The 57,671-nt window shown below is 65.6% G+C and carries 49 protein-coding genes and 1 riboswitch (2 of these 50 only partly in view); of the genes, 24 read left to right on the forward strand and 25 right to left on the reverse strand.

Annotated features, from left to right (window positions below; all coding sequences use genetic code 11):
- Positions 1-130 carry the final stretch of a hypothetical protein gene (locus C8J25_RS10925; protein WP_107954454.1) on the forward strand. The gene continues 611 nt to the left of window position 1, outside the view, so 130 of the gene's 741 nt are visible here — the last part of the coding sequence; its start codon lies off the left edge, out of view; the stop codon is at positions 128-130.
- A 110-nt stretch (positions 131-240) separates the two neighbouring features.
- On the opposite strand, the gene C8J25_RS10930 is transcribed toward C8J25_RS10925, so the two are convergent.
- The 3 genes from C8J25_RS10930 to C8J25_RS10940 all read right to left on the reverse strand — a co-directional run bounded on the left by C8J25_RS10930 (position 241) and on the right by C8J25_RS10940 (position 2,305).
- Positions 241-834, reverse strand: coding sequence for a GNAT family N-acetyltransferase (locus C8J25_RS10930; protein WP_107954455.1), 594 nt, complete (start codon positions 832-834; stop codon positions 241-243).
- A 4-nt stretch (positions 835-838) separates the two neighbouring features.
- Positions 839-1,681 carry an oxygen-dependent coproporphyrinogen oxidase gene (gene hemF / locus C8J25_RS10935; protein ID WP_107954456.1) on the reverse strand — a complete coding sequence of 281 codons (843 nt, stop codon included), beginning with the start codon at positions 1,679-1,681 and terminating at the stop codon, positions 839-841.
- A gap of 174 nt (positions 1,682-1,855) precedes the next feature.
- Positions 1,856-2,305: a tRNA (cytidine(34)-2'-O)-methyltransferase gene (locus tag C8J25_RS10940; protein WP_107954457.1), complete on the reverse strand. Its 450-nt coding sequence runs from the start codon at positions 2,303-2,305 to the stop codon at positions 1,856-1,858.
- Between the two features lie 192 nt (positions 2,306-2,497).
- On the opposite strand from C8J25_RS10940, the gene petA reads away from it, so the two are divergent.
- The 5 genes from petA (at position 2,498) to C8J25_RS10965 (ending at position 6,919) form a co-directional block, all read left to right on the forward strand.
- Positions 2,498-3,064, forward strand: a complete 567-nt coding sequence (gene petA, locus C8J25_RS10945) for a ubiquinol-cytochrome c reductase iron-sulfur subunit (RefSeq protein ID WP_056489394.1) — start codon at positions 2,498-2,500, stop codon at positions 3,062-3,064.
- A gap of 10 nt (positions 3,065-3,074) precedes the next feature.
- Complete coding sequence (locus C8J25_RS10950; protein WP_107954458.1) at positions 3,075-4,385, forward strand: cytochrome b; 1,311 nt, start codon at positions 3,075-3,077, stop codon at positions 4,383-4,385.
- A 21-nt stretch (positions 4,386-4,406) separates the two neighbouring features.
- Positions 4,407-5,249, forward strand: a complete 843-nt coding sequence (locus C8J25_RS10955) for a cytochrome c1 (protein WP_107954459.1) — start codon at positions 4,407-4,409, stop codon at positions 5,247-5,249.
- 139 nt (positions 5,250-5,388) lie between these two features.
- A complete protein-coding gene (locus C8J25_RS10960; RefSeq protein ID WP_107954460.1) occupies positions 5,389-5,937 on the forward strand; it encodes an adenine phosphoribosyltransferase in 549 nt (182 codons plus the stop codon).
- Between the two features lie 256 nt (positions 5,938-6,193).
- Positions 6,194-6,919, forward strand: a complete 726-nt coding sequence (locus C8J25_RS10965) for a hypothetical protein (RefSeq protein ID WP_107954461.1) — start codon at positions 6,194-6,196, stop codon at positions 6,917-6,919.
- Positions 6,920-7,184: 265 nt separating this feature from the next.
- On the opposite strand, the gene C8J25_RS10970 is transcribed toward C8J25_RS10965, so the two are convergent.
- The 4 genes from C8J25_RS10970 to C8J25_RS10985 form a co-directional block, all read right to left on the reverse strand.
- Complete coding sequence (locus tag C8J25_RS10970) at positions 7,185-7,646, reverse strand: MaoC family dehydratase (RefSeq protein ID WP_107954462.1); 462 nt, start codon at positions 7,644-7,646, stop codon at positions 7,185-7,187.
- 11 nt (positions 7,647-7,657) lie between these two features.
- Entirely contained in the window at positions 7,658-8,968 is a 1,311-nt protein-coding gene (locus C8J25_RS10975) for an alkaline phosphatase family protein (RefSeq protein WP_425275464.1), read from the reverse strand.
- A 285-nt stretch (positions 8,969-9,253) separates the two neighbouring features.
- Positions 9,254-10,876: a hypothetical protein gene (locus C8J25_RS10980; RefSeq protein ID WP_244186992.1), complete on the reverse strand. Its 1,623-nt coding sequence runs from the start codon at positions 10,874-10,876 to the stop codon at positions 9,254-9,256.
- A gap of 51 nt (positions 10,877-10,927) precedes the next feature.
- Positions 10,928-11,281: a hypothetical protein gene (locus C8J25_RS10985; protein ID WP_107954464.1), complete on the reverse strand. Its 354-nt coding sequence runs from the start codon at positions 11,279-11,281 to the stop codon at positions 10,928-10,930.
- A gap of 124 nt (positions 11,282-11,405) precedes the next feature.
- Between C8J25_RS10985 and C8J25_RS10990 the strand changes: the two genes are divergently transcribed.
- The gene (locus C8J25_RS10990; protein WP_107954465.1) at positions 11,406-11,645 is read left to right on the forward strand and encodes a hypothetical protein; all 240 of its coding nucleotides are present in this window, start codon (positions 11,406-11,408) and stop codon (positions 11,643-11,645) included.
- 567 nt (positions 11,646-12,212) lie between these two features.
- Entirely contained in the window at positions 12,213-12,614 is a 402-nt protein-coding gene (locus tag C8J25_RS10995; protein WP_107954466.1) for an excalibur calcium-binding domain-containing protein, read from the forward strand.
- A gap of 21 nt (positions 12,615-12,635) precedes the next feature.
- Here C8J25_RS10995 and ychF read toward each other — a convergent pair whose 3' ends face one another.
- A complete protein-coding gene (gene ychF / locus C8J25_RS11000) occupies positions 12,636-13,733 on the reverse strand; it encodes a redox-regulated ATPase YchF (RefSeq protein WP_056047251.1) in 1,098 nt (365 codons plus the stop codon).
- 342 nt (positions 13,734-14,075) lie between these two features.
- Here ychF and C8J25_RS11005 point away from each other — a divergent pair, with 342 nt between their 5' ends.
- Positions 14,076-15,140: an NAD(P)-dependent alcohol dehydrogenase gene (locus tag C8J25_RS11005; RefSeq protein WP_107954467.1), complete on the forward strand. Its 1,065-nt coding sequence runs from the start codon at positions 14,076-14,078 to the stop codon at positions 15,138-15,140.
- A 287-nt stretch (positions 15,141-15,427) separates the two neighbouring features.
- Here C8J25_RS11005 and C8J25_RS11010 read toward each other — a convergent pair whose 3' ends face one another.
- From C8J25_RS11010 to C8J25_RS11025, 4 genes are all read right to left on the reverse strand, one after another.
- Positions 15,428-16,033 carry a TIGR02466 family protein gene (locus C8J25_RS11010; protein WP_056047257.1) on the reverse strand — a complete coding sequence of 202 codons (606 nt, stop codon included), beginning with the start codon at positions 16,031-16,033 and terminating at the stop codon, positions 15,428-15,430.
- Positions 16,030-16,599 carry an aminoacyl-tRNA hydrolase gene (pth, locus tag C8J25_RS11015; protein WP_056488650.1) on the reverse strand — a complete coding sequence of 190 codons (570 nt, stop codon included), beginning with the start codon at positions 16,597-16,599 and terminating at the stop codon, positions 16,030-16,032. Before pth ends, C8J25_RS11010 begins: the two co-directional genes overlap by 4 nt.
- A 206-nt stretch (positions 16,600-16,805) precedes the next feature.
- Positions 16,806-17,504, reverse strand: coding sequence for a 50S ribosomal protein L25/general stress protein Ctc (locus tag C8J25_RS11020; RefSeq protein ID WP_056488652.1), 699 nt, complete (start codon positions 17,502-17,504; stop codon positions 16,806-16,808).
- A gap of 268 nt (positions 17,505-17,772) precedes the next feature.
- Complete coding sequence (locus C8J25_RS11025) at positions 17,773-18,639, reverse strand: TraB/GumN family protein (RefSeq protein WP_107954566.1); 867 nt, start codon at positions 18,637-18,639, stop codon at positions 17,773-17,775.
- Positions 18,640-18,827: 188 nt separating this feature from the next.
- Here C8J25_RS11025 and C8J25_RS11030 point away from each other — a divergent pair, with 188 nt between their 5' ends.
- The 3 genes from C8J25_RS11030 to ppdK all read left to right on the forward strand — a co-directional run bounded on the left by C8J25_RS11030 (position 18,828) and on the right by ppdK (position 24,967).
- A complete protein-coding gene (locus C8J25_RS11030) occupies positions 18,828-19,667 on the forward strand; it encodes a glycine--tRNA ligase subunit alpha (RefSeq protein WP_107954468.1) in 840 nt (279 codons plus the stop codon).
- A gap of 121 nt (positions 19,668-19,788) precedes the next feature.
- Positions 19,789-22,212, forward strand: a complete 2,424-nt coding sequence (glyS, locus tag C8J25_RS11035; protein WP_107954469.1) for a glycine--tRNA ligase subunit beta — start codon at positions 19,789-19,791, stop codon at positions 22,210-22,212.
- Between the two features lie 91 nt (positions 22,213-22,303).
- Positions 22,304-24,967, forward strand: coding sequence for a pyruvate, phosphate dikinase (gene ppdK / locus C8J25_RS11040; RefSeq protein WP_107954470.1), 2,664 nt, complete (start codon positions 22,304-22,306; stop codon positions 24,965-24,967).
- A 42-nt stretch (positions 24,968-25,009) separates the two neighbouring features.
- On the opposite strand, the gene C8J25_RS11045 is transcribed toward ppdK, so the two are convergent.
- Entirely contained in the window at positions 25,010-27,151 is a 2,142-nt protein-coding gene (locus tag C8J25_RS11045) for a GDSL-type esterase/lipase family protein (RefSeq protein WP_244186994.1), read from the reverse strand.
- Positions 27,152-27,190: 39 nt separating this feature from the next.
- Complete coding sequence (locus C8J25_RS11050; RefSeq protein ID WP_107954472.1) at positions 27,191-29,314, reverse strand: alpha-glucuronidase family glycosyl hydrolase; 2,124 nt, start codon at positions 29,312-29,314, stop codon at positions 27,191-27,193.
- Between the two features lie 154 nt (positions 29,315-29,468).
- Here C8J25_RS11050 and C8J25_RS11055 point away from each other — a divergent pair, with 154 nt between their 5' ends.
- The 5 genes from C8J25_RS11055 to C8J25_RS11075 are packed head-to-tail and all read left to right on the forward strand — an operon-like array spanning position 29,469 to position 36,801.
- Entirely contained in the window at positions 29,469-31,838 is a 2,370-nt protein-coding gene (locus C8J25_RS11055) for a glycoside hydrolase family 3 N-terminal domain-containing protein (RefSeq protein WP_107954567.1), read from the forward strand.
- A 10-nt stretch (positions 31,839-31,848) separates the two neighbouring features.
- Positions 31,849-33,060: a D-mannonate dehydratase ManD gene (gene manD, locus C8J25_RS11060; RefSeq protein ID WP_107954473.1), complete on the forward strand. Its 1,212-nt coding sequence runs from the start codon at positions 31,849-31,851 to the stop codon at positions 33,058-33,060.
- A gap of 8 nt (positions 33,061-33,068) precedes the next feature.
- On the forward strand, positions 33,069-34,340 hold the full coding sequence (locus C8J25_RS11065; protein WP_107954474.1) for an MFS transporter: 1,272 nt from the start codon (positions 33,069-33,071) through the stop codon (positions 34,338-34,340).
- Positions 34,337-35,749 (forward strand): glucuronate isomerase, encoded by a 1,413-nt coding sequence (uxaC, locus tag C8J25_RS11070; RefSeq protein ID WP_107954475.1) that lies wholly within the window; start codon positions 34,337-34,339, stop codon positions 35,747-35,749. The genes C8J25_RS11065 and uxaC overlap by 4 nt, the downstream gene beginning before the upstream one ends.
- Positions 35,746-36,801: an SMP-30/gluconolactonase/LRE family protein gene (locus C8J25_RS11075; protein WP_107954476.1), complete on the forward strand. Its 1,056-nt coding sequence runs from the start codon at positions 35,746-35,748 to the stop codon at positions 36,799-36,801. The genes uxaC and C8J25_RS11075 overlap by 4 nt, the downstream gene beginning before the upstream one ends.
- Positions 36,802-36,896: 95 nt before the next feature.
- Here C8J25_RS11075 and C8J25_RS11080 read toward each other — a convergent pair whose 3' ends face one another.
- The 3 genes from C8J25_RS11080 to C8J25_RS11090 all read right to left on the reverse strand — a co-directional run bounded on the left by C8J25_RS11080 (position 36,897) and on the right by C8J25_RS11090 (position 42,161).
- On the reverse strand, positions 36,897-39,890 hold the full coding sequence (locus C8J25_RS11080) for a TonB-dependent receptor plug domain-containing protein (protein WP_107954477.1): 2,994 nt from the start codon (positions 39,888-39,890) through the stop codon (positions 36,897-36,899).
- Between the two features lie 203 nt (positions 39,891-40,093).
- The gene (locus C8J25_RS11085; protein ID WP_107954478.1) at positions 40,094-40,825 is read right to left on the reverse strand and encodes a FadR/GntR family transcriptional regulator; all 732 of its coding nucleotides are present in this window, start codon (positions 40,823-40,825) and stop codon (positions 40,094-40,096) included.
- Positions 40,815-42,161: a GntP family permease gene (locus C8J25_RS11090; RefSeq protein WP_107954479.1), complete on the reverse strand. Its 1,347-nt coding sequence runs from the start codon at positions 42,159-42,161 to the stop codon at positions 40,815-40,817. Before C8J25_RS11090 ends, C8J25_RS11085 begins: the two co-directional genes overlap by 11 nt.
- A 281-nt stretch (positions 42,162-42,442) precedes the next feature.
- Here C8J25_RS11090 and C8J25_RS11095 point away from each other — a divergent pair, with 281 nt between their 5' ends.
- Entirely contained in the window at positions 42,443-42,700 is a 258-nt protein-coding gene (locus C8J25_RS11095; protein ID WP_244186995.1) for a helix-turn-helix domain-containing protein, read from the forward strand.
- A gap of 122 nt (positions 42,701-42,822) precedes the next feature.
- Positions 42,823-45,852: a glycosyl hydrolase family 28-related protein gene (locus C8J25_RS11100; RefSeq protein ID WP_107954480.1), complete on the forward strand. Its 3,030-nt coding sequence runs from the start codon at positions 42,823-42,825 to the stop codon at positions 45,850-45,852.
- Positions 45,853-45,869: 17 nt separating this feature from the next.
- Here the strand turns inward: C8J25_RS11100 and C8J25_RS11105 are convergent, their stop codons facing one another.
- The 4 genes from C8J25_RS11105 to C8J25_RS11115 all read right to left on the reverse strand — a co-directional run bounded on the left by C8J25_RS11105 (position 45,870) and on the right by C8J25_RS11115 (position 49,339).
- Entirely contained in the window at positions 45,870-47,075 is a 1,206-nt protein-coding gene (locus C8J25_RS11105) for an MFS transporter (protein ID WP_208622576.1), read from the reverse strand.
- 97 nt (positions 47,076-47,172) lie between these two features.
- On the reverse strand, positions 47,173-48,600 hold the full coding sequence (locus C8J25_RS11110) for a deoxyribodipyrimidine photo-lyase (RefSeq protein WP_244186997.1): 1,428 nt from the start codon (positions 48,598-48,600) through the stop codon (positions 47,173-47,175).
- Positions 48,601-48,700: 100 nt separating this feature from the next.
- Entirely contained in the window at positions 48,701-48,841 is a 141-nt protein-coding gene (locus C8J25_RS20730) for a hypothetical protein (RefSeq protein WP_156348917.1), read from the reverse strand.
- Positions 48,842-48,982: 141 nt separating this feature from the next.
- Positions 48,983-49,339, reverse strand: coding sequence for a GNAT family N-acetyltransferase (locus C8J25_RS11115; protein ID WP_244186999.1), 357 nt, complete (start codon positions 49,337-49,339; stop codon positions 48,983-48,985).
- Positions 49,340-49,569: 230 nt separating this feature from the next.
- Between C8J25_RS11115 and C8J25_RS11120 the strand changes: the two genes are divergently transcribed.
- The 5 genes from C8J25_RS11120 (at position 49,570) to C8J25_RS11140 (ending at position 54,749) form a co-directional block, all read left to right on the forward strand.
- Complete coding sequence (locus C8J25_RS11120) at positions 49,570-49,905, forward strand: hypothetical protein (RefSeq protein ID WP_107954483.1); 336 nt, start codon at positions 49,570-49,572, stop codon at positions 49,903-49,905.
- A gap of 300 nt (positions 49,906-50,205) precedes the next feature.
- Positions 50,206-50,315, forward strand: a riboswitch (TPP riboswitch).
- 149 nt (positions 50,316-50,464) lie between these two features.
- Positions 50,465-52,678 carry a TonB-dependent receptor gene (locus C8J25_RS11125; RefSeq protein ID WP_244187001.1) on the forward strand — a complete coding sequence of 738 codons (2,214 nt, stop codon included), beginning with the start codon at positions 50,465-50,467 and terminating at the stop codon, positions 52,676-52,678.
- A gap of 1 nt (position 52,679) precedes the next feature.
- Positions 52,680-53,813, forward strand: coding sequence for a phosphotransferase enzyme family protein (locus C8J25_RS11130; protein WP_107954484.1), 1,134 nt, complete (start codon positions 52,680-52,682; stop codon positions 53,811-53,813).
- Entirely contained in the window at positions 53,810-54,367 is a 558-nt protein-coding gene (gene pnuC / locus C8J25_RS11135) for a nicotinamide riboside transporter PnuC (RefSeq protein ID WP_107954485.1), read from the forward strand. The genes C8J25_RS11130 and pnuC overlap by 4 nt, the downstream gene beginning before the upstream one ends.
- Before the next feature lie 22 nt (positions 54,368-54,389).
- Positions 54,390-54,749, forward strand: a complete 360-nt coding sequence (locus C8J25_RS11140; protein WP_107954486.1) for a hypothetical protein — start codon at positions 54,390-54,392, stop codon at positions 54,747-54,749.
- Between the two features lie 49 nt (positions 54,750-54,798).
- On the opposite strand, the gene C8J25_RS11145 is transcribed toward C8J25_RS11140, so the two are convergent.
- The 4 genes in view from C8J25_RS11145 to C8J25_RS11160 are tightly spaced (at most 52 nt apart) and all read right to left on the reverse strand, a layout consistent with a single transcriptional unit that may run on beyond the window.
- The gene (locus C8J25_RS11145; protein ID WP_107954487.1) at positions 54,799-55,191 is read right to left on the reverse strand and encodes a hypothetical protein; all 393 of its coding nucleotides are present in this window, start codon (positions 55,189-55,191) and stop codon (positions 54,799-54,801) included.
- Between the two features lie 52 nt (positions 55,192-55,243).
- Positions 55,244-56,236: a type II secretion system F family protein gene (locus C8J25_RS11150; protein WP_107954488.1), complete on the reverse strand. Its 993-nt coding sequence runs from the start codon at positions 56,234-56,236 to the stop codon at positions 55,244-55,246.
- A 10-nt stretch (positions 56,237-56,246) separates the two neighbouring features.
- A complete protein-coding gene (locus C8J25_RS11155) occupies positions 56,247-57,212 on the reverse strand; it encodes a type II secretion system F family protein (protein ID WP_107954571.1) in 966 nt (321 codons plus the stop codon).
- Between the two features lie 46 nt (positions 57,213-57,258).
- Positions 57,259-57,671: the end of a CpaE/TadZ family protein gene (locus tag C8J25_RS11160; protein WP_107954489.1), read on the reverse strand. Its footprint extends 877 nt past the window's final position; only the last 413 of its 1,290 coding nucleotides appear in the window; its start codon lies beyond the right edge, outside the window; the stop codon is at positions 57,259-57,261.

Below are 57,671 nucleotides of genomic sequence, written 5' to 3' on the forward strand. Positions count from 1 at the left end.
GCGCGACGGCGGGCAGGGCAACCCGGTCGCGCTGGCGATCGTCGATGCCGGCGCTGCGGTGGCGGCGATGGCGGCCGGTATAGCGATGGCGCTGATCGCGATCTCGGCTTACCGGCGCTTGGCTAGGTAGGGCGCAAAGCTCAGCGTTCGCCAAGGCATTAAACCTCCTGCCTATTGTTCTCCCGCGAAGGCGGGAGCCCAGTCTGGATCCCCGCCTTCGCGGGGAAACATGCCTTCTTCCTATGCTCGCTTAGCCAGATACGGGATCTGCGGCGCCGTCTCCGGCGGCAGCAACCCAGACGCCCGCGGGTCGGGAAACGTCTCGATCGTACGCTTCACCGCCACGAATCCCTGCGCCCGATAAAACCCCAACGCGCTCGGATGATCGAGTGTGCAGGTATGCAGCCAGACCCGCTCCACCCCCTTGGCCCAGGCCCGAGCGCAAGCCTCGGCCATCAACCACCGCCCATGACCTTGCCCCGCCAGTTCCGGGATCAGCCCGAAATACGAAATCTCGCACGCACCCGCCTCGCGGAAATCGAGTTCGAGCATCCCGACCTCGATTCCCGCCGGATCGAGCACCGCATACACGGCGATCCCCGGATCATGGACGATCGCCGCCAGCGCATCGTCCGCCATCACCAGCCGCGAGAACCACAGCCACGGGCTCCCCACCCGCCGGAACAACGCGCGGTATTTCTCCAACGACGGCCGCTCCCACCGCACCAGCCGCAACCGCGATCCGGGGCTCGGCCGCAGCGGCGGCCGCGTCCGCATCTCCAGCGTCGTGACGATCGTCGCGAGGACGTCGTCGGCAACCGGGATCAGCGCCACCCGGTTAAGACCACGTCGCGCGAGGCGGCAGGCTCATCAGGATCGCATCGATGTTGCCGCCCGTCTTGAGCCCGAACAAGGTCCCCCGGTCATAGACGAGATTGAACTCGGCATAGCGCCCGCGCCATTCGAGCATCCGCGCTTCGTCCGCCGCATCGAACGGCGTATCCATCCGCCGCCGCACGATCCGCGGATAGGCATCGAGGAACGCCTCGCCGACATCGCGCGTGAAGGCGAAGTTGGTTTCGAAATCGCCGTCGAGATGATCGAAGAAAATCCCGCCGACGCCGCGGCCGACTTTCCGGTGCGGGATGTAGAAATAGGTCTCCGCCCAGTCCCTGAAGCGCGGGTAATGCGCCGGATCATGCGCGTCGCACGCCGCCTTCATCGTCGCATGGAAGTCCGCCGTGTCCTCTTGGATCGGCAAGGGCGGGTTGAGATCGCCGCCGCCGCCGAACCAGCGCTTGGTGGTGTTGAGGAAGCGGCAGTTCATGTGCACCGCGGGCACGTGCGGATTGGCCATGTGCGCGACCAGGCTGATCCCGGTCGCGAAGAACCGCGGGTCCTCGCCCGCGCCGTGGATCGATTTGGCGAACTCGCCCTCGAACGTTCCGCCGACGGTCGAGACGTTGACGCCGACCTTCTCGAACACGCGCCCCTTCATGACGCCCATCACGCCACCGCCGCCCGGTTCGCCCGACGGATCGACTCGGTTCCACGGGGTGTACTCAAACGAAGCGTCGGAGCCCGCCTCCCGCTCGATCGCCTCGAACTCCGCGCAGATGCGGTCGCGCAGGGATTCGAACCAGGTTCGGGCGGCGGCTTGCTGGGGGTCGAGTTCGGTCATGAGCGGGTCCCTACCAAATCCTCCCCGGAACGGGGAGGGGGACCGTGCGAAGCATGGTGGAGGGGGCTCACCGCGATCGTACCGTTGCGTAATGGCCACTGGGACGTGTGTGGCGCTCCCCCTCCACCCTTCGGCAAAGGTGCCGAACGGTCCCCCTCCCCGTGCCGGGGAGGATTAGCTCGGCCAGCCGCCCGTCTGCCGCAACGCCTCCGCCGCAACGATCCCCGTCGCCACGGAAATGTTCATCGATCGCAACCCGGGCCGCATCGGGATCAGCACCCGCACGTCAGCCCGCGCATGCACGTCCTCAGGCACCCCAGTCCCCTCGCTCCCCATCAACAACACGTCGTCCTCGCGAAACTCGGCGACATCCAGCCGCACCGCGCCCTTCGTCGTCAGCAACACGATCCGCCCCTGCACCTGCGCCAGGAACGCGTCCCAATCGACATGCCGCACCACGTCGACCGCGCCGACATAATCCATTCCCGAGCGCGCCACCGCCTTCGCGCTCCAAGTGAATCCCATCGGTTCGATAAGGTCGACGCCAATCCCCATGCACGCGGCGGTCCGCAGGATCGCGCCGACATTTCCGGCGATATCGGGCTGATAGAGGGCAATTCTCATCCCCGACCCCCTAGCAAGGCGGTAACCCAAAGCAAAATGCAGTTGGCAAACCCGCACCCCGCCGTCTATCAAAGCGCAGCCTCCGTGGGGACGGTCGGGCAGGGTGGGCCATGGTTCGTCGAAACCGGAAGCCCCGCCAGGCCACGAAAAAAATAACGTGCAAGGGCGAGATGAATGGCGACAGTCGACGACATGGTTCCCCCCGGCGAATCGCCAGAGCCGTTTCACGAAGAGGCCCATGACCCTCGCCGCCGTGATTTCATCAATATTGCAGCCGTCTCGTTCGCCGGCGTCGGTGCGGTCGCGATCGTCCTGCCGCTGATCAACCAGATGAACCCCTCGGCCGACGTGCTCGCACAGTCGACCACCGAGATCGACTTGTCGAAGATCCTCCCCGGCCAAGCGATCAAGACCAGCTTCCGCAAGCAGCCGCTGTTCGTGCGCAACCTGACGCCGAAGGAAATCTCGGAAGCCGACGCGGTCGATATCTCGACGTTGCGCGATCCGCAGACGCTGGAGCAGCGCACCAAGGCGGGCAAGAAGAACTGGCTGATCACGCTGGGCGTCTGCACGCATCTCGGTTGTGTCCCGCTCGGCGCGGGCGAGGGTGAGAACAAAGGCCCGTTCGGCGGCTATTTCTGCCCGTGCCACGGCTCGGCCTACGACACCGCCGCGCGCATCCGCAAAGGCCCCGCTCCGTCGAACCTCCACGTTCCGGACTATGCCTTCAACTCCGACACCGTCGTCACGGTAGGCTGAGGAAAACGACATGAGCTTTCCCTGGGCCAAGCAATACGAACCGAAGCTGCCGCTGACGCGGTGGCTGGATGAGCGGCTTCCCGTTCCCCGGCTCGTCTACAATTCACTCGGCGGCGGCTATCCCGTCCCGCGCAACCTCAATTACTTCTGGAACTTCGGCGTCCTCGCCGGCGCCGCGCTGGCGATCCAGATCGTCACCGGCATCGTCCTGGCGATGCATTATGCCGCCAACGGCCTGGTCGCGTTCGACTCGGTCGAGAGCATCATGCGCGACGTCAACGCCGGCTGGTTCCTGCGCTACGCTCACGCCAACGGCGCCTCGATGTTCTTCATCGTCGTCTACACGCATATCTTCCGCGGGCTCTATTACGGCTCGTACAAGGCGCCGCGCGAGATGGTGTGGCTGCTCGGCGTGGTCATCTTCCTGCTGATGATGGCTACCGCGTTCATGGGCTACGTTCTTCCCTGGGGCCAGATGAGCTTCTGGGGCGCGCAGGTCATCACCGGGTTCTTCTCGGCGATCCCGCTGGTCGGCGACACCATCCGCATCTGGCTGCTCGGCGGATTCGCGCCGGACAACGCCGCGCTCAACCGCTTCTTCTCGCTGCATTACCTGCTGCCGTTCGTGATCGCGGGCGTCATCATCCTGCACATATGGGCGCTGCATATCCCTGGCTCGAACAACCCGACCGGCGTCGACGTGAAGGGCGAGCAGGATACCGTCCCGTTCCACCCCTATTACACCGCGAAGGATGGCTTCGGGCTCGGCATCTTCATGCTGATCTTCGCCGGCCTGCTGTTCTTCTTCCCGAACTATCTCGGCCACCCGGACAACTACATCCCGGCGAACCCGCTCTCGACGCCCGCGCACATCGTCCCCGAATGGTATTTCTGGCCGTTCTACGCGATCCTGCGCGCCTTCACCGCGGACTTCATCCTGCCGGCCAAGCTGTGGGGCGTGCTGGCGATGTTCGGCTCGATCCTGCTGCTGTTCTTCCTGCCCTGGCTGGACAGCTCGCCGGTTCGCTCGATGAACTACCGTCCCAAGGCGCGGATCGCGTTCTGGGTGCTGGTCGCCGACATCCTGATCCTCGGCTATTGCGGCGGTGCACCGGCGACGGCGACCTACGTGATCCTGAGCCAGATCTGCGCGGCCTATTACTTCGCGCATTTCCTGATCATCCTGCCGCTGATCTCGCGCTCAGAGCGTCCGCGGCCGCTGCCCAACTCGATCACCGAGGCCGTCCTGGCCAATCACGGTGGCACGAGCCCGGCCCAGACAGCGCTGTCGACGGCGTCCGCGCCGCACAGCGCGCACTGATACGAACTAGAGGACACACACATGGTTCGTCTCATCGCATCCCTGGTCGGCGCGGCCTTCGTGCTGGTGCTCGGCATCGCGCTGTTCGGCAGCGTCTACGGGGCCATCACCGACCCCGTCGCACCGACCGCCGAGAGCGAGTATCATCTCCACCCCAAGGAGCTGGACCTCGCCTCGAACGGCGTGTTCGGCAAGTTCGACCGTCGCCAGCTCCAGCGCGGTTTCCAGGTCTACAAGGAAGTCTGCGCCGCCTGCCACTCGCTCCGCCTGGTGGCGTTCCGCGACCTGCAGAAGATCGGCTATTCGGAGCCCGAAGTTAAGGCGATCGCCAACCAGTGGGTGATCGAGCAGCCGTCGATCAACCCGGAGACGGGCGAGGCGGCGACGCGGAAGAACATCCCGTCGGATCACTTCCCGCTGCCGTTCGCCAACGACGTCGCCGCCCGCGCCGCGAACAACAACGCGTTGCCGCCCGATCTCTCGCTGATGACCAAGGCACGTCACGATGGCGGCGCCTACATCCACTCGCTGCTGACCGGCTACCAGTCGCAGTCGGCGAAGATGTTGAAGGAATTCCCGGACATCAAGACGCCCGAGGGCCTTCACTACAACCCGTATTTCGCGAACCTCAACATCGCGATGCCGCCACCGCTCACGTCGGATGGCCAGGTCGGCTATGCGGACGGGACCAAGGCGACCAAGGAGCAGATGTCGACCGACGTCGCGGCGTTCCTGACCTGGACCGCCGAGCCTAACCTCGAGGCGCGTCATGCCGCCGGGTTCGCGTCGATCATCTTCATCCTGATCTTCTGCGGCCTCGCCTGGGGCGCCTACCAGAACGTCTGGCGCGACGTTAAGCATTGATGACGGCCCGGCTCGCGCGGTAAGGGCGCACGGATAGAGGGAGCGGCGGACGGGCAAACAGCCTGATCCGCCGCTTTCGTTTTGGCCGTAGCGCAGCACCGCAATACGGCCGCCGCTCCGCGCGAAAGAGGGAACGTCCATGTCCGATATCAACGAGCGCAACGCCGATCTGAAGGCGCTGATCCGTACCATTCCGGACTTCCCCAAGCCCGGCATCCAGTTCCGCGACATCACCACCTTGCTGCTCGACCCGCAGGGTTGGGCGACCGCGATCGAGCGGATGGTGGCAGCGGTCTCTGGCCCCGTCGATCTCGTCGCCGGCATCGAAGCCCGCGGCTTCCTGTTCGCCGCCGCGCTCGCCGCACCGCTCAAGGCCGGCGTCCTGCTGATCCGCAAGGACGGCAAGCTCCCCGGCGCCACCATCGCCGAGGATTACGCACTCGAATACGGCACCGACCGCATCGCGATCCATGCCGACGCCTTCGCCCCCGGCGCACGCGTCCTGCTGGTCGACGACCTGATCGCCACCGGCGGCACCGCCCGCGCCGCCGTCCGCCTCCTCCACAAGGCCGGCGCAGTCGTCACGCAAGCCCAGTTCCTGGTCGACCTTCCCGACCTCGGCGGCGCGGCAGCACTGCGCTCGGATGGCATCGACGCGACCGCGCTGATTCACTTCCCCGGACACTGACCGCGCGCTTGCCGCGGAAGCCCCCGGCCTCGTTCCCCCGCGGACGCGGGGGCCCAGCTAAATACCGTAGCGTACCGCTACCCTGGACCCCCGCGTGCGCGAGGGAACAGTAAAGAGAGAGCGCCTCGCCTGCACGGGCGCTCGCGCCAGCCCCCAAACCCGTCAGACCCCATTCATGGAACTTGCGACATAAGGACTCCGTTGTGCGATGAATGGCGGCGCGTTGTGTCCGCTCTCCACGTACGGGAGAACCTCCATGTTTATAAAGCGCTTCGGCATTATCGGCCTAGCCCTGGGTCTCGGACTAGGCGTCGCGGGCTGCACCGACGGGTACGGCTATGGCGGCGCGGGCGTCGGCTATGCCAGTGACCCCTATTACGGCGGTGGCTACGGCGACGGCTATTACGGTGCAGGCTACGGCGGGGGCTATGATGGCTTCGCAGGCTATGGCGGCCTGAACTCCTACTACGGCTGGAGCGGCGATTATTATTATCCCGGCTCGGGCGTCTACGTCTACGATCGTTACCGCCGGCCACACCGCTGGAACGGCGACCAGCAGCGCTATTGGCAGGGCCGCCAGCAATATCGCGGGAACCGCAACGACGGTGGCCGCGGCAACTGGGGTGGCTTTGGCAACCGAGGCAATGGCGGCCGAGACGGCGGCTGGCGTGGCAACCGTCAGGGCTACCAGGGCAACCCCGGCACGCCCGGTCAGGGCCAGTTCGGCAACGGCCGTCCCGGCCGCGGCGACGATCGCGGACGTGGTCCAGGTCGTGGCCAGTTCGGTCAACCCGGTCAGCCTCCGCAGCCCGGCCAGGTCGCCAACCCACAGCAACCCCAAGCCCAAGGCGGCTTCCGCGGCAATCGCGGCGACGGCGCATTCCGAGGCAATCGCGGCGGCGGCCAGCGCTTCGGCGGTGGACGGCAAGGCGGCGGTCGTCAGGGCGGCGGCAACCGCGGCGGTGGTCGTCCGGCACAGTAAGTAGAGCAGGTCTGGTTCACGCGAAGGCGCAAAGGCGCGAATAGAAGGATTAGATTTCGCGCAGAGGCGCAGAGGCAAATTTAAAGAGAGAATGGTTACCTGCGTAGCGATAACGAAGATCGCCACGAAGCTCTGCCATCAAAAATCTCTCTGCGCCTCTGCGCCTCTGTGCGAACAAATCTTCTCTTCGCGCCTTTGCGCCTTCGCGTGGACAATAACGGCTTTACCCCCGCAGCCAGACGGCGTTTGGGACCAATCTCCCCAATCAGTCGATCGGCACGTCCGCGGGGCGCGTCGCCACCAGTCCATTAGACACGAACGTCATCACCATCACGTCGTCCTGATTGAACACCCGCATCCGGCTCTTGAAGATCCCCATCTCGGGCCGGCTCGCCGACACGCGCTTCTCCAGTATCTCGGTCTCGCAGCGCAGCGTGTCCCCCGGATACACCGGCTTCACCCACTTCAGTTCGTCGATCCCCGGCGACCCGAGCCCCGCCTGCTGGTTCTCCTTCAGGTTCGCGACGACCATCGACATCACCATCGCGCACGTATGCCAGCCGCTCGCCGACAACCGCCCGAAATGCGTCTGCGCGGCCGCCTCGTCGGACAGGTGAAACGGCTGCGGATCGTATTTCGCGGCAAAGTCCATCACCTCCTCGCGCGTGACCGCGTAGGAACCGAACGAAGCAGTCCGACCGACCTCGATATCCTCGAAATACTGCACGACCTCTCCTCTTATCGTTGCAGCACCTTCTGGAAGGGTACATCGGTGCCGTCCAGCCCCGCCTCTGCCGGCAACCCGATCAGATCACGCAGCAAGGGCTCGATCGCAACGTTGTCGAAGCTCGCAATCGTCTTGCCGCGCGCAAACGCCGGCCCGTTGGCGATGAACAGCGCGCGCATCTCCGGCGCCATGTTGTCATAGCCGTGCATCCCGCCGATCGAAGCCTTGGTCGGCGCGCTCGGATCGACCCGCCAGCCGACATCGGCGAGACACAGATAGCTCGGCACGCGCGGATTGCGCCCATAATGGAACCGCGCCGGGATCTCCCCCTTGCGCCAGCATTGCAGATGATCGTGGCGGGTCAGCAACCGCGCCTCCAGCGCCGCCTCATGCCCCGGCACCGCGAACAGGGTCGCGTACGGCCCGGTCTCGACGGTACGATAGTCCGCCTTGTCCGCGATCGTATCCAGCGCCACCACCCGCGTGCTGCTCATCGCCGCCATGCCGTGATCCGCGACGATCACCAGGTTCGCGCGCTGCCCCAGCGCGGCAAGCCCATCGACCAGCGCGCCAATGCTCGCATCGACATCCGCCACCGCCTGCGTCACGCCAGCACTGTCCGGCCCGCCCGCATGACCCGCGCTGTCGACCGTATCGAAATACAACGTCACCAGCTTCGGACGTATGGCAGCAGGCCGCCGCATCCAGTCGAGCACAGCGTTGACCCGCTGCGTCCCCGAAACCTGCTGGTTGAACTGCTGCCAGTCCTCCGGCCGCGTGCCCCCCTCGATCGCGCCGTGGCTGTCGGGCTTGACCTTGCCGCCGACCGCAACGTTCGCGCCTGGCCAGAACATCGTCGCGGTCCGGATCCCCGCCTTCTCCGCATCGACCCAGATCGGCGAACTCTCGCTCCACCAGAACGGATCGTCGGTCGCCATCGTGAACGTCTCCCCCGGCCGCGCGGGATCCTCCATCTTGTTGCCGACGATCCCGCTGCGATCGGGCCGCAGGCCGGTCACCAGAGTCCAGTGATTGGGAAATGTGATGCTAGGGAAGGAAGGCCGCATGCTCGCGAACACCCCGCCCGCGCGCAGCCGGTTGAGATTGGGCGTCACCCCCCGGTCGAGATAATCCGGCCGGAACCCGTCGATCGACACGAGGATCGTAACCGGGGCCCGAGTCTCGCCCGGCATCGCCGCGGCCGCGATCGATGCGGGGGCAGGCGCAGTGATCGGCGCAAGGGCAGGGGGCGTATACGGATACGCACACCCAGCGAGCGTCAGCCCGAGTGCAGAACCTAGGAGAGCCAGCGCGTTCTTCATCATAACCGTTCGTCCCGAGCAGGTGGCGACTTCGCGCGATCCCTACTCGGCACGAACGATCAGCGAAAGTGATCCTCATCCTGAAGTCTAGCCGCCCAAGAGAATACCCCCCCGGCGGAGGCCGGGGCCCAGTTGGGGGACGTTGCTGATCGGCGTTCCGCGTCGTTACTCCCACCTACCCAACTGGACCCCGGCCCCCGCCGGGGAGGTAAAGAAGGAGCCGGGAGGTAAGGTGACGGGGGAAAGGGAGGTGACCTCCCGCAACAGTCGGCACCAGCCGTCGGCCTACAACCCCACTGCCAGCTTGCTAAACAAGGTCCAGCTCACCGGCGTCTTCCCATACGCCGCCTCCAGCGCCGCCGGCTTAGCATACGCCGCCACGGTCCCGCCAAGCGCCAACCCGAGCGGTCCGACGATCGGCAACCGGTACGCATACCCGACCTCCGCCTTCGTCACCCGGAACTTCCGATCGTGCAGCGGATCGCCCTCATCCGGAAAAAGCTCGTCGTTCGCCACGTTCTCGACCCTGCCGAACACCGCATGCCGCGCCGAAAGCTCATACGTAGCCTCCGCCAGAAACGCGCTCAGCTTCTCCCCCGGCACCCGATCCTTAAGGCTATACGCAAACGTCGTCGCCAGCCCGCCCCGCGCATATTGCACGCTGGCCGTCGAGCGATTCTCGTCCTCCCCCGGATGCTGCGCCTCGGGCTCCTTCAGCCGCCCATGGCTCACCTGCACCGCCCAGAACGGCGACGGCGTCCACGTCCCGCGCACGCTCCACGAATCGAGTCGCGGCGTCTCGATGTTCCAGCGATGCTCGTCCGGCTCGCGCCCCTTGAACGCCGACGCCTCCAGCTGGAACGCGGGCGTCGCATACCCCGCCGTCACCACGCCGTAGGTGATGTGCGTCGAGTCGAACCAGTGATGCGTGATCGGCGACATCGGCTGATACCGCGCCGACCCGCGGTGCATGAACGCGCTCGGCCCCAGCGCCGGCTCGCCGACCGGCCCGCCATACAGGAACACCGTGTCGCCGTTCCCCAGCCGGTAATCGATCTTCGCGGCAAGCTCCATGAACAGGTCGTGCGGATGCTGCCGATCGACCAGCGGCCGGTCGTTCGCCAGCTCGCCGGTCGCAAACAGATTGGTGTAGCCGCGCGCGCCCATCAGCGGCTCAAGGCTGTTCATCGTCCGCAACTGGATATGAAACCGGTCGCCCAGGTCGCGATCCGCCATCAGCATCGCCATCGACTGCACGAACGCCTCGCTCCGCCCGCGCGGGCCCCCCTGGTCGGTCGCGACGCCCCAAGCATAGCCATGCGCCATCAGCGCCCACTCGCCCGCCTGCGTCATATACCCGCGCATCGGCCCCTCGGCTGCCGGCAACCGCGACGTCCCGCTACCCTGGCTGTAGAACCCGGCCGACGTGCCCATCGCCATCCCCGCCATCGCCGAGCCCGCTGGCATCTTCGCCACCGCCGCATCGGATGCCGCGCGATAGGCGGGGTCGGCGATCATCGCATGCCCCATCGCGCTATGGTCCATCGCCATCCCGGGCATCGCCGAGTGATCCATCTGCGCATGATCCATCCCCGGCATGGCGTCCGGCATCGCAGACGGTGCGGCCGGAGCCGGCGGCGCGACCGGAGCAGGGTGGTCCATCGCTGAATGATCGACAGCCCTCCCAGACTGCGAAGCCGGAACCGCCGGAGCAGCCGAGCGCTTAGCCGCCGGCCGCGACTTCGCCTTCTTCACCGTCGTCTTGCGAACCGCATCCGGCATCGTCATGCCCGGCATGGCCATGGAATGTTGCGCCACCGCAGCAACCGGCAGCACCGCCGCTACGACACCGCCCGCAAGCAGCATCGCCCTCACGGCACCAGCCGCGAGCAACCTCGATCGAGTCATCGTTATATCCTTGGAAAAGCCTGAAAATCACGGTGCCTCAGCACCCGACGATTAAGCTTCTCGCGGAGGCCGCAAAGCCGGCGCGACGCCAGCCCCAAGATCCAGCACCGCCGCCCGCTCGGTCACCATAACCGGCTCCCGCAACGCCACGCCGAGCACCCGGGCGGCATTCCAGTTCGAAGGCGGCACGCACCCGATGCACCCATGCAGCGGCGTAGCCTTCCGATCGGGCGCCTCGTGATCCGGCCGATTGCCCGATATCGCCTCGTGCGTCCCGCCCATCGCCGCCATGTCCATGACGACGCCATGTCCGCGCGAAGCAGACACGTCATGACACGCCGCCGGCGCCACCGCAGGAAACGCAAACGCAGCAAGGAGCAAAGCCAGGATCAGGCGCGCGAGCATGTCGCCGTTCTACGCCGCCGCGCAACCCGCGACAACCTCGCAGTCTTTCCTCAAACCCGGCAGAGCCACAGCCGCATCAAATCGCCGACTTGCCCGAAAGCCGCGAAAGGTTCAGCCTCGGCCCATGAAGACCCCAACGCACCCCGACCGAACCGAAACGCGCCAAGCCCCCGCCGCCAAAGTCTCGATCCGGATCGGCAAGCGCACCACCTTCGACGCCTCGGTAACGACCGTCGGCCTGCTATCGGTCGGCGCCCTCGTATCCAGCATCCTCCTGTCCAGCGCCGTCATAGTCGCCGCAGCAGGCCGCAAGGCCGCAAGACGCCCGCTGGCCTTGCCTGACCATACCAAGACCGACGGCTGACGCCCAATTGCGAACATCGTTTTTAGGAAATTGGCGTGCCGAGAGGCGTCGGTAGATCACGCCACACTGTCAAAATGCCCTCCGAGCAATGGGAATATGGCTTTTTACATTCGAGAGACTGATCCATCCGATCACGCAGCGCTTCTAGACTTCGGCAGGAGACACCCGTCTCAGTTTCAAGAAAGTGGTTCGGCTCCGGGTTCATCTTATGAGATAAGCTTAAGTAGCGAGTAAGTCGGGCCGGTAGAATCTTTGCTCCGTTCCAGTAGATCGAGCTGTCTTTCGTAAGCGAAATTTGGTTCATAGCCGGGCTCAGGCCATTGAAATTATGAGGCTTCTGCCAATAGTCCCGAGGAGGCTCGCACGCCTTCGGTTCGGGGGTTGAGCACGCGACCAAAAAGACGCAGGCAATTAGGGTCGCGTGACGGAGATCATGCATCTTCCCAAGCTGCCACAAGCTACACCGGCCTTCCACCCGATATCGGAGATGACGCCTCGCCTCCCCGTCACCTTGGCTGGCAACCACCGATAAATATTCGTCAACCAGTACGCTCGTATGGTGGCATCATGGAGCGTTCCTTTATCGCGGTCACGGCGATCGCCTCGACATTGATGTTTGCTGGTGTCTGGAAAGCCACTGAGCCGACATCGATTCCAGCCCCCGCTGTCGTCGATACCAAGGCGGTCCCCGATGTGGCGATCGCCGCGCCGCCGGTGCTGCGGCGACACGCCGTCGCGCCTGCACGACGCGTCGCAGACGCCGAGCCCTACAACGTCGTGCGACCAGCATTTGGATCATCGCCACCGGCCCGCCGTTCGACGAGCTCCGGGACGGAAAGCTCGGTATTCTACAGTGGGTGCCGCGAAGTACGCGGGGCGGGGGCCGCACCGCTCCATCGCGGCCAGCCCGGCTATCGTGCCGGCATGGACGGCGATGGCGACGGGATAGCCTGCGAAAACTATCGCTGACCCGCCGCCGCCGCCAAACCGTCAGCTATGCAGGAAGTGCATCACGTCGCCGTCGTGCACGACGTAGGCCTTGCCTTCCGCGCGCAGCTTGCCTGCCTCGCGCGCCTTCGACTCACCGCCCAGCGCGATGAAGTCGTCGAACGCGATCGTCTCGGCGCGGATGAAGCCCTTTTCGAAATCGCCGTGGATCTCGCCCGCGGCCTGCGGTGCGGTCGCGCCCTCGTGGACGGTCCAGGCACGCGCTTCCTTCGGGCCGACCGTGAAGAACGTCAGCAGGTGGAGCAGCTTGTACCCGGCGGTGATGACGCGCGCGAGACCGGTCTCCTCCAGCCCCAGCTCGCCCAGGAATTCGCCGCGATCCTCCGCCGGCATCGTTGCGATCTCCGCCTCGATCGCCGCCGACACCACGACCGCCTCGGCGCCCTCGGCCTTCGCCTTTTCGAACACCCGCGCCGACAGCGCATTGCCGTTCGCCGCATCGCCCTCGTCGACGTTGCACACGTACAGCACGGGTTTGGCGGTCAGCAGCTGCGCCTGCGCGAACACGCGCGCCTCGTCCTCGTCCTTCGGCACGGTCAACCGCGCGGGCTTGCCTTCGCGGAGCAATTCCAGCGCCTGGCCGAGCACGGCGGCGCCGATCTTGGCTTCCTTGTCGCCCTGCATGCCCTTCTTGGCGAGGTTCGGCACGCGCTTTTCCAGGCTTTCGAGATCGCTCAGCATCAGCTCGGTGTCGACCGTCTCGGCATCGGCGATCGGGTCGACCTTGTTGTCGACATGCGTCACGTCGCCGTCTTCGAAGCAGCGCAGCACGTGGACGATCGCGTCGACCTCGCGGATGTTGCCGAGGAACTGGTTGCCGAGCCCTTCGCCCTTCGACGCGCCGCGCACGAGGCCGGCGATGTCGACGAACCCGAGCTGCGTTTCGATGATCTTCTGCGATCCGGCGATCTTCGCCAGCGCGTCGAGCCGCTTGTCGGGCACGCCGACGTTACCGACGTTCGGCTCGATCGTGCAGAACGGATAGTTCGCCGCCTGCGCCGCGGCCGTCTCGGTCAGCGCGTTGAAGAGAGTGGACTTGCCGACGTTCGGCAGCCCCACGATGCCGCAGCGAAAACCCATGATATGCCCTTGGTATAAGAATGTGGTGGCGCTTTAGGGCAGGGCGCGAAGGAAGGCCAGCGGAGGCCGCTCGTGCATCGTTGGACGCCACCTCAATTATCTCCACCACCCCGGCGAAGGCCGGGGCCCAGTTGGGGGACGTTGCTGACGATGGTCGGCACACCGTTATTGCCACCTTGCCAACTGGGCCCCGGCCTCCGCCGGGGTGGTGACTAATCTAGGTAGCAGGCCTGATCGAACCACTCGATTGCCGCAATGCAGCAAAATTATCATACCGCTCGGTAGAGATGTCGCCGCTTGATGGTTATCATCGGTCTCTCCCCTGAAATACCCAGGAATTCCATGACCACGACCGCTAACGGCTACGCCGCGCAATCCCCCGAAACCCCGCTCGCCCCGTTCAGCTTCGAGCGCCGCGAGCCCGGCAAGACCGACGTCGCGATCGACATCGCGTTCTGCGGCGTCTGCCATTCCGACCTCCACACCGCCAAGGGCGAGTGGGAAGGCACGCTCTACCCCTGCGTCCCCGGCCACGAGATCGTCGGCCACGTCACCGCCGTCGGCAGCGACGTCACCAAGTTCAAGGTCGGCGACGTCGTTGGCGTCGGCTGCATGGTCGACAGCTGCGGCGAATGCCCGTCGTGCAAGGACGGCGAGGAGCAATATTGCGAGACCACCGGCTTCGTCGGCACGTATAACGGCCCCGATCCCGTGCTCGGTGGCCACACCTTCGGCGGATATTCGGACAAGATCGTCGTCGACGAAGGCTTCGTGCTGAAGGTCTCGCATCCCGAAGCCGACCTCGCTGCGGTCGCGCCGCTGCTGTGCGCCGGCATCACCACCTATTCGCCGCTCAAGCACTGGAAGGTCGGCCCCGGCCAGAAGGTCGGCATCGTCGGTCTCGGCGGGCTCGGCCACATGGGCGTCAAGATCGCCAACGCGATGGGTGCCGAGGTCTACGTGTTCTCGACCTCGCCGAACAAGCGCGACGATGCCAAGCGTCTCGGCGCGAAGGACCTGATCGTGTCGAAGGACGAAGCCGCGATGGCCGAACACGCCAACAGCTTCGACTTCATCCTGAACACCGTCGCGGCGAGCCACAACCTCGACACCTTCACCGCGCTACTCAAGCGCGACGGCACGATGACGCTGGTCGGCGTACCCGAGCACGCACATCCGTCGCCCTCGGTCGGCAACCTGATCTTCAAGCGCCGCGCGATCGCCGGCTCGCTGATCGGCGGCATCGCCGAGACGCAGGAGATGCTCGACTTCTGCAACGAGCACGGCCTGGTATCGGACATCGAGATGATCCGCATGGACGAGATTGAACCCTCGTATCAGCGCATGGTGAAGAGCGACGTAAAGTACCGCTTCGTCATCGACATGGCCTCGATGAAGGCGGCCTGATCGGGCAGGGGGGCGCCGCGGCGCGTGCTACTGCTCCCTCCCCTTCAGGGGAGGGTCGGGGTGGGGCAGTGCTACAAGCGCTTGCATGTGCGGCGAAGCCCCACCCCAACCCTCCCTTAAAGGGGAGGGGGTAAGAAGAACTAACTCCACCACCCCGGCGAAGGCCGGGGCCCAAGTGGGAAGGCCAATCTGATGAAGGGCAGCCCTTCGTTAGCAACGTTTCCCAATTGGGCCCCGGCCTCCGCCGGGGTGGTACTATGCATGCCGAGCTGTCTCAGCCGCCCCGATCACCACCGATAGTTAAAACTGATACTTATCCGTTCGCCCTTGGCAGCATTCGGCACGACCTCATGCCGCAACCAGCTCTCCCACAAGAACACGCTCCCCGGCTTAGGTTCCGCATAAACAAACGTCCGCAGATCCTCCGCAGCATCCTCCAGCCGGGTCGGCGCCGCCATCATCATCGGCAACCGCGGATCCTCCAGCTTGAGCGCGCCGGCCCCCTCCGGAATCGCCACGTACATCGTCCCCGACACGACGCTATGCGGATGGATATGCCCCGAATGCGCGCCCCCGGGCTTCAGGACGTTCACCCAAAGACTGTCGAGCTTCAACTTCCGCCCGCCCAGATCGAACGCGCAATCCTTCGCGAACTGCGCGACATGCTTGTTGAGCAGCCGCACCAAATCCCCGAACCGCGGATCGCGGAGTGGCAGGTCGTTCAGCGACGCGTACGACGTGTACCCGCGATACCCATGCGCCTTCGACCATGCGACCCCGGCGCGATCCGCCTTCGCCAGTTCGAGCGCGGCGTCCTCGAGTTCCTCGACCAGATCGTCGTCGCCGAGATCGGCCTCGTAGAACCGCGTGGCAAACAGGGAACGGGTGGTCATGGCTGCATCCTCAACGCGACATCGTTCATGAAGCGGACGTCGTCGCCTTCCGCCAGCCACTTGGCTTCCGCCGCCACCGCGCCGAGCATGTCGGACAACGGCTCGATTTCGGCCTTCGCATAATTGCCGAGCACATAGCCGGTGACGCGATCCTTGTGCCCCGGATGCCCGATCCCCAGCCGCACGCGGCGAAACTCCGGTCCCAGATGCTGGTCGGTCGAGCGCAGGCCATTATGTCCCGCGGTCCCGCCGCCGGTCTTCACCTTCACGCGGAACGGCGCGATGTCGAGTTCGTCGTGGAACACCGTCAGCGCCTCGACGCCGAGCTTGTAGAACCGCAACGCCTCGCCGATCGCGCGGCCGCTCTCGTTCATGAAGGTCGCGGGTTTCAGCAGCAGGATCTTGGTCGACCCGATCCGCCCCTCCTGCGTCCAGCCCTGGAACTGCTTCTTGACCGCGCCGAAGCCATGCACCTCGGCGATCGCGTCGGCGACCATGAACCCGACATTGTGCCGGTGCATCGCATATTGCGCCCCCGGATTGCCGAGTCCCGCCCAGATCTGCACGTGTGATTCTCCAAAAGAACGCGTCGGCCACTTAACTGTGTTCTCCTGCGAACGCAGGAGCCCAGGGTAACGGGCGGCGGCGCTGCTTGATCCTGGACCCCCGCGTTCGCGAGGGACCAGTAAGCGGCAGCCCCATAAAACGAAACGGGCGGGAAAGCCCTAGCTTTCCCGCCCGCCAGATCATCCTAAGACGAAGGGCTGAACCCTCAGTCCTTCTTCTGCGGCGTGATCTTGTCGTCGTCGTTGTCGTCGTCGTTAGGCTCAACGACCGGCTCTTCGTCCGAAGCAGCCTCGGCAGCCTGTGCCTCGGCGACTTCAGCCTCGAGCTCTTCGTCTTCGACGGTCGGCACGGTCGGCGGCACGATCGTGGCGATCGCGAAGTCGCGGTCGTCGATCGCGGGCGTCGCGCCCTTGGGCAGCTTCACGTCGCTGATGTGGATCGAATCACCGATCTCCAGACCGGCGAGCGAAATCGTGATCTCGCTCGGGATGTCCGAAGCGTCGACGACCAGCTCGATCTCGTGGCGCGTGATGTTGAGGACGCCCTTGCCCTTCTTGATGCCCGGCGCGTCGTCCTCGTCGGTGAACGCGATCGGCACCGCGACGGTGACGGTCGAATGCTCGCCGATGCGCAGGAAGTCGACATGGATCGGACGATCCGAAACCGGGTGGAACGAGACGTCCTTCGGCAGCGTGCGCACGCCGTTGACCATCACGACGGAATTCATGAAGTGGCCGGTCATCAGCGCCTTCATCAGCGCCTTTTCCTCGAGGTGAACCGAGGTTGGTTCCTGGTTCAGGCCGTAGATCACGGCAGGCACGCGGCCATCACGACGCAGCGCCCGGGAGGCTCCCTTGCCAACCCGGTCACGCGTCTCGGCTGCGAGCGTCAACTGGTCGCTCATCTGTATTCTCCGAAACTCGTTTGTTGTCCTTCCCGCCCACGCCTCCAGGGATGACCATGGACCGGAAGCGCGGGCGCATAGCGGAAGTGGGTGATTTAATCAACTAACCTGAACCCTCGCCCCTCCGGGGAGAGGGAGGGGCCCGCGTGCGCTTGCACGTGGGAGGGTGAGGGGAGTGAGGCTCGGGACGTTCGCGCCAACTCCCCCTCACCCTTCCGTCGCAAGGGCTCCTCCCTCCCTCTCCCCGAGGGGAGAGGGACTCGATGGCTCAATACCGAACCCGTTCCGCCTTCACGCCAAGCTTGGCCAACTGCGCCTGAACGCTGTCCTTGCCCGCCAGATGCCCCGCACCCACCGCAATAAACACCGTCCCGGGCGTCCCGAGTCGAGTCTTCACCCACTCCGCCCAGCGTGCATTACGATCCACAAGCAACACCTTCGCCACCTCGGGCGAATCCTTCAAACTGTCGTTCATCTCCTTGGCCAAAGCCTCAGGATCCCCCTTCGCCCACTCGTCGACCATCGTCGCCATCGTGCTCTCGAGCTTAGGCAACTCGTCGATCGTGCTTCCCAGAAACTGAATCTGCGCCTTCTGCGACAGCCCCCCAAAATACCCGAGCTGCTGCTCCGCCGTCTCAAGCCCAATCACCGGCTTCCCCGCAGCCTTAGCTGCCGCCGTGATCACCTGCTCGGGCCCGTTCGCCGCATCATACCCCAGCTTCGACAGCGGCGCGATCGACAGGTTGGTCGCCGCGAGCCAAGGCTTGAACCGATCGAACGCATTCGCCGGCAAGCCCAGATCGGTCACCGCCTTCGCATACGCCGCACGCTTGTCCGCGGGCAGCTGCTCGGTCAGCGTCGGGCCATCCTTCGACACCCCCGTCGCCATTACCAGCGACTGCATCTTGGCCGGATCGGGCATCACCAGCTCCAGCACCACCTGGTTCGAGCGATCGAACGCGGTCTTCACCGCCTCGTCGAACCACGTCATGCCGGGCTTCAGCACATGGATCGTCCCGAACAGGTAGATCGTCGTGTCCTTGTCCTTCACCACCCATAGCGCCGGATCGGCATCGTTCGCGGCTTGCGCAGGCTTCGGCGCGACCTGCGCACAGGCGGGCAAAGCGAACGCCATGGCGATGGCGGACAGCGCGGATCGGAACGAAACGATCTTCGAAAACAGCTTCAAGGGGAGGGCATCCTTATCGTTGGTGCAGCCCATGTAGGACGCCGCACCTTAACGCACCACTTGCCTCCCGCACCCCCATCCGCCAAAGCCCGCGCGTGACCCAGCCCGTGATAAAGCCTCTTAGCTTCCAGCGCATGATCCTCACGCTCCACGATTACTGGAGCGAACACGGATGCCTGATCCTGCAGCCCTATGACATGGAAATGGGCGCGGGCACCTTCCACACCGCCACGACGCTCCGCGCGCTCGGGCCAAAGCCGTGGAACGCCGCGTTTGTGCAGCCCTGCCGCCGCCCGACCGACGGCCGCTATGGCGAGAACCCCAACCGGCTCCAGCATTACTACCAGTACCAGGTCATCCTGAAACCGAGCCCCGCCAACCTCCAGGAACTCTACCTGGGATCGCTCGCGGCGATCGGCATCGACATGCTGAAGCACGACATCCGCTTCGTCGAGGACGACTGGGAAAGCCCGACGCTCGGCGCCTGGGGGCTCGGCTGGGAGGTCTGGTGCGACGGCATGGAGGTGACTCAGTTCACCTATTTCCAGCAGATGGGCGGCTTCGACATGAAGCCCGTCGCGGGCGAACTCACCTACGGGCTGGAGCGGCTCGCGATGTACATCCAGGACAAGGATTCGGTGTACGACCTCGCGTACAACGACGCCGGCGTGACCTACGGCGACGTGTTCCTGGAGAACGAGCAGGAGATGTCGAAGTGGAACTTCGAGATCGCCGACACGGACTCCTTGTTCGACCAGTTCCGCAAGCACGTAGCGGAATGCGAGAACAGCCTCTCCGCCAAGCTCCCGATCCCAGCCTACGAGCAGGCGATCAAAGCCAGCCACATCTTCAACCTGCTCCAGGCCCGCGGCGTAATCTCCGTAGCCGAACGCCAAGCCTATATGGGCCGCGTCCGAGACCTCGCCAAAGGCGCCTGCGCCGCCTGGATGGACAAGCACGGATGGGCGGCATGATGCGCGCCCGCAGCGCCGCAGGCCTGAATCAATCCTTCTTATCTCTTCGCGCCTTTGCGCCTTCGCGTGAGAAAATCTTGTTCACGCAAAGGCGCGATGGCGCGAAGATGGAGCGTTCCGCGTGACTGATTTCCTCCTAGAACTCCGCTCAGAAGAAATCCCAGCCCGGATGCAGGCGCGTGCGCGCGAAGATCTGTCGAAGCTGTTCACCGCCGAGCTCGCCAAGGCCGGCATCGCCACCAGCGCGATCGTCACCTACGCGACCCCGCGCCGCCTGACGCTGATCGCGCGCGACCTGCCGCTCGAGACCGCCGCCGTCTCCGAAGAAACCAAGGGCCCCAAGACTTCAGCCCCACCCCAGGCGCTCGAAGGCTTCCTGCGGAAAACCGGCCTCACGCGTGAGCAACTCGTAGACCGCAACGGCACGCTGTTCGCGGTCACCGAGAAGCCCGGCCGCGCCACCGCCGCCGTGCTCGCGGACGCCATCCCCGCGATCGTCCGCGCGTTCCCGTGGCCGAAGTCGATGCGCTGGGGGGATGCGTCGGCCAGCACTGAATCGCTCCGGTGGGTCCGCCCGCTGCAAGGCATCGTCGCGCTGTTCGGCGAAGAGATCGTGCCGTTCGAGATCGCCGGCATCGCCAGCGGTGCCGCCACGCTCGGCCACCGCTTCCACCACCCGTACCAGATCACGATCGGCGGCGCGCACGACTATGTCGAGAAACTGCGCGCCTGCCACGTCATCGTCGACCACGACGAACGCGCCACGCTGATCCGCGACCACGCCCGCGAAGCCGCCGCGCAGGCTGGCCTCGAACTGATCGAGGACGAGGGCCTCGTCGCGGAGAATGCCGGGCTGACGGAATGGCCCATTCCCCTGCTAGGCCAGTTCGATCCCGCGTTTCTCGACGTCCCGCCCGAGGTGATCCAGCTCACCGCGCGCGTGAACCAGAAATATTTCGTCTGCCGCGGGGCCGATGGAAAACTGGCGAACGCGTTCGTCTGTACCGCTAACATCGCCGCGCACGACGGCGGCGCGAAGATCGTCGAGGGCAACCGCAAGGTGCTCGCCGCGCGGTTGTCGGACGCGAAGTTCTTCTACGACACCGACCTCAAGGTCCCGCTCGCAGAGCAGGCCGAGAAGCTATCGAAGATCGTCTTCCACGAAAAGCTCGGCACCGTAGCCGACAAGGTCGACCGCGTCGCAAAGCTCGCCCGCTGGCTGGTAGAAGAGGGCATAATCCTCCCCGGAACGGGGAGGGGGACCGGCGAAGCTGGTGGAGGGGGCGCGCCACGAAGCGCAGCGTCCGCGGAGAACCCCCTCCACCCTCAGCCTACGGCTGACGGTCCCCCTCCCCTTGCAGGGGAGGAATTGGCCGACCTCGCAGACCGCGCAGCCCGCCTCGCAAAAGCAGACCTCGTCACCGGCATGGTCGGCGAGTTCCCCGAACTGCAAGGCCTGATGGGCGGCTACTACGCCGCCGCACAGGGCGAGCACCCCGCAGTCGCCACCGCCATCCGCGACCACTACAAGCCGGTCGGCCAAGGCGACGACGTCCCCACAGATCCCGTAACTGTGGCGGTGTCGCTCGCGGACAAGCTTGATACGATCGCTTCGTTCTTCGTAGCAGATCTGCTGCCTACCGGTTCAAAAGATCCTTTCGCACTCCGACGTGCGGCGCTGGGCATCATTGAGCTGCTTCAAAAGAACAACGTTCGTGTTTCTCTTGGACTTCCGGCATCAATTAGCATGGCCCGCGTTGCTGGTGTTGTCTCCGGCGCGGAATGGTTCAAGCGCTTTGATGATCTGGTCAAGGCTCGCCATTCGGCGGGCGATCCGATGAATAAAGACGAGATCGAACGGACTCTCGAGGAGATTAAGGCTCGAGGGCGTTCCGCGGAGGAACTTGAGAAATTTGGAAAAAGAGCTGAAATCGCAGAGCAAAAACTCCTCGACTTCTTCGCCGACCGCCTAAAAGTCCAGCAACGCGAAGCCGGCGTTCGTCACGACCTGATCGACGCGGTGTTCGCGCTCGGTGGCGAGGACGATCTCGTCCGCCTGCTCGCGCGCGTTCACGCGCTCCAGGCGTTCGTGACCACCGAGGACGGCGCGAACCTGCTCGCCGGCTACAAGCGCGCCGCCAATATCCTGAAGAAGGAAGCACCCTCCGGTTCCCCCGCGAAGGCGGGGGCCCAGGGACTCAGTGGCGGCGAACTCCGGGAGAGTGCGGGCCTGGACCCCCGCGTTCGCGAGGGAACAGCAGAAGGGGAGCAGGAAACGCTGTCCTACACCCCCGAACCCGCAGAGACCGCGCTGATGACCGCGCTCGACTCCGCCGAACCCCGCGCCACCGCCGCGATCACACGCGAAGACTTCGCCGCCGCCATGGCCGCGCTCGCGTCTCTCCGGGCCCCGATCGACGCATTCTTTGATAGCGTTATCGTCAACGATTCCGATCCCGCCAAGCGATCCGCTCGTCTCGCGCTACTTGAGCGAGTCCGCGCCGCAGTGCACAACGTCGCGGATTTCTCGAAGATCGAGGGGTGATTTGAGGCGAAGTGCAGATGCTCCCAGCGTCTGCACTTTGTGCACTTCCGCGCCGTCTTGCGGGTAAAAACAAACACTTAGAGGACCGACCATGACCCAATATGTGTACCGCTTCGGCGGCGGTGTTTCGGATGGCGGCAAGGGCGACAAGAACCTGCTCGGCGGCAAGGGCGCGAACCTCGCCGAGATGGCGTCGATCGGCCTGCCGGTCCCGCCGGGCTTCACGATCTCGACCGATTTCTGCGCGGTCTATTACGACGAGGGCGGCCAGTTCCCGCAAGGCCTGCGCGACGAGGTCGCCACCGGCCTCGCCCACATCGAAGGCGTCACGGGTAAAAAGTTCGGCGACCCCGCCGACCCGCTGCTCGTCTCGGTCCGCTCCGGCGCCCGCGCCTCGATGCCGGGGATGATGGACACCGTTCTCAATCTCGGCCTCAACGACCAGACCGTCGAGGGCCTCGCCGCCAAGTCCGAGGACGCGCGGTTCGCCTGGGACAGCTATCGCCGCTTCATCCAGATGTACGCCGACGTCGTCCTCGAACTCGATCACGGCGCGTTCGAGGAAGCGCTGGAGATCGCCAAGGAAGACCAGGGCTTCACGCTCGACACCGAACTCTCGGCCGATGATCTCCGGAAACTCGTCGCCGAATATAAGGGCCTCGTCGAAAAGCTCTGGGGCAAGCCCTTCCCGCAGGACGTCCACGACCAGCTCTGGGGCGCGGTCGGCGCGGTGTTCGGCTCGTGGCAGTCCGAGCGGGCGAAAGTCTATCGCCGCCTCAACGACATTCCCGGCGGCTGGGGCACCGCGGTCAACATCCAGGCGATGGTGTTCGGCAACATGGGCGACACCTCGGCAACGGGCGTCGCGTTCACGCGCGACCCGTCCAAGGGCGACCGCGCCTATTACGGCGAATTCCTGATCAACGCGCAGGGCGAGGACGTCGTCGCCGGCATCCGCACCCCGCAATACCTCACCAAGACCGCGCGCGAAGACGCCGGCGCCAAGCCCGCTTCGATGGAAGAGGCGATGCCCGAGGTCTACCACCAGCTCGCCGACGTGTTCGACACGCTCGAAAACCACTATCGCGACATGCAGGACATCGAGTTCACGGTCGAGAAGACCAAGCTCTGGATGCTCCAGACCCGCGCCGGCAAGCGCACCGCCAAGGCTGCGCTCAAGATCGCCGTCGACATGGCGAACGAGGGTCTGATCACCCGCGAGGAGGCGATCCTGCGCATCGAGCCGATGGCGCTCGACCAGCTGCTCCACCCTACGCTCGATCCCAAGGCGCACCGTGATGTGCTCACCAAGGGCCTCCCCGCCTCGCCGGGTGCAGCCTCCGGCGCGGTCGTGTTCGACGCCGATGCCGCCGAGAAGAAAGCCGCTGACGGCGTCGCCGTGATCCTTGTCCGGACCGAGACCTCGCCCGACGACATCCACGGCATGCACGCAGCGAAGGGCATCCTGACCGCGCGCGGCGGGATGACGTCGCATGCTGCGGTGGTGGCACGCGGCATGGGGCGTCCCTGCGTTTCCGGCGCCGGCACGCTCTCCATCGACGCCAAGGCGAAGATCATGCGCTGCGGCGGCCGCGAGGTGAAGGAGGGCGACCTGCTCACCATCGACGGCACCACCGGCGAAGTGATGATCGGCGCGGTTGCGACCGTGCAGCCCGAGCTGTCGGGCGATTTCGCGACGCTGATGGTGTGGGCCGACGAGGTCCGCCGCCTGAAGGTCCGCGCCAACGCCGAGACCCCCGAGGATTGCCGCGTCGCGCGCGAGTTTGGCGCCGAGGGTGTCGGCCTCTGCCGCACCGAGCACATGTTCTTCGAGAGCAGCCGCATCACCAACGTCCGTCAGATGATCCTGGCATCGGACGAGAAGGGGCGCCGCGTCGCTTTGGAGAAGCTGCTTCCCGAACAGCGTAAGGACTTCACCGAGATCCTCGAGGTCATGGCAGGCCTGCCGGTGACGATCCGCCTGCTCGATCCGCCGCTCCACGAATTCCTGCCGCACGAGGAATCGGAGTTCGCCGAAGTTGCGACCGCCGCGGGCGTCGACGTCGACACCCTCAAGCGCCGCGCGGCGGAACTGCACGAGTTCAACCCAATGCTCGGCCATCGCGGCTGCCGTCTCGGCGTGACCTACCCCGAGATCTACGAGATGCAGGCCCGCGCCATCTTCGAGGCGGCGGTAGACGTCGCGGAGAAGTCCGGCGCGGCGCCGATCCCCGAAGTCATGATCCCGCTCGTCGCCACCCGCCGCGAGCTTGAGCTGATGAAGGCGGTCGTCGACAAGGCCGCCCAGGCCGTGTTCGCCGAAAAGGGCCGCACCATCGAGTATCTCGTCGGCACGATGATCGAACTCCCCCGCGCCGCACTGCGAGCAGGCGAAATCGCGGAAGTCGGCGAGTTCTTCTCATTCGGCACCAACGACCTGACGCAGACCACCTTGGGTGTCAGCCGAGACGACGCCTCGCGCTTCCTCGGCGCCTATGTCGAGCAGGGCATCTATGCAAAGGACCCGTTCGTCAGCATCGACGTCGAAGGCGTCGGCGAACTGATCGAGATCGCCGCGGAACGTGGCCGCAAGACGCGCGCCGGCATCAAGCTCGGCATCTGCGGCGAGCACGGCGGCGATCCGGCCAGCATCGCGTTCTGCGAAAAGGTCGGCCTCGATTACGTCTCCGCCAGCCCCTACCGCGTCCCGATCGCGCGTCTGGCGGCAGCACAGGCGGCGCTCAACAAGAAGTGACGTGAAACCCCTCTCTCCCGAGCCTCGGGAGAGGGGCGGTAATCAGCTACAAAGGCCCGCCGGCGGACCCACCAGTGCAGGCAGGGCAGGCGGGCCGGCGAGCGACGGTGTCGGTCCCGGCAGCGAAAGGTCGATGGCCCGAGCATAATACGGATCGGCTTCCGCCTCGGGCAGTGTCACGAAACGGAACCCCATCTCGCGGTACAGCGCGAGTAGCTTAGGCAGCATCCGCGCATCGAACGCGCCGACATGCATCAGCAGGACATAGGGAATATCCCGCCCAACCTGAGCCTTGGCCCGCGCCCGTGCCGCCAATGCGGCAGCGCGCGCTTCGCCCAGAAAGCTGGCCTCCAGCGCGGCGATCGCACCCACATCCCGCTTGACCGAGCAAGCAGCATAAACCGGGTTCCAGCTGAAATCGTTGAAGCTCATCGTCACCGCCGCAGCCCGATAGCCCCGAGCCCTGAGGTCGGCCCGAGCCGCGTCGCGAACTGCCGGTGTGCTACCCTCGGAAAGGAACGGATACCGAAACCAGTGCCAATCGGTTCCCTTGGCGGTAGCAGCAAGCGGCGCTTCGTTCCGCACCACATCGGCGGAAAACGCAGCCGCGCCCACCTTGTCGAGATTGGCATGCGAATAAGTGTGGTTGCCAAGTGGTAGTCCGGCAGCACGCCAAGTCGCGATCGCCCCAGCAGCATCGTCCGGCGCATCCAGCCCGAAACCCGCGTTCAGAAACCCGAACGCCGGCGCCCTCGCAGCGGCAAGCGCCCCGGTAATCGCCCGGATCACATCCACCCGAGTCTGCCCCGGCACGAGCGGACCATGAGCAGGAATATCGTCGAAGGTGATCGCGATGGCAGGCCTCTTGGCCACGCCGCGCTCGGAAGGACCGACCGGCACCGGAGCCGTAGCGCCAATCACCGATCGCGACCGGGTCGACGCGCGTGCGCCGCCAAACAGACTCAGCGGTACGGCTTCACCCATCGTCTTATAGCCAGCCTCCGACGGGTGCAGGTGATCCCCCGAATCATACGCGGGAGACAGCCGATCGGGATGTGCCGGGTCGCGCATCAACCGGTCGAAATCGATGACGGCGTCGAACACTCCGGACGTGCGGATGAAGCTGTTGACGGCCTGCCGATCTGCCTCGTTCTCCGCGGTCGGATGATAATAGGTGTTGCCGCCGAACGGCATCACCGTCCCCCCGATCACCTTGATCCCGTGAGCATGCGCCCGCGCTACGACCTGCGAGAAGCCGGCAGTGATCTGCGCGACGATCGCGGCATGTTGCGCAGGCGTGGCGGGTGCTTCGCGCGTCAGGACGCCAAGGTCGTTGATGCCCTCCAGCACGATCGTCCAGCGCACGCCGCTGCGCGCGATGACGTCGCGATCGAAGCGCGCGAGCAGATTGGGGCCGAGCCCGTCCAGCAACACGCGATTGCCGCCGATCCCCGCGTTGACGACGCCGATCGCTCGCGTTGCCGTCGTTCCGCGAAGTCTTTGCGCCAACACATCGGGCCAGCGCGTGTTGTGCTCGGGCTTCACGCCATAGCCGTCGGTGATCGAATCGCCGATCGCCACGACCGTACCCGCAACCGGGCCACCCCCGACCTCGACATCCGCGAGTGCATACCAATGCGTGGTCGGCATCGCGCCCGCCAGCGTCCCGTCCGCCACCACGTTGCCGGCCACCGTGAAACTCGTCGAGCGGGAGCCGGGGTGGCCGGTCTGCGGGCTGGCGGCGTCCGGCAGATACAGGCTGATGGCGAGATCGGCACCGGCCGCGACGGGGAACGCAACAGGGTCGCTGTAGACCTCCGCGCCGGCCGGGATCACTGCGTCGCTCCGCCCCGAGAAGGTGAGCCGAGCACCGCCTTCGATTCGCGGCGTGCCGGGGAAGGCTGACCGGGCGAGGTGCGCACCGCCGATCGCGAGCGGGCGCGTGCCGAACGCGTTGGAAAGCCGAATGCGTACGCGTTCACCGCCGGCCGACACCCGCACCACTTGGCGCAGCGTGATCGCGCCGGCCCGATCGGCCGGGAGCGCATTGTCCCCCTCGGCGATCATCTGCGCCGACCCCCAGGTTGCAATCCAATGCGCGCCCCGAGCGGGCGTAGTGTCCCGCGCGCCTGCGCCCGTCACGATCAGCGCGCCCAACATCAGCGCTACCGGCCACCGTCTCATCATCGCGTCCTCATCTTCTTATCCAGTGTCAGCGTGCAGCTATTGCGGGTTGCCGGGCGCGTACGGAAAGCGCTGTGCCTTGTACCATGCCAGGTCATGTGCGGGTGCCGCGGCGCCCGCCGGGAGCGGCTGGCCGTTGACCGACATCCAATAGGCAAGGCTGGCATCGCGCCACCAGCGCGCCTCGCGCTCTTGGACCGCTAGATACGTCGCGGTCTTTGCCCAGCGCTCGGCGTCGACCTCGGTCTTCACGCCGTCCCATTGCCGACGCATGCCGGCCACGTAGCCCACGCCCGCATCGTAATCATGGACCATCTCCGCCCACACCGATCGCCCTGAGTTCGTCCGGTACGTCCAAGGCACATGGTGGAACCACAACAGGTCGCGCTCCGGCGTCGTTGCAGGGGCGGCCAGTTTGCGGGCAAGCTCGGGGGCGTATTGCGCAACCGCGTTGCTCCCGGTCTTCGTCCGGTCGAAGCCGATCCCCGCCTTGTCGGCGCGGTGGTAATAGACCGGGTTCCATTCAGGACGCTTGAGGTCGGCTACCCACGGACCGGGGCCGTAGTGATGCCCCGTCGCCATGACGTGCGCGAGGCCGAGCGGTGTCATGTAATCGACTACCGCCTCGCGCGATCCCATCATCATCGAGACCACCGGATCGATGACGGCGGGGGAAGGGGCGAACGTCATCGCCGCCCATTCGCGTGCGACCGGGGCGGCGCCGAGTGTGGGATCCCACGCCATCCGGCCGAACGCGTACCAGTTCGCCTGGTTGAAGGTGGAGCCCGCCCAGTCGCGGTCGCGGCCTATATTCGCCACGCCCGCCATGCCGGTAAGTCTATGACCTTCCACCGAGCCATCGACGACCTTTGCCACGGTTTCGCCGGGCGTCCGCGTCGTCTCGCTGCCGAGCGTCTCGGCGAACAGCGGCCCGAGATAGGCGAGGTGCGTCGCGAAGCCGAGATACTCCTTGGTGATCTGGAACTCGATCATCAGCGGGGTCTTGGGCATCGCGCCGAACAGCGGGTGGAACGGCTCGCGCGGCTGGAAGTCGATCGCGCCGTTCTTGACCTGAACGATGACGTTCGGCGCGAACTTGCCGTCGAGCGGCTTGAACTCGGTGTACGCCTGTTTCGCGCGGTCGTCGGGGTCGGTCTCGGCGTAGACGAACGCGCGCCACATCACGATCCCGCCATGCGGTGCAACCGCAGCGGCGAGCACGTTGGCGCCGTCCGCGTGGCTGCGGTGGTAATCACGCGGGCCAGGCTGCCCCTCGCTGTTGGCCTTGACCAGGAAGCCGCCGAAATCGGGAATGCTGCGATAGATCTCGTCGGTCTTTGCCTTCCACCACGCAGCGACCTGCGGATCGAGCGGATCGGCGGTCTTCAAACCGCCGAGTTCGATCGGGGCCGAGAACCGTGCCGACAGATATACCTTTATCCCGTACGGCCGGAATACGTCGGCAAGCGCAGCAGCCTTGGCGATATACGGCGCGGTCAGACTCTCCGCTTTCGCGTTGACGTTGTTCAGGACGGTCCCGTTGATCCCGATCGAGGCGTTGGCGCGCGCGTAGTCGGTGTAGCGCGGATCGCGGAAATCGGGGAGCGTCCACCAGTCCCACAGCGACGCGCCGGCATAGCCACGCTCGACCACGCCATCCAGATTGTCCCAATGGTTGAGCACGCGCAGCTTCACGCGCGGAGTCGAGGTCAGGTCGATTCGGTCGACGCTGCCGCCGGTCTGGAGATGTCGCAGCAACGCGAAGCTGCCATAGAGTACGCCGCGATCGGTGTTGGCGGTGACGAGCAGCACGCGGCGGGACCCGAGCGTGACTTGTCCAACGCGGTACCCCTCATCGCCGAGCGCTGCCAGTGGAAGGCGGAGTGCTGCGACGTCGGGGTCGTTGGTGGTGGCCAGCAGGATCGGCAGCGTGCTCGTCCCGAACAAACCTACGCCGCGGCGTAATTCCGCCGCGGCCACGTTCAGCGTAGGCGTATCGCCGCGCGCCTCGATCGTGGTTGCGCTGCGCGCACCTGTCGTCGCCAAAGTCGGATATCGCAGCCAGAGATCATAACCGTCTTCAGCTCGCGCCGGTCCGGTCAAACCAATTACCGCTCCGAACAGAAGCACGAACTTACCGATCCATCGGCCGAATATCGTCATAATCCTCTCCCGCCGTTCCGCACCACATTGACAGGATCGCGGATGATCAGCCATGTTATCGCTATCACGACGACGGCTTCGACAGCAATGCCGCGTTTCACATTAGGAGATAATCTTGGCCGGTACGAAGACAGCAGGGAACGCGCCGACCATGATGCCGACCCGGCGTGACCTTTTTGGCCTGCTCGGCTCGGTCTCCATCTCAGGGCTCATTCCCGGCGTTGCGTACGCCGCGACCGCGTCACCTACCTACCGCGATCCCCGCGCGCCGGTCGATCTTCGGGTCCGCGACCTCATGGCGCGGATGACGCTGGAGGAGAAAGTTGGCCAGACCATTTCCCTGTGGGCGACCAAGGCCGACGTGATGGTGCCGGGTGGGCTCGATTTCGATCCGGCGCGCGCGACCGCGGCGTATCCGGCGGGGTTCGGGCAGGTGACGCGGCCGTCCGACAAGCGCGGCGGGCCGTCGGTCGCGGTGACGGCGGGCGGCACTGGGGCCGCGTGGCGCGGGACGGCTTCGACGATTGCGTTCGTCAACGCGGTCCAGCGCTGGGCGCGGGGCACGCGGCTCGGCATCCCAGTGATCTTCCACGAGGAATCGCTGCACGGCTACATGGCGCCCGACGCGACGATGTTCCCGCAGGCGATCGGCATGGCAGGCAGCTTCGACCGAGACCTGATGCTACGCGCGCAGGTGATCATCGGTCGCGAAGTGCGCGCGCACGGCAGCCACCTCTCGCTGTCGCCGGTCGTCGACATCGCCCGCGATCCGCGCTGGGGCCGGATCGAGGAGACGTTCGGCGAGGATCCGTATCTGTGCGGCGAGATGGGCGTCGCCGCGGTTGAGGGGTTGCAGGGCGACAGCACGACATTGGCGCCCGGCAAGGTCTTCGCGACGCTGAAACACATGACCGGGCACGGCCAACCCCAGGCCGGTAACAATATCGGTCCCGCTCCGATCGGCGAGCGCGAACTGCGCGAGAGCTTCTTCCCGCCGTTCCGCGCGGTCGTGACGCGGACCGGGATCGGCGCGGTGATGCCATCGTATAACGAGATCGATGGCGTCCCGAGTCATGCGAACCACTGGCTGCTCGGCGACGTGCTGCGCGGCGAATGGGGGTTTTCGGGTGCGATCGTCAGCGATTACGGCGCAATCGAAGAACTCGACACGATCCACCACATTGCGCGCGACCTGAACGGGGCGGCGAAACTGGCTTTGGCAGCCGGGGTCGACAGCGCGCTGCCCGACGGCCTGGCCTACCGCACGCTTCCCGCCCAGGTGCGCGCGGGGACGGTGCCGATCGCACAGGTAGACGCCGCCTGCGCGCGCATGCTGGCATTGAAGTTCCGCGCCGGCTTGTTCGAGGAGTCGGTGGTCGATCCCCGCGTCGCCGCTCGCCTGACCGGTAACGCGGAAGCGCGCGGCGTCGCGCTGGAGGCTGGCCGCAAATCGATGTGCCTGCTGACCAACGACGGCACGCTGCCGCTCGCGCCGAAGGGCAAGATCGCCGTGATCGGGCCCAATGCCGCGATCGCGCGGCTCGGCGGCTATTCCGCTCCGCCGCGGCAGGCGGTGTCGCTGCTCGACGGTGTGCGTGCACTGGTCGGCGGCGCGGCGACGATCGTCCATGCGCAGGGCGTGTTCATCACCCAGAGCGAGGACCGGTCGCAGGACGCGGTGCTGCTCGCCGACCCCGCCAAGAACCGCGCGCTGAGCGCCGAGGCGGTCGAGGTCGCGCGCGGGGCGGACACGATCATCCTCGCGATCGGCGATACCGAGCAGACCAGCCGCGAGGGGTTCTCGGCTAATCACCTGGGCGATCGCACCACATTGGACCTGCTCGGCGAGCAGAACGCGCTGTTCGACGCGCTGCATGTGCTGGGCAAGCCGATCGTGATCGCGGCAATCAACGGCCGTCCGCCGAGCTGGCCGAACGTGATCGCGAAGGCGAACGCGGTGCTGGAATGCTGGTATCCGGGGCAGGAGGGCGGCACCGCGATGGCCGAGGCGCTGTTCGGGCGGATCAATCCGGGCGCAAAGCTGCCCGTGACCGTGGTGCGCGAAGTCGGCCAGGTGCCGTTCTATTACAACCGCAAGCCCTCGACCCAGCGTGGCTATCTGTTCGCGGAGACGGCGCCGTTGTTCCCGTTCGGGCACGGCCTCAGCTACACCCGCTTCGAGGTCAGCGCACCGCGGCTGTCGGCAGCGAAGATCGGCATCGCCGGCAGCGTCGGTGTCGAGGTCGACGTCGCCAATATCGGCCAACGCGCCGGCGACGAGGTCGTGCAGATCTACGTGCGCGACCAGGTTTCGTCGGTCGCCCGACCGGTGATGGAGCTGAAGGGCTTCGAACGCGTGACGCTCGCGCCCGGCGAACGACGGACGTTGCGCTTCACGCTCGGCCCCGACGCGTTCGCATTGTGGGACGTCGACATGCGCGAGGTCGTCGAGCCCGGCCTGTTCACCATCATGGCCGGGCCGAGTTCGGCACAGCTGAAATCCGCTATTCTCGAAATCGCCTGAAGGACCTGCGATGCCCAAGATCGTTTCCGCCCGCGTCATCGTCACGTCGCCCGGCCGTAATTTCGTCACGCTGAAGATCACGTGCGATGACGGCACCACCGGCCTCGGCGACGCGACGCTCAACGGCCGTGAACTCAGCGTCGCAAGCTACCTGACCGACCATGTCGTGCCATGCCTGATAGGCCGCGATGCGCACCGGATCGAGGACGTCTGGCAGTATCTCTACAAGGGCGCCTACTGGCGCCGCGGACCGGTGACGATGGCGGCGATCGCCGCGGTCGATACGGCCTTGTGGGATATCAAGGGCAAGCTCGCGGGCATGCCGGTGTACCAGTTGCTCGGCGGCGCTGCGCGCGATGCATGCATGGTCTACGCGCATGCCAACGGGACGACGATCGAGGACACGATCGCGGTCGCGAAGGCCGAGCAGGCCAAGGGCTACAAGGCAATCCGGCTGCAATGCGGCGTGCCGGGGCTCGCCTCGACTTACGGCGTCGCCAAGCACGGCGCACGATACGAGCCCGCCGACGCCGACCTGCCGAGCGAAAGCGTCTGGTCGACCGAAAAATACCTCCGCGTCGTCCCCGAACTGTTCAAGGCCGCGCGCGAGGCGATGGGCTGGGACGTCCACCTGCTCCACGACATTCACCACCGGCTGACGCCGATCGAGGCGGGGCGGCTCGGCAAGGCGCTCGAGCCGTATAATCTCTTCTGGATCGAGGATCCGACGCCTGCCGAGAACCAGGAGGCGTTCAAGCTGATCCGCCACCATACGACGACGCCGATCGCGGTGGGCGAGGTGTTCAATTCGATCTGGGACGCGAAGGACCTGATCCAGAACCAGCTGATCGACTATATCCGCGCGACCGTCGTGCATGCCGGCGGCATCACGCACCTGCGACGGATCGCGTCGCTCGCCGACCTGTACCAGGTGCGAACGGGCTGTCACGGCGCGACCGACCTGTCGCCGGTGGCGATGGCGGCGGCGCTGCATTTCGGGCTGTCGGTGCCCAATTTTGGCGTGCAGGAGCATATGCCACACACCGACGAGACCGATGCGGTCTTTCCGCATGCATACAGCTTCGACGACGGCATGATGCATCCGGGGGAGGCACCGGGGTTGGGCGTCGACATCGACGAGGATCTCGCCGCAACCTACGACTACAAGCGCGCCTATCTTCCGGTCGCGCGTCTTGAGGATGGCACGTTGTGCAATTGGTGAACGGGGCCATGCCAGCAGCCGAGAAACCTCGCGGCAAAGTGCGGTGGATCGTCTGTGCATTGCTCTTCGCTGCCGTTGCGCTGAGCTATATCGACCGGCTCGTGCTGCCGGTGCTGAAACCCGAACTCCAGGCGCGCTATGACTGGAGCGAGCAGGGCTATGCCGATCTCGCGATCGCGTTCCAGGCGGCGTACGGCATCGCCTATGTGCTGTTCGGGCGGTTCGTCGACCGGGTCGGCGCGAAGATCGGCTATGCGGTCGCGGTGACTTTGTGGACGATCGGTCATGTCGCGCATGCACTTTTCACCAGCGCGGGCATGATGATCTTCGCGCGTATCCCCCTCGCGATCGGCGAGGCCGGTGCGTTTCCGGCGGCGCTGGCCGCGGCCAACGAATGGTTTCCACAACGCGAGCGTGCGCTGGCGATCGGCATCTTCAACGCGGGCTCCAACGTCGGCGCGATCCTCACGCCATTGATCGTGCCGGTGATCGCGGTGACGTTCGGCTGGCGGATGGCGTTCATTGCGACCGGCGCGCTGACCGTGATCTGGTTGATGGCGTGGCTCGCTTTCTATAGGTCGCCGCGCAAGCACCCCCGCGTCACCCCTGAGGAACTGGCCTGGATCGAGGCCGATCCCGTGCCCGCCGCCAAGCCGGTCCGCTGGCGCACGCTGCTGCGCCTACGCCAGACCTGGGCGTATATGCTCGGTCGGTTCCTGATCGATCCGGTGTGGTGGACCTTCTTGTTCTGGCTGCCCGATTTCTTCAACCGGCAATACGGCGTGAAGATGCTCGATTTCGGTCCGCCGCTGGTCGCCGTGTACGTGCTGGCCGATGTCGGATCGGTCGCGGGCGGCTGGTTCTCGTCGCGGTTGCTGACGCGCGGCCAGACCCCGAACCGCGCACGAAAGACTGCGCTGTTCGCGTGCGCGCTGTTCGCCCTGCCGATCATCTTCGCCGCGCAGGCACCGGGACTATGGTGGGCGGTCGCGGCGATCGGCCTGGCGTGCGCATGCCACCAGGGCTTTTCCGCCAATGTCTATGCGATCCCCGGTGACCTGTTCCCACGCGGCATGGGCGGATCTGTGATCGGTCTCGGCGGGCTGGCGGGGGCGTTCGGCGGCATGCTGATGGCCAAGTTCGCGGGCACGATCCTCGCCGGCGTCGGCAGCTATGGTCCGATCTTCGTGGTCGCCGGGTGCGCCTATTTCGTCGCGTTGCTGGTTATCCACCTGCTCGTACCGCACTACACTCCCGTCGATCCGGAACGCCTCGCATGACCCATCCGCTACGCCTCCACCCCGACCGCCTGTTCCCCAGCGAAGGCCGCACCCGCGACATCGCCCGCGCGCTGCATGCGGGGGTGAAGGACCTGCCGATCGTCAGTCCGCACGGCCATACCGATCCGGCATGGTTCGCGCGGAACGAGGCGTTCAGCGATCCCGCGTCGCTGTTGATCGTCCCCGATCACTATGTGTTCCGGATGCTCTACAGCCAGGGCGTGCCGCTGAACGCGCTCGGCGTACCGACGGTGGATGGCAGCCCGACGGAGATCGATCCGCGCGCGATCTGGAAGATCTTCGCGGCGAACTACCATCTGTTCCGGGGCACGCCGTCGCGGATGTGGCTTGACTGGGTGTTCGCCGAGGCGTTCGAGATCGACGTCCGCCTCGAACCCGCGACCGCGGACCTGTATTTCGACACGATCGATGCCGCGCTGAAGACGACCGAGTTCCGCCCGCGCGCGCTGTTCGACCGGTTCGGGATCGAACTGATTGCGACCACCGAAAGCCCGCTCGACTCGCTGGAGCACCATGCCGCGATCCGCGGGAGCGACTGGAACGGCCGCGTCGTCACCGCCTATCGACCCGATCCGGTCGTCGATCCCGACACGCCGGGCTTCGCCGCCAACGTCCGCCGTTTCGGTGAGACCGCGGGCGAAGACGTCGGCAGCTATGCGGGCTATCTCGCGGCGCACCGCTTCCACCGTGCGCGCTTCCGCGATGCTGGTGCGACCTCGACCGATCACGGCCACCCGTCGGCGGCGACCGCAGACCTGACGCCTGCCGAAGCGGAGGCGCTCTACGCCCGCGTCATGGCCCAGCCGACCGCCGCCGACGCCGAACTCTTTCGCGCGCAGATGCTGACCGAGATGGCGGCGATGTCGGTCGAGGACGGTATGGTGATGCAGCTTCACCCTGCCGTCTCGCGCAGCCACAACGCCTCGGTGCTCGCGCGCTTCGGTCGCGACAAGGGGGGCGACATCCCGCTTCCCGGCGAGTTCGTCCGCGCATTGAAACCGCTGCTCGACCGGTTCGGCAACAACCCGGCGCTGACGCTGATCCTTTTCACGCTCGACGAGGACACCTACGCGCGTGAACTCGCCCCGCTCGCCGGGCATTACCCGTCGCTGCGGCTTGGCCCGCCCTGGTGGTTCCACGACAGTCCGGAGGGCATGCGCCGCTTCCGCGAACGCGCGACGGAGACGGCCGGCTTCTACAACACGGTCGGCTTCAACGACGACACCCGCGCCTTCCTCTCGATCCCGGCACGCCACGACGTCGCGCGCCGGATGGACTGCGCGTTCCTCGCGAAACTCGTCGCCGAACACCGGCTCGAAGAGGATGAAGCGCACGAGGTCGCCCGTGCGCTTGCCTACAACCTCGTCAAACAAGCCTATCGACTATGAAGCAGCCCGGCCTCGAGCGTTGCGCGAAGGAAGCGTTCCAGCCGGGACGTCGCGACATTCTTTTCGGAGCAATGGCGATGGTCGCCGCGCCTGCTTTTGGTGCCGGCCCCGCCGCCGAGCCGCGTATCCAGCGTCTGTCGCCCGCGTTCGACCGAATGGTCGCGCCGGGCACGCGGGTCGAGACGATCGCGACCGGCATTCGCTGGGCGGAGGGGCCGGTATGGGTGGAAGCCGGCCAATATCTGCTGTTCTCCGATCCTCCTGCCAATATCGTCCGTCGCTGGCGCAAGGGTGGACCGGCCGTGCCGTTCCTCGATCCGTCGGGGGCAGGAGGCACCGATCCGAAGCTCATCCGCGAACCGGGCGCGAACGGACTTGCGCTCGACCGTACGGGCCGGTTGTTGATCGCGAACAGTGGTGGGCGCTCGATCGATCGCGTGGATTTGGTCGCGCGGCGGCGCGAGGTGGTGGTCGACCGGTATCAGGGAAAGCGGTTCAACAGCCCGAACGACATGCATGTCGCGCGCGATGGGACGCTATATTTTACGGACCCGCCGTACGGTTTGACCGAAGGCGATACCTCGCCGCTGAAGGAAATGTCGGTGAACGGCGTGTATCGGCTGCGCCCCGGTGGTGTGGTCGAACTGCTGGAGGGGAGCCTGACGCGACCGAACGGCATCGCGCTGTCGCCTGATGAGACGCGCCTCTACGTATCAGTGTCGGACGAAACCGCACCCCGGATCATGGTCTACGACCTCGATGCCAAGGGCGTGCGCAATGCCCGGGTGCTGCTCGATGCCAAGGCGATGAAGGCGCGGGGCGGGGCGGGGTTGCCCGACGGCATGAAGGTCGCGCGGGACGGGACGCTGGTGTGCTCGGTGCCCGGCGGGATGATGTTCATGACGCCCGATGCGGAGCCGCTCGCGCTGGTGACGACCGGCGCGCCGATCGCCAACTGCGCGTTCGGCGAGCGGGGGCGGGCGCTATACATGACCGCCAACGACCGCGTCCTGCGCCTGCCGCTCCGTGCGGGTTGGCAAAGCGAGGGCTGATCCGTCTTCGCTCGACACGGGTCGTTTGCCCATCGGTCACGTTGGCACGGTCTTGGGACGCTCCCCGATAGCAACCGCTACCGGGGACAGGTCGATCAGAACCGGGCGCGGACGCCCAGGCGGTAGAAGCGGCCGAGCGTGTCGTATAGCGCCGGGTTCACGTCGAGGCCGGTGTTGGTCTGCGGTGCGGGCTCTGGATCGTGATCGAACAGATTGTCGACCTTGAAGAACATGCTGACCTGCTTGGTCAGGTTCACCGAACCGCCGAGGTCGATGTAGAAGGCGCCCTTCATCGTATTGTAGTCGATGGTCGGGTGGTTGGCGGTCGAGACCGGGCAAGCGCTGGTGCAGACGACATATTGATTGCCGAACACGCCGTCCGAGAACCAGCGCTCCTGCAGGTTGACGCTGAAGACGTCGTTGTCGTAGCTCTGCGTCGCCAGCCATTTCCAGTCCGGCGTCGCGCCGTTGTTGGCTCCGGCCTGGTCGACGACGTCAACGCCGGCGATTCCTGCGTCGACGAGGAACTCCTTCACATGCGTGCCGAGCACGCGGAGCGTGAAGTTGCCGGGAATGCCGAGCGGCTTCTTCCATTGATAGCTCGCCTCGATGTCGAACCCGCTGGTCTTCCACGATGCCAGATTGAACGGCTGGACGTTGATGAAATTGCCGCCCTGGGTCGGGCTGTTCAGTACGAAGCCACCGCAGAATGCCTGATTGCCCTCGAAGCAGAAGCGGACGATCTGGTCGGGCGACAGTGTCGAGACGACGCCGTCGAGCTTGATCTTGTAGTAATCGAACGACAGGCCGAGACCCGGCGCCCATGACGGGTGCGACAGGACGATACCAACCTCGGTATTGCGCGCGATTTCCGGCTTGAGAGCAGGGTTGCCGACGGTGTTCTGGAACGCCTGCACCCCGCTACCGGAGAAGGGATTGGTAAAGTTCGGCAACGTGGTGACGGTCGGTGCAGCGAACAGTTCGGACAGGTTCGGCGCGCGGACGTCGCGCGACGTGACGGCGCGCAGCCGGATGCCGTCGAGCGGCGTATCCCAAGTGCCGCCGGCCTTCCACGCCCAGACCGTGCCCGACGTTGAGTAGTGCGTCACGCGACCGGCGCCGTTGAGGTTGGCACGACCGATGGCTTCGCTGTTGAACAAGGGCAGGTTGAGTTCGAGGAACCCCTCATACACCTCGTACTTGCCGCGGCCGTTCTTGTAGTTGCCGGCTGCCCAGTTACTGCCCAGCGCGGAATTCAACAGCGGATCGGCGGGATAGGCGGTGCTGTTCGGGCTGAGTGCGGTTACGCCCGCACCATAGGGATCGCCGTGGACGCGGTAGAATTCGCGACGATACTCGCCACCGAAGGCAACCGCCAACGGCCCGGCCCACAGGTTGAGCGGCTCGCCGGAAAAGTTGAGGCTGGCGACGTCCTGCGTCAGCTTGGTGCGCTGGAGCGGGCCGTTGGCAGGCGTGACATAGGCGAGCGCCGATGCCGACGGCACCGCACCGCCGAAGATGTTGATAGGCTGGCATCCGGCGGCGCGCGCGGCCGGATCGGCGCAGACAATCGCGCCGTTCAGCGTGATCGCGTTGGTTGCCGCGACATAGCGGGGCTGCAACACGGTATTGTCGACGTCGATCGCCGCCTTTGTGATGCCGTGCTCGTAATAGGCATCGTAGGTCCACGGCGTGCTGCCGATCTCGAATTTGCCCTTCAGCCCGCCGACGAAACGGTATTGGCGCCGGTCCGTCTGGACCAGCGGATCGGGGAAGTTGCCGTTGCTGGTACCGAAGTTGAACTGCGTGATCCCTGGAGTCCCGGTAGCGGGATTTATCGCCGTCGCACAACGATCCCGCACCAGCTGCGGCAGGAAGGGGTTAGCGCACTGCACGGTCAGGTTAGGGCGGTTGTACCCCGGGCTCGGCTGGTTGCTGGTTTTCACCTGCGCGACGTTGACGGTGACATAGGCCTCGTTGTTGTCGGCAAAGTCGAAGCCGATCCGCCCGAAGCCGTTGAGCCGTTCCAGCGAAGATTTGAGCGATGCGCCCGAGCCCGGCGCGCCCGACAGGTCGCCGCCGACGCAGAAGCTGTTGGCGGGGAAGCAGTTGGTGACGCCGCCGGTGCCGGTCGGACGACCGTTCGAGCCATAGTTGAAATTATACGGCGCGCCGTTCTGGTCGAACGCGATGCCCTGCAACGGGCCGTTGTTGATCAGGCCGAAGCGCGCATATTGATAGGGCTGGGCATAGTCGCGGTAGTTGAACTGCGGCAGGCCGTTGTTGGTCTGACCGGTATTGACGAGCGTGGTGGCGCGGTACCAGTCGCGACCCTTGGCGAGGTCGGTGCCGAAATCGCCCGGGCCGACGCCGTCTTCGTCGTCATATTCGCCGCTGACGATCAGGTGGAGCTTATCGCCGAACAGTGAGGTGCCGAACGCGGCCTGAAACAGGCCCTGCTTGTCGTCGCCGTAATTGGTGATGCCGCCCTGCACGTTCGCCTTGAAGCCCTTGAAGCGCGTGTCGGTGATGAAGTTGACCACGCCGCCCACTGCGTCCGAGCCGTAGGAGGCGGATGCGCCACCGGTGACCACGTCGACGCGCTTTACGAGCAACTGCGGGAACATGCTGATGTCGGGCACGCCCGACACGTTTGCCCCGACGACGCGTTGGCCATCGAGCAGGGTCAGCGTACGGATCGGGCCGAGGCCGCGCAGTGAGAAGGAGCTGAGCCCCTGCGTGCCGCTGGACGTGCTGAACGTACCGGTGGAGGCGCCGGTCGAGCCTTGCAGCGACGGCAACTGCGCGACCGCGTTGAAGATGTTGGGCTGGGCGTTCTTGAGGATCTGGTCCTCGCCGATCACGGTCGTCGGCGTCGGTGCGTTGTACCCGCTCGAGACGATGCGCGACCCCGTGACGACGATGTCCTTGTCCGGCGCGGCCTGCTCTTCTGCAGCGGTCTGCGGGGTCAGCGTCTGGGGCGGCGCTGCCGGATCGGCCGATTGAGTCGAAGCGGGCAGGTCGGACGGCGGGGCAATTGTCTGGGCTGCGGCAGGGGCGCAGAGCAACGCGGTGGCCAGCACGATCATGCTGGTTGCGTTAACATTGAAAGATCCGACTGAGCGTCGACCGCGCGTAACCTTGTTCATCCGTCCATCCCCTTGTCGCACGTGGCGCGTGCCGTGGTCCGGCTTGGCGACGTGTCATTCTTGTCGTTCTCTACGATATACTGGGCGCGGTATCATCTACGACCATGGTCGCAGGTGCGGCGCGTGAGCCGAAGCCTGACACGTCAGGGCATCAGGCGCTTGCGGCCTTGCGAGAGATGCCAGCGCATCGCCAGCGCCGCGCCGTCCGCATCCTGCGCACGGATGGCTTCGACGATCGCGTCGTGCTCGTCCATCATCGCCTTGATCACTTCCGGCGCGCGCGACCGCGAGATGTCGACACCGGCGCGCAGGATCCGCATCACCGCGTCCTGGAGGTGATCGAAGACGGGCAGGAACGCAGCGTTGGCAGTCGCCTCGGCAATTGCGCGGTGCAGCACCCAGTCCTCGTCATGCGCCGGCGCATTCGACAGCAACGCGGTCCGCAACGCCTCCAACGCGTGTTCGATCGCGTCCATCTGGTGGTGCGACCGGCGTTGTGCCGCGAGCCGCGCCGCCTCCGCCTCCAGTACGAAGCGGACTTCGTAGGTGCCGAGCGTCGCCGCGATGTCGGCCATCGGCATGTGCGACCCGAGCCGCTCCGACGGGCGCCGCTTGACGTAGGATCCCGCGCCGCGCCGTGCCTGCGTGATGCCGTCGGACGCGAGCCTCGCCAGCGCCTCGCGGACGATCGTGCGGGACATGCCGAACATCGTGGCGAGCTTGTCCTCGGCCGGAAGCCGATCGCCGACCGCGAGCTGCTCATCGAGGATGATCTGGACGATCGCGGTATAGGCGCGGTCCGCCAGCCTTACGCCGTTCGCGGCGGGCTTGTCCGGAACGATCGGCGGCGGGGTGCCCGGGGTCTCAGACGACATGGCTGAGCGCCAGGACGAAGGCGAGGCCGACCACCGAGATCGACGTTTCCAGCAACGACCAGGTGCGGAACGTGTCCGCAGTGCTGGTGCCGACATAGCTTTTGACGAGCCAGAAGCCGGGATCGTTGACGTGGCTGAAGAATACCGATCCGGCTCCGATCGCGAGCACGACGAGTTCGGGCGACACGCCGGAACTTGCGACGACGCCCGGCATGATCCCAACCGCGGTGATCGTCGCCACCGTCGCCGAGCCGGCCGCGAGGCGTATGCCGACCGCGACCAGCCAGCCGAGCAACAGCGGCGAGATCGAATACATCAATACGGTGCGCGCGAGCAGGTCGGACAGGCCTGCGGTCACCAGCACCTGCTTCAACGCGCCGCCCGCGCCGATCGCGAGCAGGATCGCCCCCGCGGCGCCCATCGTCTCGTGCCACACCGCGTTCTGGATGGCAGCCTCGCGCAGGCGGCGGCCGAACAGCAGCGGGAGTGCGATCAGGTTGGTCAGCAGCAGCGCGACGACCGGGTTGCTCGCGGCGACCAGCCATGCGGTTCCTTTCATGCCCGGAATCATCTGGCCCAGCTCGCCGGTCGCGATCATCAGCACCGGCAGGAGCACGATCAGCAGCGACCACAGCCGCGGCGGCGGGGCGATGCCGAGCCCCGGATCATGCAGCACCGGCGCTTCCAGCCGCACGCCGCCCGTGGTGAACTTCGCTAGCAGCGGGCCGGAGATGATCGCCGTCGGGATGGCGATCGCGATGCCGTACAACATGGTCTTGCCGAGGTTGGCACCCAGTGCCTCGACCGCGAGCAGTGGGCCGGGATGCGGAGGCACGAGCGCATGGACCACGCCGAGCCCTGCCAGCGCCGGCATGATTAGCCTCAACTTGGCGGCATCGCGTTCTGCGCCGTCCTTGCCGGTCATTTCCTCGGCGGCCGCGACGACGATCGGCAGTAGCAGGACGAGGCCGGTCTCGAAGAACAGCGGCAGGCCGACGATAATCGCGATACCGAGCGTCGCCCAAGGTGCGGCCTGCTTGCCGGTCAACTGCAACGCGCCTTTGGCAAGCGACGCCGCGGCTCCCGACAGATGCAGCATCGCGCCGAGCGACAGGCCGAGCGCGACGACGAGCCCGGTGCCGCCGATGATGTCGCCGACGCCTTTCTGCACCGCCTTGGCGACGTCGGGGAGGGGGAGTCCAGCGAGCAGGCCGACGGTGAACGCGCCGCATAACAGGCCGATAAAGGGGTGGAGTCGACCGCGAACGATCATCAGGACGGCGAGGAATATCCCCGCGAGTGCAGCGATCACGAGTCGCATGTCGGGGCTGATCATCGGCGTACAGATCGCAGTCGCGCGCGATCGTCCAGTGCTCGTGACATCACGCCCCTCCCGTTGATCGACGGCGCCTTCGCCTGCCGATATGATGGCATATCTGTACGACAGGTCTTTTCGATCTGACAACAAAAAAGGCTTGATTGCGTCCGATCGCACGGCCCATAGTCAAAACCTGTCCAACCGAATCCGCGTAACGGATCACTGGATCAACAGCGACAGCCACCGCGTCTCGGCCCTAGGTCGCTGCGATTTCGGCCGGCGCACAGGGAGGGATGACCATGGAACGGCCTGGATACCATACGCACCAACCTTCGGTTGCGATCGCTGCTGCCTCTTGCGCCGCGTCGCCGCGGCTGACCCCAACGCAGATCAGGGTCCTTCGCGGCGTCCATTCGGGCCTGCTCAACAAGCAGATCGCGTTCGATCTCGGCATCGCCGAGGCTACCGTGAAGGTCCACATGACCGCCCTGATGCGCAAGCTGAACGTCCGCAACCGGACGCAGGCTGCGATCGTCGCGCAGACGCTGGCGATCTGACACTTGCCTTCGATTCCCCTCTGGCGGGGGAGGATCGGAGGGCCCCGGATACGACCTTCGTCGCAGATGAAGCGGACCTCCACGAACGGTAGGACTGCTGTCCTGATAACGGGAGACGGACGATGGTTGCGAAATGGCTGCTCTGCGGAACGGCGCTTCTTGTCGCCAGCCCGGCCCTCGCAAAGACCACGGCCGCAAAGACCGTGGCGCCGACCCGGTCGGTCTCGGTCTATCTCAGCCAGCCCAACGATCCGCGGGCGATAACCGTCAAGGGCGTCGGCGACGGCCGCGCGGACGATAGCGCGGCGATCCAACAGGCGATCGATGCGGCGGCGGCTGGTGGTCATGGCGGCGTCGTGTTCCTGCCGTCGGGACGTTACCGGATCACACGCACGATCTTCATCCGGTCCGCCGTCCGCGTCTTCGGCGTAGGCGCGACTCGCCCCGAGATCGTCCTCGCCGACAACAGTGCCGGTTTCGGATCCGGCGTGGCGGCGATGGTCAGCTTCACCGGCGAGGACCAGTACCGCGTCGGCAAGGCACCCGTACCGCCGCGCACCAGCGTGCCGTTCGATCCGGCGATCTTCGACGCAACCTCGAGCACCTTCTATTCCACGCTGTCCAACGTCGATTTCCGGATCGGCGACGGCAATGCGGGTGCGGTCGCGGTGCGCTTCCGCGTCGCGCAACACGGCTATCTGCGACACATCGACTTTCACATCGGCTCGGGTCTTGCCGGCGTCTATCAGGCGGGCAACGAGTTCGAGAATCTGCGCTTCTTCGGCGGTCGCTACGGCATCATGTCGGAGAAGACCTCGCCGGCGTGGCAGTTCACGCTGCTCGATTCAAAGTTCCAGGGTCAGCGCGACGCGGCGATCCGCGAGCATGAGGTCGACCTGACCCTCGTCAACGTCGCGATCCGCGATACGCCGGTCGGGATCGAGATCGACCGCGGCTATTCGGACTCGTTCTGGGGCAAGGACGTCCGGTTCGAGAACGTATCGCAGGCGGGCATCGTCGTTTCCGCCGAGAACAGCGTCTTCACGCAGATCGGCTTCGACAATGCGGTCGCGAGCAACACGCCGACCTTTGCGCGCTTCCGTGATAGCGGAAAGACCGTCGCGGCGGCGGGGCCGACCTACCGGGTCGCCGACTTTTCCTACGGTCTGAAGCTGGCGGGCCTCGGTACGATCGGCGAATATGCGACCGACGTCTCGATCGCGCCGCTGTCTCGACTGCCCGCTCGACGCGCGCCTGCGATCCGGGCCATGCCTGCGGTGCGCGAATGGGCGAACGTGCATGATTTGGGCGTCAAAGGTGACGATACCACCGACGATACCGCAGCCTTGCAGCGCGCGATCGACACCCACCGCGTGCTATATCTCCCGGTCGGTCGGTACCGCGTCACCGACACGCTGAAGCTGCGCCCCGACAGCGTGCTGATCTCGCTGCACCCGAGCCTCACGCACCTCTATCTCCCCGACGAGACGCCGGCCTATATGGGCGTCGGTGGCCCGAAGGCTCTGCTGGAGAGCGCGAAGGGCGGCAACGCGATCGTCTCCGGCCTCGGGCTCTGGACCGGCGGCGTGAACCCGCGCGCGACGGCGTTGCTCTGGAAGGCGGGCGAGGCGTCGATGATCAATGACGTCAAGATCCAGGGCGGCGGCGGCACCGTGCTGACCAAGGGCAGCCCGATCGGATTCGGCGATCCGCGCGCGCGTTTCGACGGTCAGCACCCGAGCATCTGGGTGACCGACGGCGGCGGCGGCACGTTCGCGGCGATCTGGTCGCCGAACACGCTGGCCTCGGCGAGCTTCCACGTCTCGAACACCAAGACCCCCGGCCACGTCTACGAACTTTCCGCCGAACATCATTATCGCGCCGAGATCGTGCTCGACAACGTCGAGAACTGGGAATTCCTCGCACCGCAGACCGAGCAGGAGGTGCGCGACGGCGTCGATGCGATTTCCACCGAAATCCGCAATTCGCGCAACATCCTGTTCGCCAATTATCACAGCTACCGCGTCACGCGGTCGATCAAGCCAATGGACGCCGCGGTAAAGCTCTACAACTCGGGCGATATCCGTTTCCGCAATGTCCATGTGAACGCCGAAAGCGGGTTTGCGAGCTGCGATGCGAAGGGCTGCGGCACGTATCTGCGCGCGAGCAAGTTCCCGTTCGAGAACGCGATCAAGGACATGACGCGCGGGCAGGAAGTGCGCGAACTCGAATTCGCCAAGCTCGACGTGCCGGCTGCACCTGCGACGGCAGTGCGAACACCGATACCGGCGACGCCCGGCGTCGAGAAACTCGCGGACGATTTCTATTCGATCGCCGGCGGTGCGGTCGATGCGCAGGGCAAGCTGTACTTCATCGATCGTCGCTTCCAGCGGATCCATGGCTGGTCGAAGACCGAAGGCCTGTCGATCGTCGCGGAAGCGCCGCTCGACGCGGTGAACCTCGCGGTCGACAAGTCCGGCGATCTGCTGGTGCTGTCATCGGCCGGGCGAGACGGGACTGTCTACAGCATCGATCCGACCAAGCCCTCCGACGTCAAGGTGATCGCACCGACCCCAGCCAAGGCGCGACGCGGGGCGGCGACCGTGCTGCCCGTCAACGTCTGGGCGAATGGCGAGTTCGCCGACCGGATCGATCCTACGACGTACCAATATCCACCGCTCGCCGATTTCTTCACCGGCAAGATGGGCGAGGCGAAGGCGCGGGAATATGTCTCGCCAGATGGGTCGCTGGTACTGCCGGCGTTCCGCGTGTGGAATCAGGGGCCGGACGATCATCAGGGTTGGCGCTGGTCCGATACGCTCGACTCCTATGGGTTCGTCACGGCGCCCCCCGGCGAGCGGGTAGTGCTGACCAACGGATCGGAGAACCGCACGTATAGCGGTCTGGTCGGCGACAATGGCCGGGTGACGGACCTCAAGGTCGTCGCACCGCGCGGCGGCGAGAGCGCAACGCGCGACGCGGCCGGCAACCTGTACGTCGCCAATGGACAGGTGTTCGTCTACCGGCCGGACGGCACGCTGTTACGCCGTATCGACGTACCGGAACGTCCGCTGCAACTCGTCATCGGTGGCGCCGATCGTCGTACGCTGTTCATCCTGGCGCACCACGCACTCTACTCTATCGGACTGTAAGCGCGCCGGGCGGTCGGTCAGATCGCCCGCTTGCGCCGAACCAGGCTGACCGTCTGGATCAGCGTCGCCAGTGCGGTCAGTACGATGCCGAGCATGACCACGCCGGACCAGCCGGCCGCGGCCCAGGCCTGAGTCGCGGCGGCGGACCCGATCGCGCCGCCCAGGAACATCCCGCCCATGAAGATCGTGTTGAGCCGCGCCCGTGCCTCGGGGCGCAGCGCGTAGACGATGTGCTGGTTGGAGACGAGCGCGCTCTGGACAGCGAAATCGAGTACGATGACACCGACGACCATGCCCGCGATCGACGTCCACACGCCGAACATGATCCACGATACCAGCGTCAGCGCGGCGCCGAGCGCGATCACCATGTGCGGACCCTTTCGATCCGCGTACCGTCCGGCGATCGGTGCGGCGAAGATGCCGACTGCGCCGACGATGCCGAACAGGCCCGCAACGTCGGCGCCCATCGCATAGCGCGGCTCCTGAAGTCGGAGCGCTAGGATCGTCCAGAATGCGGTGAATGCGGCGAAGATCAGCGACTGGGTGACGGTCGCCAGCCGCAATGCGCCGAACTCGCGCCACAGCCCGACGAGCGAGCGGAGGAGGCCGCCATAGGAAAGTGTGGCGGCTGGCTGGCTGCGGGGCAGCTTGATCGCCATCCAGAGGCCGACGGCGAGCGCCATCGGCACGCCGAGCCAGAACATCTCGCGCCAGCCGGCATGCGTGGCGACGAAGCCAGCGAGTGTCCGGCTCAACAATATGCCGCACAACAGGCCCGACATGACCGTGCCGACGGTTGCCCCGCGTCGGTCCGGCGCGGCGAGGTTGGCGGCTAGCGGAACGATCTGCTGCGCGACCGTGGAAGCGATACCGACCAGTAGTGACGCAGCCAAGACGAGCCCTGCGGTAGGCGCGACTGCGGCGGCGACCAGCGCGGCGGCCAGGACGGCGAACTGGATCACGATCAGGCGCTTGCGCTCGATCAGGTCGCCGAGCGGTACGAGGAAGAACAGGCCCGCGGCATACCCCAGTTGCGTCGCGGTGGGGATCAGGGTGGACAGCTTGCCCGGCAGATCCTTCTCGATCACGCCGAGCATCGGCTGGTTGTAATAGATGTTGGCGACCGCGACGCCGGCAGCGGCCGCCATCGCGAACGTCACGCTGCTGGTCAGGACATAGCCCGTCGTACGAGGTTCCGGGCGGTCTTGCGCGGTCGATGTCATGGTCAATTCCGGTGTACGGCGCCGCGCCTGACGGGCGCGCCATGCTTGCAGGTGAATGGGTCGGGCTGTCGGTAGCGGGCGGCGACGCGCGCTCGGCTTAGATGGGCAGTTCACCCGTAAGGTAAAGTGCGGACGGCAGGCTCGACGGCAGCGTAGGTTCGGGCGCGGTACGCGTCGCGGCGGCGCGAAGCCACTCGGGGCCACCGTCGCGGTGCCGGGTCGAGCCATCCGACCGCGTCGGCACCTTGCCGTAGATCGGCGGCCCGTCGCGGCCGGGCGATCCTGCACCGAACGACGCTGCGATGTTGCCGTAGGTCGACGGATCGCGCCCGTCGAGACTGAGCCGGTCGTTCAGATAACAGGCGGTCGCCCACGCGGTCTCGGGATCGGGCGTCAGGGCGATGATCCGCTTGGCCCAGTACATCCGCAGATTATTGTGCATCCAGCCCTCGACCAGGAACTGGCGCTGGCAGGCGTTCCAGGTCTCGTCGCGGGTGGTTCCATTGAGCAGGTCGGCGAGCGTTTCCACTTCCGGACGCGGGTCAGAAGCGTGAGCGGCCAGCGTTTCGCGGGCCCATTCCGAGACGCGGTCGTAGCGCTCGGGCGAGGGAAGCGCGCGAGCCTGGTAGTGGAACCATTCGCGCCATGTCAGCAGTTCGTCGGCGATTTTGGTCTTGGCGGCGGCGGGCGCATCGGCGGCTTCGACGGTGGCCATGACTTCGCGTGGGCCGATCACGCCGAAATGCAGATAGGGCGAGAGCATGCTCGCACCGACCGGCTTGGTCGCATCGTTGCGGGTCGTCGCGTAGGTCGGCAGCACTGTGTCCATCAGCCGTTCGAGCTTGGACAGCGCGCCATCGCGGCCGGCCGGGAAGTCGGGGCTGAGTGCAAGCGAATGGTCGATCGCCGTGTTCTCGACCAGCCGGTCCAGGTCGGCGTCGCTGCAGGATTCGAGACGATCGGACGTGAAGGGCAGGGGGCCGTCATACGCGGCAACGCCCGCCTGAAGGTCGTCGGTCGCCAGCCAATCCGCACGCACTGCCTCGTGCTTGCGCCGGAACGCGGTGGTCGAGCCGATGCCGTCGCCGAGCAGCGCGGGGGGTACCAAGCATGCGGCGTTGACCGCGAACATCGCGGCTTCGGTGTGGGCGGCGACACGGTCCGACTGCCAGCGTGCGACGAAGGTCGGCTGATCCTCGACGAACACCGCGGCGCTGTCGGCGGCCAGACGGTAGACAAGACCCTTCTCGCGCGCGTCTGCACGGTCGACATGCTGGACGCAGGCGAGGCCGCGCTGGCGACAGTCCCGCGCCAGATCGCGGCTCGCGCCGAGAATGAAACGGTGCAGGCGGTTTGACGCATAGGGATAATCCTCGCGCAGACCGTGATAGACGAGGACCGGTAGGCCGAGATCGTTGCCGAGACGGATCGCCGCGTCGATTACCGGATTGTCCCGCGCCCGCAACGCCTGTTGCAGCCAACAGAGAACGTAGCGTCCGCTTGGTCGGACTTCGGCTGCGTTCATCCGACGAACGCGAGGCGCCTCCGACCAGGATTGTAGCGGCGGGACGTTCGAAGCTTGCGGGAATTGCGGTATCATTGTCGCCCAACACACAGGCTTCGTTCTACGATCCCTTAAGGTCGTGAGTATGCATTGCATCGAGCGCCTCGGAGATCAGCGCGGCGACGACGGTCTGGCCAAGCGCATCCGCCTCCACCAAGGCATCCTCAAGATGCTCGCGAAGCCGTTGATCGGGATTTAGCATCCGTTGTGGCATATCCGAATATACCAACCGCAACGACTGACTACAGAAGTCGTCTCTTCGACTAATCCCGCAAAAATACCGCCTCGGCCCAATATCGAGAAAAGCGGTATCGCTACCTCACGCGGCTGCCGATCTCTCGACTCATAAATCGCGGTAGTAAAAGATTTCTGGTTCGTCTGCCGGACGTAAGCCGACGATCTGCCCTGCCGGTTGCCAGTTGGTAAGCCTCAAAAGCCCGACCGCTGCGCTGTTGTCGGCACCGGTCGAAATGAAAACCCGCCCGTTCAGGATCGAATTCAGTTCGGCTATCAACGATTGGGCGATCCCATGACGACGATAGTCGGGATCGACGACCAGTTTGTTCACATAGTCCATGCCGATGCATCCGCCGGTCTGCCACGCGATATAGCCTGCGATGACGCCGTCCACTTCGGCGACCAGCATGCGGCGCTCGACGATCTCCGCGATCCGGTCTCCGGGAAAGGAATCGAACGCCATCAACCGGGACAGGTCATAGGGTTCGGCGGCTCGGATCGCGGTCATGCTCTCTCCCTGCTGCAACCGATCGCTGGGTACAGGTCGGCGGCTTGAAGGGCAGAACGGACGTTCCGGCTGGAAGTCTCACAAGTTGCTTTAGATCATAGAGATTCCTGGTACGTTCTTGCTTCGGGTAGCGGCCGTGCGCGAACGAGTTGCCTGGACCGTGTTCGCGCGGATAAGCTGGCGGAATGGAAAACACCGCACCGCAGCTCGACCTGTTCACCCGCCTCGAAATCGCGATCGAGGAGCGCAACGAGGCCGCCGAAGCTTTCGACGTCTTCAAGCAGGATGCCGTGATGGCACACGCCCCGGCCGCCGGAGCGGAGCCGGCCGTGACGAGCGAGGACGCCGCCGATGCCGCCGCGGGCGAGGTCGACGACTTCAACGCCGAGGTGAACGCGCTGTTGCAGGGCGCGACGGACGCGGAGCTTGCGGGCGCGTACGAACAGTCGGGCGGCGAGGTCGGCAACCCGGTGGCCGAGGCGCTGTTGGGCGAGATCAAGCTTCGCGAGGGTCGCGCCTAACCGTCCGACGATGTCGTTAGCCGAGACATTTCACGGCGCGATGAGTCTAAATGCCGCGCTGCAACGTATTTGTCATACCGTTGCGGCGTTGGCGCTCCCTTGCCGACCCGGACGGTGCTCGTTGATCGAGCTGCCGAGGCGGTCGGCCTACCTTGTTTTCACAGCATGTTTTCTGGGTAGGCCGGCCGCTGTCCGCCGTTTTTTTGGAATGGTCTTGAGGTTTGCCAGTGCACGACGTGAGGCACTCCAGCCAGATCAACGCGATAGCTCTTTCCACCACCCGCCCAACCGCCTAAGCGGCACGTATCCCCGGGGGGCCGCTGATGTGCGGCTGAGAGGTGGGCAACAGCCCATGACCCGCTGAACCTGATCCGGCTTATACCGGCGTAGGGAGGGTCTGCGGCTGGCCCGTCGTCCCTCCGATTGGAGTGGACGTGACGTTTTTTATTGCTGGTTTTTCGTTGTGACGCGCCCGTTTTTAGCGCGTGGCCGCCCTGCTTTCCGGGTAGCGCTGACCCTTTCGGCGAGCCTTGCCGCATCCTCTGCAAGCGCGCAGGTCGTGTCCGAGCCGGTCGAACCCGCCGAAATCCGGGTGGTCGGCAAGCAGGACCCTGCCGGTCTGCTCTCGGACCAAAAGGTGCCGCGCGCGCAGAGTGCGATCTCCGCCGACTTCATCGTCAAGCAGGCGCCGACGCTCAACGCGTTCCAGTTGGTGACGCTGCTGCCCGGCGCGAACGTCGCGTCGAGCGACCCGTACGGCCTGTCGACGAGTTCGAGCCTAACGCTGCGCGGTCTCGGGCAGGACGAGATCGGCGTGCTGATGGAAGGCGCGCCGCAGAACGACATCGGCTATTATTATGCCTATCCGTCGCAGTTCGCCGACCCCGAGAATCTCAAGCGCATCTCGCTGGCCCAAGGCTCGGTCGATATCGATTCCCCGACGCTGGGCGGGGCAGGCGGGCTGTTGTCGCTGTCGCTCGACGATCCGAAGGCGCAGCCCGGCGCACTCGTCGACCTGTCGCTCGGCAGCTACGCGGCGCGGCGTGGGTTCTTCCGGATCGATAGCGGGACGATCGGCAACACCGGACTGAAGGCGTTCCTGTCCTATTCGAACACCCGCGCCGACAATTGGCGAGGTGCCGGTTTCGACATGCGGCAGCATATCGACGCCAAGATTCTTGACGAATGGGGCGCCGGCAACCGCGCCAGCCTTGCGTTGTCGTACAACGACGCGAACTCGTCGAGCTATCCGAGTCCGACGCTCGCCGAATGGAACGCGCAGGGCCGCGACTTCAACTACGACAAGCGTTACACGGTGGGGAACACCAACTATTGGCGCCTGTACCGCGCGCCGTTCCGCAACCTCTACGCCTCCGCGCCAGTGCATCTGGTGCTAAGCGATCGGCTCGCGCTCGACACCACCACCTACCTCCAGTTCGGCTACGGCAACTCGCCCTATGGGACGCAGCTGACCACGGAAGGGAATTTCCTCGGCGCCGAAGAACTGGCGCAGCCAATCGCGCTGCCTGGTGCGGTCGACGGCGTCGCGACCGTGCTCGGCAATTACACCGGCGACCAGATGCGGACCGGCAACGTCAGCAAACTGACCTTGAAGGCTGGCACACACACGCTCACGGCGGGACTCTGGTTCGACTACGGCACCGACCGCGTCACGCAGTCGTACACCTCGGTCGACGCCGATGGGCAGCCTTTCGACCGCTGGGGCTACCGAGCAAAGGCGATCCGGACCGCCGACGGCCGCCTGCTCGCTTATGAGAACCAGCGCACCGTCACCGTGACGAAAGGCTTCTTCCTCGCCGACAGCATCGCGCTGACGCAGCGACTGACGATCGATGCCGGATTCAAGGGCGTGAACGTCCTGCGCAACGGCCGCAATTACCTGCCCGGGCCACAGGACAAGGTGCGCAACGACAGCTTCGCCGCGTTGCCGCGTGCCGCGATCCACTACCGGATCGACGATCGCCAGCAGCTGTTCGCCAACATCACGACCAACTTCCGCACGCCCAACGAGTTCACGCTCTACAACAGCTACTATGGCGGCGAAGTGGTGGTGCAGGGGACGAACGCACTCAAGAACGAATATTCGGTGTCGCAGGAGATCGGCTATCGCTTCATCGGCGAACAGCTCTCTGCCTCGGTCACCGGCTTCCACTACAAGTTCCGCAACCGCCAACTCGCCACCGTGCTCGACCAGGGCGGCGCGCAGGTGAACGCGACGCTCAACGCGGGCGGCCAGACTTCGTACGGGGTGGATGCGGAGATCGATTACCGCCCGGTCGCGGGTGTCAGCCTGTATCTCTCGGGCGAATATCTCCGCGCACGGATCGACGACGACCTGCCGGTGGGCGCGGACTTCCTGCCGACGAGGGGCAAGCATGCGGTCTCCAGCCCGACCGTCCAGTTCGGCGCCGGCGGGATCTATGACGACGGGCGTTTCTTCGGCAGCGTCGCGTCGAAATATATCGGGCGGCAATATGCGAGCTTCATGAACGATGAGCGCATCAAGGGCTATGCGACGCTCGATCTGTCGGTCGGCATGCACCTCGCCGACTGGCTCGACGGCAAGCGCACCGACCTGCGCGTCAACGCGATCAACGTCACCGATCCGCACGTCCTCGCCGGCGTGCAGTCGGTCAGCACCAATGCGCAGGACACGATCGGCCGCAACGGCACCGTGATCGCCGGCTCGCCGCCCGCGTATTACATCGGCAGCGGTGCGGCGGTCATGGCGACGATCTCGCGATCGTTCTGAGGTGGCGTCGCAGCTGAAGCATTTCGTCCACGGCATGGGCACGACGCTGGAGGCGCCGACCTGGCCCGCCATCGCTGCGGACGAGGCTGAGGCGGTGCTGGCGCATTTTCCGGCGGCAGGGCGGATGACCGGGCTGCACTGGCATTCCCCGCGACCGTTCTCCGCCGCGACCCTGGTGCACACGACGAACGGCGCGTTCCTGCTGAAGCGCCACCATCACCGCGTCCGCACGGTGGAAGGGCTCGCCGAGGAGCACGCGTTTATCGCGCACCTCGCCGGTGCGGGCGTGTCGGTGCCCCAGGTTATGACGACCGCGGAGGGTGCGAGCGCGGTCGCGATCGGCCCCTGGTCGTACGAACTGCACCGCCAGGCGCCGGGCGAGGATCTGTATCGCGATCGGCTGTCTTGGACGCCGTTCCTGTCGCTCGATCATGCCCATGCCGCCGGTGTGGCACTGGCGGAACTGCACGTCGCGGCGGGCGGGTTCGATGCGCCAGCGCGACGCCAACACCCTCTGATCTCGAGTTTCACGATACTCCCTGCCGCCGATCCCGTGGCCGCAGCGTGCGCGTATGTCGCCTCCCGCCCTGCGCTGGCCGCGTTCCTCGCGGACCGGCCGTGGCAAGCGCAACTCGCGCGATTGTTCGAGCAGGCCGATAGCAACCTGTCGTCGCTTCTTGCGAAACAGACGCCGTTGTGGACGCACAACGACTGGCATCCTTCCAACCTTCTCTGGACGCGAGAGGGCGCGGTGCGGACCGTGTTCGACTTCGGGTTGGCGGATCGCACGAATGCCGTTCACGACATCGCGACGGCGATCGAGCGGACGGCGGTGCGCTGGCTGGATCTGGGGAAGGGGGCGGACGATGCGATCGCCGATCCCGAGACGGCGCTGGCGCTGATGGCGGGCTATGCCGAAGTCCTACCGCTGAGCGATGCGGAGATCGCCGCGGTCGTGTCGCTGTTGCCGCTGGTCCATGTCGAATTCGCGCTGTCGGAGGCCGATTACTTCACCGCCGTCGTGGCGGACACCGCGTCCGCCGCCATGGCTTGGGATGATTATTTGATCGACCATGCGGCGTGGTTCTTCTCGCCTCCGGGCCAGGACTTCCTGCGCCGGATCGCTCAGTCATGACGCCGCTCGAGATCGTCGCGGTCGTCGTCAGTTTCGCCGGGATATGGCTGACCGCGAAGCGCAACATGCTGTGCTGGCCGGTCAATTTCGTCGCGTGTGCGCTCTACTTCAAGCTGTTCCTCGACGTACGGCTCTATGCGGACATGGTGCTTCAGGCGCTGTTTGCGATCGCGATCGTCTATGGCTGGCTGGCATGGGCGCGCGGCAAGGACGATAAAGGCGATGTCGTCGTGGAGCCTTTGCGGCCATCGCGTGCGCTCGCCGGTCTCGGCGCGGGCGCGGTCGGGGCGTTCGTGATCGGCTGGTTCATGAGCCGTTACACCGACGCGGCATTGCCATGGGCCGACGCGACGCTCAGCAGCTTCAGTCTGGTCGCGCAATATTGGGTCGCGCGACGTCATGCGGCGAACTGGCTGCTGTGGATCGCGGTGGACGTCCTGTATGTCGGGATGTTCGCCTACAAGGGGCTCGTGCTCACGGCCGGCCTGTACGCGGCGATGGTCGTGCTGGCCGTGATCGGATATCGGCGCTGGCAGGCGCGCTCTACTGGCTAGCGCGCGAAACGGAGATCGGGTGTTGGCGGAAAAGACGAAGGACTGGGACGGCAACGCGGTCCGCAAATGGCTGGATGCACGGGGGATTGCCGCACGCTCCGAGCAGGTCGTCGCCGAGCGCGGTGGCCGTGAACTACAGGACGACTGTGACAAGGCATCGGCCGAGGAAATGGTCTGTGCGCTGATGAATCGAAAGGGCGTGGCGGATTGCCAGGCCGCGTTTGCCGCCGCACTTTCGGCGATATTGGAGCGCGACGAATATATCTGGCGCGGCGTCTACAACGATACGCGCTTCGACCGGCACGTGCGGTCCTACGCTAGAAAGCTGGTTAAAATGGCGAAGACGAACACCGGGTTCGAGAACGTCGCACATTACCAATAGGCTTCGATAGGGCGGCCCGCTCGATGGAGAGCGGGCCGCATTTTAGCGATTAGCGACGGTCGAAGTCGAACCAGCCGCGCTTGGTGCCATCATTATTGTAGGCTGGACGTGCCGAAGACGCAGCTACGGGACGCGTATCAGGCGACACGAAGATCGAGCGATCCTCGACCGGCGCACGAGTTGTCGTCACGGGGGCGACTGGCGCTACCGGCGTGGCCTTTACAAGGCGCGCATTCTCGTGTTCGGCCTCGACCGCGCGCTTTTCGGCGGCGGCGGCGCGGATGTCGGCATCCTTCTTGGCGACCGCGTGGGCATCGCGTTCGGCGTGATAGCGCGCCTTCCACTTCTTGCCGCCGGGATGGCTCGCCAATCCGAACAGCCAGCCGGCGACGAAGATCAGTGCGAGCGCGGCGAATTGCGTAGGCGTGGAAAACAACGGCATCGAAAAACCCTCCTGTTACGGGGGCTCAACGATCCGTTGGCGTTGCGGTTGCTTACCCCTTCAGCAGCGCGTCGGAGATCGAGCAGGCGGCTGGGCCGAGAATGACGACGAACAGCACCGGCAGGATGAACAGGATCAGCGGCACGGTCATGATCGCGGGCAGACGTGCCGCCTTTTCCTCGGCGCGCATCATGCGTTCGTTGCGGAATTCGCCCGACAATACGCGCAGTGCGGAGGCGAGCGGCGTGCCGTATTTCTCGGTCTGGATCATCGTCGTGACGACGCCCTTCACCGCGTCCAGCTTCACGCGCAACGCGAAGTTCTCGAACGCGCTGCGGCGGTCGGTCAGGAAGCCCAGTTCGATCGCGGTGAGGGTGAATTCCTCACCCAGTTCGGGATAGGCGCGGCCGAGTTCGCGCGCGACGCGGTGGAACGCGGCATCGACGGTCAGGCCGGCCTCGGCGCAGATCACGAGCAGGTCGAGCGCGTCGGGAAGGCCCTTGCGGATCGCGTCCGAGCGCTTCTTGATCTTGTTGTCGAGATACAGGTCCGGCGCCTTGTAGCTCAGGATGAAGCTCATCGCGACGAGCCCGTATTTCTTGAGCGGGCCCCAGGTCGCGAAGCCATCTGTGCCATAGACCCAGTAGAGCATCGCCCCGCCGATCACGATCGGCAGCACCAGCCGCCCGAAGATTACCGCCGGCGCCCATTCCTTCGAACGGATGCCGGCCTGCATCAGCTTGACCTGGACCGCCTTGACCTGGCTGTCCTGCAGCACTTTCATCGACGACAGGATGCCGCGCATCCGGTCCGCGGTGTCGTTGCGCGTGACCAGTTTGGCACGGCGCTTGGTCGAGGCGGTGATGCCGGCCTTCAACTGTTCGCGCCGGTCGTTCAGCGCCTTGACGCGCTTCGCCATCGGATCGTGGACCGTCGTCACCGCGTAGATCGCGATCATCACGGCGAACGCGGCGACGCCCGACAGGATCGTCGCGACCCAGAGTACGTCGATCCCGAGCAGGGTAGGTCCGGCGGTCTCGCCCATCGTCAGTCCCTCAGATCTCGAAGTTGATCATCTTGGCCATGATGAAGGCGCCGATCGCCATCCACGTCATGCCACCCATGCCGATCATTATCAGCCGCTCGTCGACGAAGAACCGCTGCATGTAGGTGCCGTTGATGAACCAGATCAGCCCGAACACGATGAACGGCAGCGCGCCGATGATGTAGGCCGACGCCTTCGATTCCGACGACATCGCCTTGATCTTGAGCTTCATCTGGCCGCGCATGCGCAGCACGTTGGCAAGGTTCGCGAGCGTCTCCGCAAGGTTGCCGCCGGTCTCGCGCTGGATCGCGATGGTGATGACGAAGAACTGGAATTCGGGCGTGCCGAGCCGGTCCGCGGTCTCCTGGAGTGCCGCATCCATGGTCCGGCCGATCTTCATCTTGTCGCTGACCGAGCGGAATTCCTCGCCGACCGGGCCGTCGAGCTCCTGGCCGACGACGCCGATCGTCTCGCTGATCGGCAGGCCGGAGCGCAAGCCCCGGACAAGCAGTTCGATCGCGTCGGGAAACTTCGCGGTGAACTTGGTGACGCGCCGCTTGATCGTCTTGCCGACGACCAGATGTGGCAGGCCGATGCCGACGAACAGGCCGAACAGCAATGCGAGCAGGATCGGCATGCCCTTGAACAGCATGAGTGCGGCGACGACCAATGCTATCCCGGCGGTCGCCATGCCGTATTGGCCGACGGTCCAGTCCTTGCCCGTCATCGCCAGCCGCTTTGCGAGCTGTACCGGATTGGGGAGGATACGGCCGAACGCCAGGTCCATCTTGGTGTCGCGGGCATGCGAAATGCGCCGCATGTGCGCGTCCGCAACGGTGATCGCGTCGCCGTGCCGTTCGCGCAACGCCACGAGGCGTCGCGATTTCGCGCGGCCCGGCGAGGGCCCCGCGAATGCGAACACGATCATCCCCAGCACGATGCTGGCGCCGACCATCACGAGCAGGAGCGGCGCCATGCCGGTCATCGCGCGACGCTCGTCACTTGGGCGTGACCATGCGCGATCATTTCGCTTTTGCCGGCTTCAGCGTGCGCTTGGTCATCAGCCCGCGGAGTTCGCCGAACTTGCCCATCAGCGAACGACCCCTGGACGCCTTGGCGCCATCGATGCCGCAGTCCGCGACCGCGGCGGCAAGCGCGCTGGCGAGTGCGACGATCGGCGCGATCGTCTTGCTGGTCTTGCCGACCTCGACGATCGGCTTGCCGAGCTTGGCCGACTGCGCCGCGAGCTTCTGATCGAACGGGACGAGGTAATCGATCTTGCGCTCGATCGAGCCCTCGAAATCCTTGCGGCTGATCTCGAGCTGGCCGCCGGTGTGCACGCGGTTGGCAACCACAAACAGCTCGATCTGCGGCGCATTCGTCTTCAGCCACGACAGGATACGGATCGTGTCGCGCGCGGCCGCCAGCGTCAGGT

It is taken from the genome of Sphingomonas faeni, from assembly GCF_003053745.1.
Classification (GTDB): domain Bacteria; phylum Pseudomonadota; class Alphaproteobacteria; order Sphingomonadales; family Sphingomonadaceae; genus Sphingomonas; species Sphingomonas faeni.

Coding starts and splice junctions, on each gene's coding strand:
- hemF (WP_107954456.1), bottom strand. CDS start 1,681: ATGACCGAACTCGACCCCCAGCAAGCCGCCGCCCGAACCTGGTTCGAA.
- C8J25_RS10940 (WP_107954457.1), bottom strand. CDS start 2,305: ATGAGAATTGCCCTCTATCAGCCCGATATCGCCGGAAATGTCGGCGCG.
- petA (WP_056489394.1), top strand. CDS start 2,498: ATGGTTCCCCCCGGCGAATCGCCAGAGCCGTTTCACGAAGAGGCCCAT.
- C8J25_RS10950 (WP_107954458.1), top strand. CDS start 3,075: ATGAGCTTTCCCTGGGCCAAGCAATACGAACCGAAGCTGCCGCTGACG.
- C8J25_RS10955 (WP_107954459.1), top strand. CDS start 4,407: ATGGTTCGTCTCATCGCATCCCTGGTCGGCGCGGCCTTCGTGCTGGTG.
- C8J25_RS10960 (WP_107954460.1), top strand. CDS start 5,389: ATGTCCGATATCAACGAGCGCAACGCCGATCTGAAGGCGCTGATCCGT.
- C8J25_RS10965 (WP_107954461.1), top strand. CDS start 6,194: ATGTTTATAAAGCGCTTCGGCATTATCGGCCTAGCCCTGGGTCTCGGA.
- C8J25_RS10975 (WP_425275464.1), bottom strand. CDS start 8,968: ATGAAGAACGCGCTGGCTCTCCTAGGTTCTGCACTCGGGCTGACGCTC.
- C8J25_RS10980 (WP_244186992.1), bottom strand. CDS start 10,876: ATGACTCGATCGAGGTTGCTCGCGGCTGGTGCCGTGAGGGCGATGCTG.
- C8J25_RS10985 (WP_107954464.1), bottom strand. CDS start 11,281: ATGCTCGCGCGCCTGATCCTGGCTTTGCTCCTTGCTGCGTTTGCGTTT.
- C8J25_RS10990 (WP_107954465.1), top strand. CDS start 11,406: ATGAAGACCCCAACGCACCCCGACCGAACCGAAACGCGCCAAGCCCCC.
- C8J25_RS10995 (WP_107954466.1), top strand. CDS start 12,213: ATGGAGCGTTCCTTTATCGCGGTCACGGCGATCGCCTCGACATTGATG.
- ychF (WP_056047251.1), bottom strand. CDS start 13,733: ATGGGTTTTCGCTGCGGCATCGTGGGGCTGCCGAACGTCGGCAAGTCC.
- C8J25_RS11005 (WP_107954467.1), top strand. CDS start 14,076: ATGACCACGACCGCTAACGGCTACGCCGCGCAATCCCCCGAAACCCCG.
- C8J25_RS11010 (WP_056047257.1), bottom strand. CDS start 16,033: ATGACCACCCGTTCCCTGTTTGCCACGCGGTTCTACGAGGCCGATCTC.
- C8J25_RS11020 (WP_056488652.1), bottom strand. CDS start 17,504: ATGAGCGACCAGTTGACGCTCGCAGCCGAGACGCGTGACCGGGTTGGC.
- C8J25_RS11025 (WP_107954566.1), bottom strand. CDS start 18,639: ATGGCGTTCGCTTTGCCCGCCTGTGCGCAGGTCGCGCCGAAGCCTGCG.
- C8J25_RS11030 (WP_107954468.1), top strand. CDS start 18,828: ATGATCCTCACGCTCCACGATTACTGGAGCGAACACGGATGCCTGATC.
- ppdK (WP_107954470.1), top strand. CDS start 22,304: ATGACCCAATATGTGTACCGCTTCGGCGGCGGTGTTTCGGATGGCGGC.
- C8J25_RS11045 (WP_244186994.1), bottom strand. CDS start 27,151: ATGAGACGGTGGCCGGTAGCGCTGATGTTGGGCGCGCTGATCGTGACG.
- C8J25_RS11050 (WP_107954472.1), bottom strand. CDS start 29,314: ATGACGATATTCGGCCGATGGATCGGTAAGTTCGTGCTTCTGTTCGGA.
- C8J25_RS11055 (WP_107954567.1), top strand. CDS start 29,469: ATGCCGACCCGGCGTGACCTTTTTGGCCTGCTCGGCTCGGTCTCCATC.
- manD (WP_107954473.1), top strand. CDS start 31,849: ATGCCCAAGATCGTTTCCGCCCGCGTCATCGTCACGTCGCCCGGCCGT.
- C8J25_RS11065 (WP_107954474.1), top strand. CDS start 33,069: ATGCCAGCAGCCGAGAAACCTCGCGGCAAAGTGCGGTGGATCGTCTGT.
- uxaC (WP_107954475.1), top strand. CDS start 34,337: ATGACCCATCCGCTACGCCTCCACCCCGACCGCCTGTTCCCCAGCGAA.
- C8J25_RS11075 (WP_107954476.1), top strand. CDS start 35,746: ATGAAGCAGCCCGGCCTCGAGCGTTGCGCGAAGGAAGCGTTCCAGCCG.
- C8J25_RS11080 (WP_107954477.1), bottom strand. CDS start 39,890: ATGATCGTGCTGGCCACCGCGTTGCTCTGCGCCCCTGCCGCAGCCCAG.
- C8J25_RS11085 (WP_107954478.1), bottom strand. CDS start 40,825: ATGTCGTCTGAGACCCCGGGCACCCCGCCGCCGATCGTTCCGGACAAG.
- C8J25_RS11090 (WP_107954479.1), bottom strand. CDS start 42,161: ATGATCAGCCCCGACATGCGACTCGTGATCGCTGCACTCGCGGGGATA.
- C8J25_RS11095 (WP_244186995.1), top strand. CDS start 42,443: ATGGAACGGCCTGGATACCATACGCACCAACCTTCGGTTGCGATCGCT.
- C8J25_RS11100 (WP_107954480.1), top strand. CDS start 42,823: ATGGTTGCGAAATGGCTGCTCTGCGGAACGGCGCTTCTTGTCGCCAGC.
- C8J25_RS11105 (WP_208622576.1), bottom strand. CDS start 47,075: ATGACATCGACCGCGCAAGACCGCCCGGAACCTCGTACGACGGGCTAT.
- C8J25_RS11110 (WP_244186997.1), bottom strand. CDS start 48,600: ATGAACGCAGCCGAAGTCCGACCAAGCGGACGCTACGTTCTCTGTTGG.
- C8J25_RS20730 (WP_156348917.1), bottom strand. CDS start 48,841: ATGCTAAATCCCGATCAACGGCTTCGCGAGCATCTTGAGGATGCCTTG.
- C8J25_RS11115 (WP_244186999.1), bottom strand. CDS start 49,339: ATGGCGTTCGATTCCTTTCCCGGAGACCGGATCGCGGAGATCGTCGAG.
- C8J25_RS11120 (WP_107954483.1), top strand. CDS start 49,570: ATGGAAAACACCGCACCGCAGCTCGACCTGTTCACCCGCCTCGAAATC.
- pnuC (WP_107954485.1), top strand. CDS start 53,810: ATGACGCCGCTCGAGATCGTCGCGGTCGTCGTCAGTTTCGCCGGGATA.
- C8J25_RS11145 (WP_107954487.1), bottom strand. CDS start 55,191: ATGCCGTTGTTTTCCACGCCTACGCAATTCGCCGCGCTCGCACTGATC.
- C8J25_RS11150 (WP_107954488.1), bottom strand. CDS start 56,236: ATGGGCGAGACCGCCGGACCTACCCTGCTCGGGATCGACGTACTCTGG.
- C8J25_RS11155 (WP_107954571.1), bottom strand. CDS start 57,212: ATGGCGCCGCTCCTGCTCGTGATGGTCGGCGCCAGCATCGTGCTGGGG.